Raw genomic sequence first — 57,671 nt, 5'->3', positions numbered from 1 at the left:
GTAAAAATGCTTGTGGCGTCATCGCATCATTTGGAAACTTTAATGTACATAATAAAGAACGTGCAAGGTTAATGGGGCTTTGTATTTTGGAAGCGGAAAAGTTGCTGGATCTAAAAAAACACATATTTCATATTATGCAAGATGTAGAAAAGTAGTTATTTTACTTGTTTTATGAAGTATGGTGGTCAATCTCAGTTTTTTGACATATAAATATGATAGATAATGGATGAGGGGTGTCCTGAGGTTTTGGCTCTTTGATACTTGTTACTAAAAAATGACAATCAGCTAAAAGGTCGACCCATGAGGCAAGCGTGCGAAAGTACCATGGAGCCGGATCAGAAAAGCTGTTACCACAACTACACCAAGATCCTTCCCTCCAGCCATCTTGATACACTCTATTGTTGTGCTCAATAAGTGGGTGAAGTGTTTGTAAAATAAAATACCCTTTATCATTCAATAGGCGGGGTATTTTCTTTATCAGATTATTAACTGAGTGTTTACCAAAGAGTGAAAAATTGCACACAGCAATATCAAATTTATCCTGAATTGTATTAGGATTAATATTATCATATGACATCAAGCTGAATTTTCCCTGTCCCTGATGTTGAGCATAAGCAATGAGTTCTGGTACTGTATCAATGCCATAAGTATTGATGTTATGGCTTGTTAAAGTTCGTGTTAACCAACCTTCACCACAGCCAATGTCGAGAACAGTCTTAGGTGAATAGGTGAGAATAGCATCAATAACGGCCTGATTAGTAGTATGTTCTCTACTTGCAATTTGTTTATTTTTAATAGCATCAGTCCATGATTTAGCGTTTTTATACCAAGACTCGATAATTTGTTGTTCTTGTAATATTGTCATGATCACTCACTGAATGCAGGTAAATTTTAGAGTAACAAAATTCATCTCATAGTGAAATTGCTATACTTATTAAAGATTAGTATAGCAATATTGCTTGGGTGAATAATTTTTATATAGATTGGTATAAAATAACTCAGCTATAAAACGACGTTAGCTTTAGAAATTATACTTTTCTCTAACTTGGGTAATTTTCGCTTGTAAGTCATCCGTCATTTCTTCTGCTCTTACTTTATTGAGAATGTTTGTTAACACTCTTTTTTCATCGTCATCAACAACACCATCGCGAAGAGCAATAGTCATTAATTGGTCAAACTCGTGTGCATTTAGCTTACCATCACTCGCAAAAATGTTTACTGCGTAGGTTGCCAGCTTGATGTAGTCGTGTGTTGTTGTACTCATAGTTATTACTCCTGTAATTGCTTTTTAGTAGGTTTTTGTTTACACAAAAGCCATGCCATGAGGCTGCCACTTATTAATCCTGCTAAATGGCCTTCCCATGAGATCTGTTGTGTGCTTGGAAATAGCCCAAAAATTAAGCCGCTATAGGTGATAACGACAATAAGAGCAATGATAAGTGAGAGAGGTTGCCGGTCAAACCAAGCTCGACTTATTAGAAAGCCAAAATAGCCATAAATTAATACACTGGCTCCAATGTGTATGGCTGTTCTACCAAACAGCCATACGACGATACCAGATGTAATACTAATAAACAGAGTTGTTAAAAAGAAGTAGTAGCTCCCGCGTACAGCTACCAATAGTCCTAAAATTGTGAAAGGGATGCTATTGGTAAGTAAGTGGTCAAGACTACCATGCAAAAAGCTCCAATAAAATATTGCAGTAAAATGACTTGTGGTACGAGGCACTAACCCAAATTGATTGAGCTGATAGCCGAGTAGTAGGTTTACCATGTGTAGTATCCACATGAAACCTAGTAAACCTATTACACACTTCCAGCGGGAAATATTAGTAATCTTTGAATTAATCATAGTGAAAAATATATTTTATTGACGATCCGAAATAGCTTTAAGTTGATCTGAGAGTTCATTAACTTTACGCAATATATTTTGATCCAGCCCTATTTTATGATTCATAGTCGTAACTACAGGCATTAGCGATGACTCTACGGTATTTGCAAGTGCGCTCAGTGATTGTTCTAATACTGGACTTGGCTGGTTAACAACATTGATAGAAAAGTCGATAGTTTCAAGGCTTTTCTGGATTTGCTGGCAGGCTTCACTTAACGCCGTAATGTGTTGTAAACCATGACTACTTTCTACCAGGTTTTCTCCAATCATTGCCATTGCATTATTGATATTACCCAATTGATGCTGAAGCATTTTACTGGCGGCAAGAGATTGCTTTTGTTGCTGTCCAAGTGTCTGGCGTACTGTTTGCTGAAAATGAGTAAGATGCTCTGACCAGGTTTGTGTTGATGTTGAATGACTTAAGCTTTTTTCGATACCAGTTAAACCTTGATTTAAGCTAGCAATTTGATAAGCTATTTTGGCTAGTGTATCCTGCTCATCTCCGCCTAGTGCAATCCGTTTACTAAACTCATCTTTGATCTTTTGCCAACGAACAGACTCTTCTTCAGTCAAAAATTGCATTATCTCTTTAAGTTTAAGCAGGTTTTCTTCTGCCCCAAAAGTTAATGTTTGAGCTTCTCCTACATAGTGGTCAAGTATCAGGTTGTTTAGCTCCTCATCATTCATAATGGCAACCACTTTTTCAGCCATTTTATTCATATTCCGGTAACTTCCTTGTAGTTTAAAAGGAGGTTCGGTCCGGTAGGCATCTGCTGTAGCAGCAGATTTTATGTAAGCTTGATTAACCTTAAGGACAAATTCTTGAATATAGAGAAGCTTTCGTATAACGCTTAATATTTCTTCAAGCTCTGCACTTGAATAGTCGTATTCTAATTGTCCATTTGTCGACTGTTTGCCTTTAGCCATATTAATCAGATGGTAAACATCAGCTAAGTTGCGAGTTGCTAATGGTGCCAATACAGAATTAGAGGTTAAGCTGTTTTCAATGTAACTCAACTCAAACGTTTCTTCTGAACCACTGAGTATATCCCCAAGATTATAAATATCGGCCCGGTTAGCTAACATGTCAGGAATCTTGAAAACTTCGCCTGATTCAGTATAAGGGTTTCCTGCCATTGCAATGCAAAACTTTTTACCTCTTAAGTCATAAGTTTTGGTTTCTCCATCCCAAACACCTTCCACGCGTCGCGTACCATCACACAAAGAAATAAACTTTTGTAAAAACTCAGGGTGCGTGTGTTGTATATCATCCAAATACAACATGACATTATTGCCCATTTCAAAACTTAAATTTAATTTAATAAGTTCTTGTCTTGCTGTTGCATTAGGAGCTTCTTCTGGGTCAAGAGAGATGACTTGATGACCTAGCGAGGGGCAGTTTACTTTGACAAAGACGAGGCCCAGTCGGTTGGCGATATACTCCATTAATGTTGTTTTACCATAACCAGGTGGTGAAATAAGCAATAATAAGCCCATTAAATCTGAGCGTTTCTGGTTACCTGCAGCTCCCATTTGTTTTGCAAGGTTGTCACCAATGATTTTAAAGTATACATCATTGATTAGTTTGTTTCGGACAAAAGATGTTAGAGGTTTTGGAGTGAAGTCGTCAAGACGTAGTCGTTTGCGTTCTTTTTCAAGTAACTTTTGCTTGATGCTGACTAGTTTTTCAAAGTTAACAGTGTCAGTATGGGTAAAGTGCTGCAAACGATTATTGAATTCAGCTAGAGAGAAGGTTAATTCACTTTGTTGGATTCGAGGATGATCTCCTAACAGACCTGGAATGCTATTACTTTCTGGAAGTGAAAGTGCTTTAAGGGAAAGTTTTTTATTTGTTAAAATGACAGTAACTGCATCAGCAATAACAGTATTAAGTATATTCTCAGGTATCTCTTTTGATAGTGCGCTTAGCCAATGTTGCAGTAACTCCCATTGTGATTGAAAATTATCGCTTAATTCCCTTAGCGTTTTTTCGAATATGTTGTAATAATTTAAGTTGTGAAGGGTTTTCTCAAATTGTTCTGCTAATTGCTGCCCCTGTACACTAACCATAAACTGGGTGGGAGATACTGCTAGCACTTCGATTAAATACTTAGCAGTACTGGTAAAGTCTATAACTAAACTGGGTGATTTCTCATGATAAAATGCTTTTAGATAATCTTCCAACTCATGAGTAAGAGCATTTAATGCTTTGCTTTCACCCATTTGATTCGCAAGTAAAAAGGCGCCTTGTGCTTTACCTGATAGCACATTTACCTGAGATGAGTTACCTTGGACTGATATCCAAAAATACGCAGCACAACACCTTGACAGGCCTGAATATTTTAGTAAACCCTGCGTTTCCAGAGATGTTAAGTAAGCAGTTAGTATTTTAGCGCAATCATGGTCGTGAATACCTTTTTGGTAACCTTCTTGATAACGAGGTGTCATATATTCACGAATAGCTTTAATTAGCTGTTCATTATCATATTTGAGTTCTTGAAGTTTTGCTATTGACCAGCCTTGTTGTTGGTTTTCGGCTGTTTTTATGATTTGATACGCTAAGTATTCTGCACGGTAAACATATTGATTTTCCGATAAAATCGTTTGTTTCCAATAATCGTTTAAATTTGCTAGCTCTTCATTATCTATAAGTTGGTAGAAATTTGTGCCACTTAAATGTATATAAAGCTGATTATCTTTATGTATTAAACTGGTATCTAGTTGTTGAGTATTGACATTAAATAAGTGTTTGCCAAGCTTTAATGTTTTACCTTGATCAGAGTATATTTCTGATTTATCCCGCAGTGACTTGATAGCCTGGTCTTTTATACCTTTTAAGTGGGATTGAATATCGTCAGCTTTAACGCTTTCTGACAGTGTAATAAGCTGGTCTGAAAACGATTGAATTTTCAGTACCATAGCATCTGACGCAAAATAGGTATTAAGGTCATCAACGCTGGAAAAGCTTTGGCTACGTCGTTCGATGCTTTTTAATACACGTATTGCTGATTCATATAGATGCTGTGCTCGGCGTTGCCTTTCATCAAGCAGTGTTTGCTTGAGATTTTGGAACGTGTCATATAACTCTTCACGTTTATTGAGAATTTCGCCAAGATATTGCTCATTATCTGCAAATTGGCTTTCAATTTCTTCAAGTTGAACGGTTAGCTTAGTGAGCTCTTCATCACAGCGCTCTGGGGTATCACAGACACTGACGGCATTAGTAATACTGAGTGAGAATAGCTTAAATTGGGCCCCAAACTCAGCAATAGACTCTGTTGCTTTAATTGACTTTAGTTTATTTCGAGACTTGGCTTTTACTTGGTTTATTTGTGCATATATCTCTGCAACTTTTTCGAGAATGAGCGTTCTCTCTGGAGCGTCTTCGACATCGAGTGTAGAAAGAATCGTCGTAAGTAAATCAAGGCCTTCTGCTGTTTGTTCAATATCATCTTGAATTACTTTGAGTGACTTTGAGTCCTCTGCGCTTGTAATAGCGTCTTCAAATGTTTCAAGTCTTTGCTGGTAGGGGGTAAGCGACTCATCTTTACTAATAAAAGCGATTGTTGCTTGGCTGATTTTATCAATCGTTTCATCAACTTTTTTGTTAAGCTCAGCTAAGTGTTCTTCATTAATATAGCGTGTGTCTTGTAAGGTAAGAAGATGACCTTTCTGTTTTTTAAAGCTGTTTAGTGCGTTAACAAATTGTTCTGGGTTATCCCAGCGTTCAGGAGTTAGTCCACTTAATAATTCTTTCTGTTGTTGTCCAGCTTTTTTTAATGCGGCTTCTGCACGACTTTGTAAATGTTGAACTTTTTCGAATTCATCAAGTACTAACTCAGCATTTTTGACAATTTCTTTAACAAAGGGTGCTAACTCACCGGCTTCACGTTGATCCAACCAATAATAACTATCAAATAATGTATTACACTGGTTGATAAGAGATGTATAAACTTGAGTGCTTGGCTGTAACTGTAAAATTGCTTTACTAATGCTGTATAAGTCCGAAATTGCCCGGACAAGTTCTGCATTACCTAATGTTGCGAATAAACCAGTAGCTGTTTCCTGGGCGCTAGCAAATTCGTCACTGACGAAAGGTGTTTGCCAGATTTGCATAGGGTGAATATGTGTTGGTTCTTCACCACTATCAGAGAAAATGATCATTTTCCCATCAGGGTACAATGCATAACCATGGCCTTCGATAGGATTATTTAAAGTTTTGGTAATGAGGTTATATGCACATAATACAAAACGTCCTGCAATGGGTTCATAATATACATAAAGTATATCTTCCCCATTGGGAGACTTGATTGTTCGTTTATAGACTAAATTTTTGGTATTAATGGTTGAAAATGTTTTGTGTTCACCTGTTGTGAGGTAGTAACCTCCAGGATAAATTATTCCGTGATTTTCGGGCAACTGTTGACACGATGAACCTAATTCATCGATGCGCGTGACTGTATTGAGCAGTGTATTAAAAATTAAGTAACGGTAAGATTCTTCGCGGTAAGGTTTTACTTTGAGCAAAATCAGATCAATAAGGTCAGCATAGTAGACTTCTGCATCATCAAGTGATTGGTGTAAATCGTCCACTGGTTCACTATAAATGCCTTGACCATCAGTCGTATTATTTTCAATCTTAATGGTGAGGTCGCCATTAATCGTCTCAATAAACACCTTATCGAGTATATTGATATGTGGATGTTCACCTAGTACATGATTGTCTCTTGATGTGGGAATCCACTCGAAGTCATGGGTTGCTGGTAGGGTGATATCGCGTTCTCCACGATTATCAATATAGCTGGGAATAGCATTGTCTAGTGACCAGCGAAAGACACGAATGTCACCTACTTTTTGACCGATTTGGAATGCGGCAAGGAGTTTATTATTGGTGACCCGAAGTTGAATTAATTTGGCATGTTTGTAATAAGTGTAAAGCTCTTTAAAGTCATCTAGAAACTTTTGTTCATTAAGAAAGCTGGTTTTGAGTTCGATAGGCGTAATTTGTAATTCATTTGAGCTTTCTTCTGAAAGCTGGTAAAGCGCAAAAACATCATTAATAGAGTGCTCTTTCTTTAGCCCCATGAAAACATTAAAACCAAACAGCAGCTGATTGCCTATTCTGACAATATCGCGTGCAACACAATTATTTTCTGTTCTAGCTCGAACACGGTTAATAATTGAGGTTTCTGTTTTACCAAAGGCTGTAATGCGTTGTTCATTTAGCTGAGCGATTTTTTCATTTAAGGCTGATGCCTGCTGTTGGAGGCGTTTCCTTAAAACTTCGTAAGTTCCCTCTTGATGGACAGCTTGTTCCAATACTTGTTCTGTATTATTAGACACGGTTACAACCTCTTACTGAAACAGCTAAAGAAATCATCAATTTAATACCGCTTTGCAGTAGAAATAAAAAGGTCATTTTTGTTGTACAAAAGTGATGTAGGGTAATGATCGTTAGCTGAGTTTGGTAATCTGTTAATTTGAGGAATGGTTGAACTCATTAATTTTTGTCTTCGTAGCGATGGAGTCTTTGGTATGTGTCCAGCTTCATCTTGAACCATTACTTTCCTGAGCCTGTAGTACACGAAGACGTTAATGCTGACTGCAATACAGCCAGCATTGGTTTAAGCATCTTTATGTTTTTTTAGTTTATATACCCTTTACTATGGGTATATAGTCATCAAGCTTTTTCTTCTTTAGAGGAAACTTGATCTATGGTATTCACTGATGCTTCTCCATTATTAGATTTGCCCATAAATTGACTGAGCATGGTAGCAATGGATTGCAACGTTACTGACTTATCAACAGCACCATCAATAGCTTTTCCTACCGAAAGGGCACTGGCAAACCGATCAAAGTACTGCCCATCTCCACTTACAATATCGATATTGGCTTGTTTTAAAGCTTCTGCTAGTACTTTGGCTTGCTCGTGGGCAATGTCTTTATTAGCGGCAATTGAGGACATGTTTTCAACATGTTTAGTATCTAGCTTCATGCGGAATTCTTCATGCTCTCTTGCCACATCGCTGATTTCACCCATTGCAGCAAATTTTTCACGTAAGCCATCGGCTTCTGCTTTGAATTTCTCTTTGATCGCTGCTGCTTCAGCAAGTCCTTGTTTTTCAATTGCTTCAGCTTCAGCAATTTTGACTTTGATATCAACCAGTGCTTGTTTTTCTTGACTGATTGCATCAGCTTCTTTGATACGGACTTCTGCCATACCCAGTTGTTCTTTACCTTGCGCTTCAGATTGCATTTTTTCTGCAGAAGCTTTGGCTTCAGCCAAGCCTTTTTGTTCAATGCCCAAGGCTTCAGCACGCATTTTTTCTTGCAAGACTTTAGCTTCAGCTTCAGCTTCCATAACACGTACGTCTTTGGCCCGCTCGGCTTCAGACAGTACACGTACTCTTTTGATGTTTTCTTCTTCTTCAGCCACTGTTCGGTCAACGGCTACTCGCTCACGAGTTACATCTGCGATCGCTTTACGTTCTTCTTCTAACGCTTTTTCTTTAGCAATGCGTTGTAATTCAACTTCTTTTTCTCTGGCAATAATTTCTAGTTGACGAACACGCTCAACTTTTTCTGTTTCAATAGCAACAGCACGCTCACGATTCTTTTCTGCAACTTCAATTTCACGGTGTTTATTTTGTTGAAGCACCTCAATCTCTTGATCGGCTTGGATTCTAGCTTGCTCTGCTTTGAGGTTTTCTTCTGTGGCAACGCGGTCGGACTCAGCTGTTTCTCGCGATTGAATATTGGCAATTTCACGCTGTTGTCGGGCCTCGGCATCAGCTTCCTGGCGCTCAAATTCCAGAATCATTTCCCGTGATTCGACATTTTTCTTTTTGATTTGAAGTTCTTCTTCGCGCTTTAAGTTATTGGTATTAACATTTTGAGCGGCAGTGAGTTCTGTTATTTTGCGAATACCTTGGGCATCTAGAATATTATCGTTATCTAGTAAACTTATTGGTGTTTGCTCTAGATAGTCAATGGCAACATCAGTTAGTTTATAACCATCCAGATCATTTGAGCTGGCATCAATTTGCTCCTGTATTTTGTCTCGGAACAAAGCTCGCTCACGGTATAGATCTTCAAAATCCAGCTGCTTACCTACAGTTTTTAACGCTTCAGAAAACTTTGCGGTGAATAATTCTTCCAGAGTTTCTCTAGTGGAAGCGCGCTCACACCCAATGCGGGATGCAACCTGTAATACATCTTCGGCAGTCTTATTTATACGTACGAAAAAGGCAACATCAATATCAGCACGAATATTGTCTTTACAAATCAGTCCTTCTTTACCTTTTCGATTAATCTCAATCTTTTTTTGAGAAATATCCATAATTTCTTTTTTATGGATAACGGGTAGCACTAATTTGCCGGTAAAACTTACAATGGGGTCTTTTTTTAAAGTATTAACGATAAGCGCTTTGCCTTGATCGACTTTGACATAAAATTTATTGATTAAAAGGACAAATACAAAAATTATAAATAATGTAATGCCTATGCCTACAATAAAAGGCATTAAGCTAGACAATATATCGCCTTCACCGTGCATAAAATACTCCTTGGGATGAATTCGTTTAAGTGCTGGAATTATACTTATCACACACCTTTTTTATGGTTTACTCGTCACGTTTAGCCATAGTTAATTATAAAGTGTCTAAAATAATTTATTAACAAAGGATATTACTTGAAATAATTTGCTCATATTTTTGCAATTCGTTGGCAAAGTTTACTTTGTAATAGTCATCAGTTTAATACCTATTTCTATAGGTTTGGGTATATCTCTTGGGGTCAGCATAGGAAATGCCTACACGTAGCGAATATAAGACTAGGTCTGACTTTTAATCAATGCTAGCAACTTTATATATATTTTTTTCTGCGTCACAGTCAATGATAAGCACATTATCTCCCTTACGAATCGTGTTTGGTTCGTTTGATCGAATATAAATGATAATCGCATCATGGTCTTTTTTTATTTCTGCGCGACCAAAATGCTCATTCACTTTACTGCTAGTGACGATGCAGGTGGTGCCTACAATGGAGCCTAATCGACTGTCATGCGTTTGAAATAAAGGCTTTAGAGGTTGAATGAGGCGCGCTGTAATAGGTACAGAAATGAGGAAGCTAGCAATAATAGAAGCAAGTCCTAGAAGGCTGCGAATCCAGTTTGGTTCAAGTAATTGTAATAGAAAGAAGTCTGTAAAGTAGGTAAAAATCCAGCTAAATATAACTAGCAAGCTTACGACAATTGTTAAAGGCACACCTGTAAGCCCACAAGAAATTAATAGACCACTGATTGATCCTGTCAATCCTGTAAACTCAACATCACCATCAATATCAAGGTCTAAGTCCAGGATATCAATATCAAGTAAGCCAATTAAGGATAGTAGCCAATAAGCTAAAACAAAAGCTAACAGTACAGAGTATACGATAGTTGGAAAAGAAGTAATGATGTTAAGAAACGCTACCATTATTCATCTGTCCGTTGTTGGGGTTTACCTAAAGCATATTCAACTAGTGCTTCGGCTGCTTTATGTTTAATCTGTACTTTATCATCTGGTGCCAGATCAAACTTTTCAGCAAGAAAAGTAAAGTCATCGGGTGACAATGAGATAGATAAGCGTGGCCGTTGAGGCTTTTTGTTAATAGGCAGTCCAAGAATCTCTCTGATAAGATCTGAAGGATTTAAGTGCTTATCTACTGCCTCTCGGCGAATAGATAAATGAATTTCTTCACCTAAGTCAAATGCGACTTGGACTGCTTTAAGTGCTTTTTTTTCCTGTTGCCACTTTTCAGGCAATATAGCCTTTTTTTTAGCCATATCCAGTTACAATTATTAAGTTAATGTAAAGTTAAATAACTAAAATTAGTCATTTTGTTGACTTTGTTTTATTTTCGCTAAAATGTCTTCTGCTCGGTTGTTTTTAATGATTCCCGCTGCAGTTAACTTTTTTTCCAGTTGCTGATCTTCTGATTCTTCGGCAAGCTGATCTGCAGCTTGTTGTTTGTATTTTTCTTCCTCTTGTTGTTTAGCTATACGGTCAAGAGTTTCTTTTGCTGTTACCAATTTTGAGTTGCTTGCTGAAAAATTAGCGGAAATAGTCGATGTTGTTTGTTGTACTTTTTCAGTTGTTTTTACCATAGCCAGTTGGCGTTGATAATCACGCAACTGTCGTTCTGTTTTTTGGATTAACGTTTTTAACTGTTTGGTATTGCTTTGGTAGTCAATAACCGTTTGTTTTACTTGAGCATGTTCATTTTCAAGGCTTGCAATTTTTTCTGCAATTTCTAATGCGAGTGATTCATTTTTGTTATTTAATGCTTCTTTTACATAATTTTCATGTTTTTTAATTTCAAGCTGAATTTTTTTCAGCTCATCTTCAGAGTGTAGCTGTTTGGCAAGTAGTGAAGTCAGTTCTTGCTTAGCTTCTTGAAGGTGATGCTCTGCCTCTGACATTTCCTGTTCAAAGATGCGCGTACTGTTAGCATCAATAATAGCATCACCAAGCTCACGGGCACTGCTACGTAAGGCGGTAAGTAATTTTTGCATGACATTCATAGTAATTACTCCTGAAACCTACTTTAAGAACGGTTGTAGTGCTTTGGTCGCTTCTAGTGCATTTTCATGTAATGTGATTATTTCATGAATAATGTCATCAAAAGAGGAGTGGATTGATAATGCACCAAAAATTAAATATTTATCAGCAGTTTTAGAAAATGATGAAAGAGGCATGGGTACATTGAGTTCTAACAGTGCTTCTAATAATGATAAGCGATGTTCCTCAAGTATTTGCTCCTCTGTCCATAAGTAGGCAATGCAGAGGATTTGCTGCTCTGTGATGGTTACAAAAATGGGTAATGGATCTAAATTGGTTGCAGTTATTTGGAGTACGTCTGGGCAACCAGGTATTGGCTGACAGTCAAACTCATAGCCTTCATGTTGACGTATATTATTAAAGCGCAGAGCAAGATCTTGAATGTGCATATTACCTCCGCGATGCAATGATATATGCATAATGGCAAAAATGACATATTATGTCAAATGCAACTGGTAAGAGGTGTTTATCTGAATTAAAAATAGAGAATGGAGATATTTTGTGAAAGGGAGGGGGAGAAAAGGTGAAAGTGAATGAATCACTTTCACCCAATAAGTTATTCGTCTAAGAAGCTGCGTAAGTGGTCAGAACGGGTAGGATGACGCAACTTACGTAAGGCTTTGGCTTCAATTTGCCGGATACGCTCACGGGTTACATCAAACTGCTTACCGACTTCCTCTAACGTATGGTCAGTATTCATATCAATACCAAAACGCATACGCAGTACCTTCGCTTCGCGTGCTGTTAGTCCAGATAGTACTTCACGGGTCGCTTCACGGAGGCCCTCGATCGTAGCAGAGTCTATAGGTGACTGTATGGCGATATCTTCAATAAAGTCACCTAAATGAGAGTCTTCATCATCGCCAATTGGAGTCTCCATGGATATGGGTTCTTTAGCGATTTTGAGTACTTTACGAATTTTATCTTCAGGCATGTCCATACGCTCAGCTAACTCTTCAGGCGTAGCTTCGCGTCCCATTTCCTGTAACATCTGACGAGATATACGATTGAGTTTGTTAATCGTTTCAATCATATGGACAGGGATACGAATTGTTCTGGCCTGGTCAGCAATAGAGCGGGTAATTGCTTGTCGAATCCACCAGGTAGCATAAGTCGAAAATTTGTAACCTCTGCGATACTCAAACTTATCGACTGCCTTCATCAAGCCAATATTACCTTCCTGTATGAGATCAAGAAATTGCAGGCCACGGTTGGTGTATTTCTTTGCGATGGAAATAACCAAACGTAAGTTGGCTTCAACCATTTCTTTTTTCGCTCGACGTGCACGGGCTTCACCGATTGACATACGTCGATTAATTTCTTTGATCTCTTGAATGCTTAACAGGAAGTTTTCAGCAATAGCGGCCAGTTTTCGTTGAGCGCGCTGGATATCTTCAAGGTGCTCAGCGAGTGCTGGTGAATATTTTTCGTTTCGAGCAATAAGTTCTGGCGCCCATTCTTGATTAGTCTCGTTGCCAGGGAATTCTTTCAAGAAAACCTTTCTGGGCATTTTGGCTAATCGAACGCAGTTTTGCATGATGGCGCGTTCGTTCCGACGAATGTTTTCTAGAGCGTGACGAACTCGAAAAACGAGTAAATCAAACTGTCTAGGAACAAGCTTCAAAGGCATGAAGTATTCAGCAACAGCCGCAAGAGCCTGACCCGCTTCTTTAGTGTGGCGGCCATCCGCTTCAACGATTTTTAATGCTTCACGAAAACGCTCATATAGAGCAGTAAAACGAAGTCTTGCTTCTTCTGGATCTGGTCCAGTATCTTTTTCATCATCGTCGTCGTCGGATGATTCTTCGTCTTCATCATCAAGATCCCTGAGAATTTCTTCATCCTTCTCAGGATTGAATTCTTCATTTTTAATCGCCGTAGGCTCATTGCTATCAGGATCTATATAACCGCTGATTAAGTCGCTTAAACGACCTTCTTCAGTAACAATACGGTCATACTCAGACAGCACGATTTCAACTGATCCAGGAAAGTATGAGAGGGCAGACATTACTTCCCTAATACCTTCTTCTATCCGCTTGGCAATAGAGATTTCACCTTCGCGTGTGAGAAGCTCTACTGTTCCCATTTCTCGCATATACATGCGGACAGGGTCTGTGGTACGCCCAGCTTCTTGTTCTACTGCGGCTAATGCAGCAGCAGCTTCTTCAGCAGCGGCTTCATCCGTATCAGCTTCATTGAGAAGTAAGGTGTCGACATCAGGAGCTGCCTCATAAACTGCAATTCCCATGTCATTAATCATGCGGATAATATCTTCAACCTGATCCGGATCTGAGATATCCTCTGGTAAATGATCATTTACCTCGGCATAAGTAAGGTAGCCTTGCTCCTTACCTTTAGAAATAAGCTCTTTCAAGCGAGACTGTTGCTGCGAATTTCCGGACATAGTAACCCTTTAACAACGAACTCAGACGTGCCGACGAAATGGTAAGCCGCCCATTATAGCCTAAACCCCCGATTTTCTTCTAGATATTCTTCTGCAGAACTTTACAGTTATGTAGATGGGGTACGCCTCATTAGATATCAACCCTACTTTAAACTTATCTATCAAAGAGTTTAGTTTTGGTAGATAAGTCAGTGGAGCACAGTACATTTAACGTTTACTCTGACGCAGCTGTTCAAAAGCGCGCATGAATGCTTCTTTTTTGGAATCATCCATAGACTTTAAATTTTTGAACTGACTTAATTCCTGATAAGTGTCCTCTAAGTTTAGCTGCTGTTGCAGTCTTGTTAAGGCTTCAAGAAAAACTTCTTTACTTGCTTGGCCTGTTTGAGGAGGCGGACGGTTTAGAACGGCAGCGTAAATATTACCAAGTGGTGTATTGTACAGCTCACCGATTAAGTGTCCCACAGATGCTTGAGGATTATCCTTTAATAGTTTTAGCATCACTGCGAGTAAACGCGTATGCTCACTTTGATCATTCGCAAGTCGGTCAGAATGTTCAACTTGCTCAGCAAATTCAGGATATTTAGATAGTAAATATACAGCCACTTGAGCGGGCGTTAAGGATACACTTAATTTGCTTGCACTGACAAAATTTTTAGCTGAATGCCTGGTGATTTTTTTTTCTAAATATTGAGTGGATTGCTTTGGTACAGATTCAGTACTTGTTTTGGTAGTGAGTTGAGATGGTACTTGTGATAGTTCGCTCAGTGCTTGTTCACTAAGACCTGTAAGCTCAGCTAAGTGTCCCAGCATTAGTTGATAAAAAACACCTTGGGGGAGTTGCTCAATGAATGGTTTCGCTAGTGCTGCGAGTCTTGCTTTACCATCCATATGCTGAATATCAACTTGCTCACAAAGTGTCTGAAAGAAATAGTCGGCAATACTTTGGCTGCTGCGTTTCAGGCGTGTTAGAAAAGCTTGTTGACCCTCTTTGCGGACCAAACTATCAGGATCTTCTCCTTCAGGTAAAAATAAAAATTTAGCTTGGTAGCCATCCTGCATGAAAGGCAGTGTGGTCTCTAAAGCTCGCCAGGCAGCTTTTCGTCCAGCTTCATCGCCGTCAAAGCAGTATATAACCTCTTTCACTGTTTTAAATAGGCGAGTGACATGTTCTTGGCTGACAGACGTCCCTAATGTTGCAACCGCATTTGGAATGCCATTTTGAGCTAAAGCAACGACATCCATGTAGCCTTCGACGACGAGCAAGAAGTCCAGTTGACGTCGCTGCTGTCTAGCTTCGAATAATCCATATAATTCTTGCCGTTTTTGGAAAATAGGTGTTTCAGGCGAGTTTAAGTATTTGGGCTTATCATTTGGGCTGAGTACTCTGCCGCCAAAGCCAATAAATCGGCCTCTAATATCACGTATTGGAAATATCAAACGATGACGGAAACGGTCATAAATAGACTGTTTTTCTGGGTTCTCAATGACTAGCCCAGTTGTGAGCAAGTGTTGAGTATTTTCAGGTGACTGACCTATGTGTTCTAGCAGGTTTTGCCATCCAGCTGGGGCGTAACCAATAGCATACTGCTTCAATATCGTAGCAGACAGTCCCCGTTGTTGAATGTAGTGCTGGGCTGATTGGCCTGAGGGTTTAAACAGTTGTTGCTGAAAAAACGTAGCAGACTGTTTGGTTATTTCAAATAAAACTTCAAAGCGATGAGCTTGTCGTTGATATTGTTGTGCTTCCCTAGGTACATCTAGACCGAGCGATTGAGCTAACTGTTCAACAGCTTGGGGAAAATCGAGTTGGTCAAACTCTATGATAAAACGCAGTGCATTTCCTGCAGCACCACAACCAAAGCAGTAGTAAAACTGTTTGTCTGGGCTAACAGTAAATGATGGTGTTTTTTCCTGATGAAAAGGGCAGCATGCAGCGAGGTTTTTACCTGTTTTTTTGAGCTGAACACGGCTTCCAATAACGTCAACGATATCGGTTCTTGCCAATAAATCATCAATAAAAGTTTGGGGAATTAAGCCGCTCATAACAAGAGTATAAATGGCCTTAGCTGTGATATATAGGCTCTCTCTGAAAAGCACGCTATCACAGCTAGCAGAGGTAAGATTTTATTAGGTCAGTTTACTTTTAATAAGTTTACTAACCTCGGCCATATCAGCTCGCCCGAGTACTTTGGGCTTCAGATTTTCGACGACTACTCTCATGTCTTTCATTGATTGAGCAGAGGTTTGAGCTATGGCTTCCGTCACTAGAGACTCTAGTTCTGAGGTAGTTAAGGCGGCTGGGAGGAAGCTCTGTAAAACTTCAATTTCGGCGCGTTCTCTTTCAGCCAGGTCATCGCGGCCTGCGCTATCAAATTGCTTAAGTGATTCGCGACGCTGCTTAACCATTTTATCCAAAATGGTTATACATCTTGAGTCGTCGAGTTCCACTCGCTCATCAATCTCAACTCGCTTCAGCTCAGATAGAGCCATACGAAGCGTAGATAGCTTGAGCTTTTCTTTGGCGCGCAGGGCATCCTTTACCGCCTCATTTAGGCGTTCTTTAATTGTTGCCATTGGGAATTTCTACGTAAGTTGAGAGCGAAAAGTCAGATCTACGTAGCGCTGGCAATAAAATTAATAGAGACGTTCGCGACGACGTTGCTCACGTTGAAGCTTTTTAGCTAGACGCTTAACAGCCGCTGCTGCTTTACGCTTACGAACAGATGTAGGCTTTTCGTAATGCTCACGACGGCGAACTTCAGCCAATACACCGGCTTTTTCACAAGAGCGTTTGAAACGACGTAGTGCAACGTCAAATGGTTCGTTATCTTTAACTTTTACCGCTGGCATGCAGACCTTACCTTCTTCCTCTTTTGGTTAATGATTAAGCAAACTATGCTTTGCAATTTTAGACCATTTCAAGGGCAGCGAATATTAAAGCGTTCTGACAATAAATGCAAAGGTATAAGTGAAAAAATGTCGTTTTTTTGTGCAAAACAATAATTAAAAGAAGAAGACTCAGTAGAAAGCTACTCTTGACCTTTATTGTGCTAAAACAATCAATGGGTGCATTGTTGGACGCGGAAGATTATCATGTGCGCCTTATTGCATTTCTATGAGCGTGATTCAAGTTGTTATGAAGGTGTTGGGAATCGAAACGTCGTGTGACGAGACGGGTATTGCTGTTTATGACAGTGACTTGGGTCTTCAGGCCCATGCACTGTTTAGTCAAGTTGATATTCATGCTGAGTATGGCGGTGTGGTGCCAGAACTTGCCTCTAGAGACCACGTTCGGCGTATTTTACCTTTAATTGAACGCGTGTTAAATGACGCAGATTTAGCAAAATGTGGGATTGATGCCATTGCCTATACGCGAGGTCCAGGCTTGATCGGTGCGTTAATGGTGGGGGCTTCTGTAGCCCAAGCACTCGCTTTTGTTTTGAAGGTTCCAACTATCGGTGTTCATCACATGGAAGGACACTTGCTAGCCCCCATGCTTGAAGAAAATCCTCCTGCCTTTCCATTTGTTGCATTGCTCGTGTCTGGTGGGCATACACAGTTGGTAGCAGTTAAAAGCATTGGCGACTATGAGTTATTAGGTGAGTCTGTTGATGACGCGGCAGGTGAAGCATTTGATAAAGCCGCCAAAATGCTGGGGCTTGGTTACCCCGGAGGTCCAGTCATTGCTAAATTAGCGACCCAGGGCACAGCTGGACGCTATCGTTTTCCACGACCAATGACTGATCGACCAGGTTTGGACTTTAGTTTTAGTGGCTTAAAAACCTATACGCTCAATACTGTTATGGGGGCGAAGGATAAAGATACCTTTGATCTCCAGACGCAAGCTGATATTGCATATGCGTTTCAAGAAGCTGTTGTTGAAACATTAGCTATAAAGTGTCGTCGAGCTTTGAAGCAAGTAAATATGGACACATTAGTGATAGCGGGTGGCGTCAGTGCCAATATCGTACTTCGTAAACGACTAGAAGCCATGGCTACTAAGTTGGGGGCACAGGTATTCTATGCAAGGCCAGAGTTTTGCACAGATAATGGTGCTATGATCGCCTATGCTGGTTGTCAACGCTTGCTTGCAGGCCAGTCTGACAAGCTGGGTATTAAACCAAAACCTCGTTGGCCAATGGTGGAGCTTTCAAGGGTCTAATAATCAAGGGGTTAACAACGAAGCAGTTAAATCCCTCAATAAATTTAGGCCAAGTTAATCCAATGTTATTGTAGATAGTCGTAGTATTTTTCAGTTGGTCTTAACTTACTTATAACTGGGAGAGGGTGTGGATAAAGTTATTATTGAGCAGCTTGATGTGAATGCTTTAATTGGCGTTTATGACTGGGAGCGAGATCAGCCACAACCCCTCTCTATCGACTTGGTTTTGTACTATGATTTGTCACCAGCAATGCGTTCAGATAGCTTAGAAGATTCCCTAGACTATGCGGCTGTTGCTGATGCTGTAACGGCTTTTTGTGCATCGAGTAAATATCAAATGCTAGAAGCACTGGCAGGTGGATTGTTGAAGCACTTATTTGCAACCTTTTCTGTAGAACACATTCGACTGAAAATCCGTAAGCCTGAAGCATTAAGAGATGCCATGGCTGCTATAGAGTGTGAGCGTTCTCGGGCGGCATTGATGAGTTGAACTAAGGTTTGTAGATTGTAATGAAGCAGCAGGCATTTCTGGTTGGTATAGGCTGCAATACTCACTACCAGGTAAATATCTCTTTTATTTTGCAGCAATTGTTAAATCGCTTTGGTGTTGTGGCGATGAGTCAGCTAATTAGGACTGCTCCTGTAGGTATTAAACATGCCGCTGACTTTTATAATATGGTGGTTTACTTCTTAGCTGAAGATCAGCCCCTGCACTTAAAAGCATGGTTTAACCAGCTGGAAACGACGCTTGGCCGTGACCGGCGTATTCCTGGGGCTGCTTTAACAGTACAGCCTGGTGATTTAGATATTTTGCACAACTCACCTCCCAGAAGCTTAATAAATACTCATCAGGTTATTCTCGATAGCTACTATTTAACTATCGCGGAGGAGTTGCTTTCGTATGTTGGCCTTGCAGGCTCAGATGAGAATATTGTTTCTCAGAATAATGAAAGGCTTGATACCGTTTCGATATCTGTATGTGGAGAACACGTTGGCCTGCAACCAAAAGTACTGGCGATATCATCCCCTTTTAATATGGCAGGAAACAAAGCTTCTGTCTTGACTCAGGCTGAAGTGTTTCAGTGGCTAGCAGACGAATCACGCGCACCTGTGTATAACATTGAAGGTGCTGACTAGCCTTGATTGTTTTCAGCATCACCTTCAAAATTTTGAATGGCCTTTAGGCGTGCTTCATGGATGGCTGTTCCTAAGGCTTTGCCAGTTATACCTTGATTCAAAAAAGGTCCAGGTTTAACTGTCAATGCTGTTTGCCATTGCTGCTGAATAGTATTGATGTGCTTATTGACCTGTTGCTGGTTTAAGTAAGGGACATTAGCGGCTATACATTTAATGCTTTGCAATAACATCATAAACCTCTCACTTCTTCGCCAGGCATCCACTCGATCAAAAATATCTAATAAGTCACTTGCTGAGAGGTTAGGCTGTATAAGTCCAGCCCAAAACTGGTTTACCAGCAAACTAAGCTGCCGTACGTTATTCGGAGCTTTTAAGTTTTCCATGAGTTGCTTTGTTTTGTTTTGAGCTAATTTTACTTCTGTTGAGGTATAAGGCTTATCGGGTTGTATTTGGAGGAGGAACGCACAGGAAAGCAGTATCTCATCATTAACTAATTGTTGCTTGGCTAGTTTAAGAGCTTGCTGTGGCAGACTGGATATTTGCCAAACTCTTGCAAGTTCAGGGAGGATTCTTTCCAGGGCTCCAACTTGCTGAAGAGTCGTAAAGAAAACCCAAGGGCTTTGAGTCTGTATGGCTTTAACGATTTCTTGCCAAATTCGTTCTGATACTAAATGGTCTACTTCTCCAGAGTTTACCATTGAGTGCATTAACGCTACTGTTTCTTCGGCAATATAAAAGCCTAAATGATGGTAGCGTGCAGCAAAGCGTGCTGCTCGAAGTACGCGAAGAGGATCTTCTGCAAAGGCGGGTGACACATGACGTAAGCAATTTTGAGCAAGATCTGCTGCACCATTAAACGGGTCTATAAGCTCTCCCTGGTTATCTTGGGCAATTGCATTAATCGTTAAATCACGACGTTGTAGGTCTTCTTTTAGGGTGACATCGGGCGCGGCATAACAAGTGAATCCATGATAGCCATGACCAGATTTTCGCTCAGTTCGCGCAAGGGCATACTCTTCATGTGTGGTGGGATGTAAAAAAACAGGAAAGTCTTTACCTACAGGCTGATAGCCTTGAGCAATCATTTGTTCGGCTGTGGCTCCGACAACAACCCAGTCCTGGTCCTGACTTTTAATACCCAACAGCTGGTCTCTTACTGCTCCGCCAACCAAGTAGATTTCCACAACAACTCCAACCTTCATTAACTTTTAGTCTTTAAAATCTTTATTGATCTACTGCTTCAGGGTAGTACTCTTGCCAAAGAGTAAAACCACCATCAAGGCTCATGATGTTGTTGAATCCCTTCTGCTTTAGGTAAAGGGCTGCACTAACACTACTATGTCCATGAAAACAATAAACCACTATAGTTGTTTCAACATCAGTATCCTCAATAAAATCAAGAATTGTTTGGTTATCTAAGTGCTGAGCAGTGGGAATATGCCCTTGTTGAAAGCTATCCAGGTCTCGAATATCAACAAAGCAAGCATTGCCCGCCTGAAGGTAATGGAGCGCCTCTTCGGGCTTGATTCTGTCAATCTCCACTTTTTTTGTATCCTTCACAAGATAGTGAGTGTAGTGTTTTTGCTTCTATATTCATGATGGTAAGCGAATTTCCCCAAATACAGCCCGTATCAAGGGCATACACATTTTCATGTTCAGCTTTACCTTCTAATGCTGCCCAGTGTCCAAAAATAATTAAATCATCATGAGTTTTTCGGTTTGCATGGTTATACCAAGGCTGAAAGCCTGCAGGCGCTTGGTTTGAACCTGATTTATGGGTAAGTTCTAGTTGACCATCACTGCTGCAAAACCGCATACGGGTAAAATAATTAGTGATAATGCGTAAACGATCCCAGCCTTTAAGCTTTTTATTCCAGTCATTAGGCTGGTTACCATACATATTCACCAGAAAATCAGCAAAGTTATCACTTTGTAGTACTGTTTCTACCTCTTTGGCACGGCGTAAAGCCTTTTTAAGAGACCAGTGTGGTGGAATGCCTGCATGAACCATTGTGACCTGTAATTGCTCATCATAATAAATTAAAGGGCGAAACCTTAACCAGGTTAATAACGCTTCTCGATCAGGTGCATCTAGAATACAGTCCAGTGTATCGCCTTTTCTTGGTTGTTGCTTACCATAAGCAATAGCCAATAAATGCAAGTCATGATTACCCAGTACGGCTTTGCACTTGTCTCCTAAAGAATACAAATAGCGTAGTGTTTCCAGCGACTTGGGGCCTCGATTGACAATATCACCAACGACCCATAGCTGGTCGCGTAAGGGGTCAAACTCAACTTGGGTAAGCAGTTTCTGTAGCTCATCGAAGCAGCCTTGAATATCACCAACGGCAAATGTCGTCATAAGCAAGCCTTTTAATACTAATGAAGTACATTGGGGATTGCCAAAGTAAATCTAGGGATAGGTACTTGAAATGCTTCACCTGTTGTAGTCACCATATGGTAGCTGCCAGACATACTACCTACTGGAGTATTGAGTACACAGTGGCTGCTGTAGGAGTAAGTGGCATTGGTACCAATCAAAGGTTTTTCGCCAATAACACCTTCACCATGGACTTCTTCTTGCTGTGCATCTGCATTAGTGATAACCCAGTGTCTGGCAAGCAGTTGAATAGGCGAATAACTAGCATTGTGAATGGTGATGGTATAGCGGAATGCAAAGCACTGTTTTTCAGGCTCTGACTGTTCATCAAGATACTCTGTTTTAACTTTTATCGTTATTTGGCTTGGGTCGACAGTGGACTCAGTCATAATGAAGTTCTATTTGACATGAAATGGCATTGTTTTGGTAGGAGGCTGCTTTAAAGCACTCCTTGTATTTTGTATTGCTATTGATTGTTGCTAGGAGAATCAATATTTCCCTTTGTTTTTGTGCTTTGTTGTGATGCTATAGCGTTGGCCATGGCTACAAACTCAGCCAGTGCTAGCTTTTCAGCTCTAATGCTTGGGTCAATACCTAAAGATGTTAGTGCTTCAGCAGAAATCATACCCTTCAGTGCATTACGAAGTGTTTTACGTCGCATACTAAATGCACTTCGAACGACTTGTTCAAACACATGAGAATCTTGTGCTGGGTAAGGCAAGGACTGGTGAGGAATAAGCCGTACAATTGCTGAATCAACTTTGGGGGCAGGTTTAAAAGCTCCTGGTTTGACAATAAACAAGTTATCAACCTGGCAAAAGTATTGAGCCATGACACTTAGTCGGCCATAAGCATTTTCTCCTGGGCTAGCAGCTAATCGCTCAACAACTTCCTTCTGTAGCATAAAGTACATATCACTTATTAAATGTCGAAAACTCAATAAGTGAAACAAAAGTGGTGTGGAAATGTTATAGGGAAGATTGCCTACTACACGTAAAGGTTGTCCTTTTTTTAGCTGGTTAAAGTCCAGTTTAAGGGCATCACCTTGGTGGATTGAAAAGTGAGGATGTTTACTGAACATGGCTTGAAGCAGTGGAACCAGGTCTCGATCAAGCTCAATAACATCAAGATGAGCACATTGTGCTACTAAATACTGAGTCAGTGCGCCTTGTCCTGGACCGATTTCTACCAAATGGTCATTTAGCTTAGGGTTAATAGCTCGCACAATGCGCTGAATTATTTGGTCATCGTGTAAAAAATTCTGCCCAAAGCGTTTACGAGGCTTATGAGCATAGTCAGGCATTTTGGCCATATAGTCTGCTTATTGCTAATAAATGGATCGTGTTAAATATACGAATTACATTGATAAGTAGTCCTTTGATGAAGGACTAGGATGTGGCTACCTATTATTTACTGCTTGTTTTGAGTCATATAAATAGCATATTCGATTGCAGTCATTAAGCTTCCAGAACTGGCTTTACCTGAGCCTGCCAAGTCCAGAGCTGTGCCATGATCTACAGATGTTCGAATAATAGGTAGACCCAAGGTGATGTTAGCAGCTTTGCCAAAGCCATGAAACTTTAGCACAGGAAGTCCTTGATCATGATACATGGCTAATACGACATCAGCTGTTTTTAGGTGCTTGGGGGTGAATAGGGTGTCAGCTGGTAATGGCCCAACTAATGTTAGCCCTTCCTTTTTCAACTTATTTAGTGTGGGGTTGATAATGTCTAACTCTTCTCGACCTAGATACCCATTTTCACCCGCATGAGGATTTAATCCACAGACTAAGATAGTAGGCTTTTGTAAGCCAAAATAGCGAGTTAAATCCTTATTTAGTGTTCTGATAACTTGTTCTAACAACGCTGGTGTTATGAGATTGGCTACTTGGCGTAAAGGGTGATGGGTAGTCACTAAAGCAACTTTCATATCCTTAGTAGCGAGCATCATAACGACTTGTTGTGACAGGGTTTGTTGAGCTAGGTACTCGGTGTGACCACTAAAAGCAATACCAGCCTCATTAATAATGCTTTTGTTGATGGGGGCTGTCACCATGCCGCTAAAAATACCTTGCTGGCAACCCGATATAGCCGTATTTAATTGCTCCAAAATATAAGAAGCATTATCTGGTGTCGGTTGTCCAGGAACGACAGGGTGAGGTGTTTTAAGAGGAAGTATCTTTAATGCACCTGGAGTTGGTGGTTCATTAATAGCAATATTGGTAATAAGTTTTGTTATCGGATAATTGAGTTGGGCTGCTCGCTCGGCAAAAAGGTTTGGGTCAATTGCTACTACAAGTTCAGCCGGAAAAGAGTGGTTGATCAGGGAGATGCAGAGATCAGGGCCAATCCCTGCTGGTTCTCCAGAAGTAATAATAAGTCGAGGTGTTCTAGCACTCATGTTTACTTAACTTGTACAAACGCTTCATCTCTAATTTTTCGAAGCCAAGCTTGTAACTCTTCCTGGTATTTTTGTTTGCGAATAGTATTGCGAATAACGTTTTTCTGAATATCACTGCTTACATCTTTTTTGCGGATATCAAGTACTTGCATAACATGCCAGCCATACTTGGTTGTAAATGGTGGTGTTATTGTTCCTTTGGAGGTTGCAGTAACTTTATTGCGGAACTCTGGCACCATATCATCAGGGTTAATCCAGTTCAGGCTACCGCCATTAAGTGCACTTCCAGTGTCGTCAGAGTTTGCTTTAGCAAGCTTGGCAAAGTCTTCACCACTTTTTAAGCGAGCATAAATACGTTCAGCAATTGCTTTGGCTTGTTTTTTGGAACGAATTTGTGAAGGTTTAATAAGAATGTGGCGAACTTTATACTGGGTCATTACGTGGTTTTGCTCGCCCTTTTTTGCAAGCAGTTTGATGATATGAAAACCGCTATTTGAACGAATTGGTTTGGCTATGTTGCCTACGGACATTTTGGGGGCAACAGAGGCAAACATTGAAGGGAGTTGATCTGCTTTACGCCAACCTAAATCACCAGCTTTTACTCCCTGGTATTCATGAGTATAAGCGCCTGCTACTTGAGCAAAGTCTTTACCTTTTTGTAGCGTTCGGTAAATATCTTCTGCAAGCTCTTTGGAGAGGGCAATACGCTCTTTGTTGGCTTGTGGCGGAATGGGCACAAGGATATGGCCAACTCTGTAGTCATTAGATAGTTGGTATTTACCCTGAGCAGAATGTAGGTAGTTTTTGATTTCCTGTTCAGTCACTCGAATTCGGTCTGCAACGTGACGTTTGCGAACACGGCTTATAGTGAGTTCTCGCTGTATTTGTGCACGTGCTTTGCTGTAAGAAATACCATCAGCCTCTAGGACACGCTTGAATTCCAAAAGAGAAAGGTTGTTACGAGAGGCAATTTTTGCCATTGCATCATTCAACGTTTTTTCGTCGATTTTTATCCCTGCGCGTTCTGCCATTTGCATTTGTATGCTTTCAACAATGAGACGCTCAGTAACCTGTTCTCTTAGTTTGTGTTCTGGAGGTACTTTACTTCCTTTTTGTCTTAATTGAAGCCGGACCATTGCCAAGCGTTCATCAAGCTGTGATTGCATAATCACATCTTTATCAACCACCGCAACAATTTTATCTAGTGGCTGAACTTCTGCACTCACATTAAAAATAGCTGCCGTACTTAAACAGGCAGCTAACAGCAAACGTTGCATTAATTTCATGAATTAAAAGTCTTCTCTGTCTTCGCGTTCACGGTAACCCTCAATGCCGCCAAGAAAGTTATCAACCTTGCTACCAAAGAGGTTGCCTAAACCCTTCATGACAAACTGAACGAAGATACCGCGGTCAGCTTCTGCATTATCAATGTCTTCATCACCATCTATCCAGTAGCGGTTAACGAAGCGAATTTTATAGCAGCAGCTATCATACTCGGCTCCAAACATAGCTTCCAGGCTTCTGTTGTTAGTAATGTCATAATTCCAACGGCCTAGAGCACTCCAGTTGCTGACCACAGGCCAAATAAAGGACATATCAGTTTGCTCAATATCACCATCAGCAAATTGTCCTGGGATGACACTACCTAGCTCATTTTTACGGGTCCGGTCAACCTGATCTAGATAGCGGTAGCTGACATTGAAAACGCGATCATAGTCAGGGTTATAGCGCATGGATACAGAATATTCCTGGTTATGGTTTTCATTAGTGTTCCAAATCCAGTCCTGTCTTAGAGACAGTGCATCAGTTGCATTCCACACTAGCTCTGTGGCAATGGGGGAGGTAGAGGCTTTTTGACTATCCAGATAACGGCGTTGGCTTTCATTAAGGTTGACATCAGTATCAGGTGTGCCTCCAAGGAGTTCTGAATAGTATGGATCAAGTTGTACTTTTCGATCTGAGAAGTAGAAAATTTGACCAATACCTGCTCGGAAGCGTTCAAAACCATTTTTCTCAAGAAAACGTGTGGTTAAACCAACAGAGAGCTGGTTCATGTCTGCCAGTCGGTCATAGCCACTGAAGCGGTTATCACGCCAAAGTTGTGCATAATGGAAAGAGTTATTGCCTGTATCGAAGACAGGATTTTCAAGTTGGTCTTTTTCTTCTGGTGAATACAGGTACAGCATCCTTGGTTCAAGGGTTTGAGTATACTCACTACTGCCAAAAAGGTTGGTTTTACGGTCAAAATAGAGACCTGCATCCAGTGAATATATAGGAACAGTTGTACTTGGACTAGTGTTGTACTGAGGATCGTTTGGTCCATAGTCCTCACTATCTAAGTTACTCAGATGGTACTGGACATGCTTAAGCTTTAAGCCTGGTGTTATGAATGCATAGGGCCATTCAAACTTATACTTAGCACCTGTTTCCAAGTAAGTACGATTGCCATGGGCATTGGTGATTTCTGAGTTTCCTTCACCGTACACAGGGCGATCAATCTCATGCTCACGGTCAAAGTCACCTTCACGGACTTTGGTTTTATAGTTCCAACGTTTATCGCGGGTAAAGTAGGTATTGTCTGCCAGATAGTTGACCTCAAGACCATTATTCTGTGCGAACCAGTTACCCTTTAGCTCAATTTGGGGAACTTTTTCATAAGCGTCACTGCCATCAGACGTCATATTTTGATATTTCTGAACAGCACCTTTTAACGTCCAGAAATGATTGTCACTACCACCATTGTAAGTGGTCACGAAGCTTTGGTTTAAGTTATCGATTGCTGTGACGTCTAGAGAAGTACCAAAATCTCTTAGGTAATCTCGATCACTGGCTTTATTGTAGTCAACATCTGCAGTCCATCGTGGCTGAAGTGCTTGGTGATGGGTCCAGTCAAAGAGCCAGCGGTCTTCGTTGTAATTTCGGTTACCATCCTTCAGCTTATCATCGTTAAGGTATGATCCACCTAATTCACCATAACTATTTTTTGTTAGGTAGCGGAATTGTCCTTCAAGCAGTAGGCCCCGTTCAGACATAATTCTGGGGTAAAGTGTGGCGTCATAATTAGGTGCCAAATTGAAGTAATAAGGGGTCGTAATATCTACGCCATTGTCATCTGAATACCCCAAAGTAGGTGGAAGGAAACCAGACTGACGCCGGTCATCAATGGGAAAGTAGATATAAGGCGTGTAAAAAACCGGTATACCCTTGACCCTGATAGTGGCATTGGTAGCAGTACCAAAGCCAGTAAACTTGTTTAAGGTGACGTTATTGCCTGTGACTGTCCAGGTATCTTCTGTAGGTGGACATGTTGTATATGTTGCATCATGCAAGACTACAAGTTCATCCTCACGCCGGGTGATTTGGTTTGCATCACCACGTGCGTGTTGATTATGGAAAACATACCGCACATTGCTAGCATCAAAGCGGCCTGATTGCATATTGACACTGGCTTGGTCACCAACCAGTAAAAGGTTGGGCTCTCTGAAGACAACATTACCTTCAAACTCTGCTGTTTCAGTGTCACGATATAAAAAGGCAAGATCACTTTGTAGCTGACGATAGCCTTGCCTGACCAGCACATTACCTGTGAATGTTGCTGTGCCGCCTTCAACAGAGCGATAGGTGTCTGCAGTAGCAAAAATAGGGGCTAATGACATATCACCTGAGAAGTTTTTGCCTTCGCGACCAGGCTCGATATAAGCACCTGTGCAGTGTGCTGGTACAGCCGCTAGCTGGCTGGGATCAAGTTGGTACCGTGGCACCCAGTCGAGATTGTTGACCCCTTGTGGTGGGGTTGAAGACGTTGTTGCGGCTACCTGTTGAACAGAGTCTTCTGTAACAGGTTGGGTGTCAGTTGCTGCTGCGGCTTCTTGAGAAGGCTCTGTTGTCGTTCGTGCAGGACGGGGTGCTCGTTTAATTGGGGCTGGAGCACGGTTATTCACATTGCAGTCCCAGCCTTGCCCTGAAGCATTGGGAACACAGTGCCACTGTTCGTCGGCGCTAGTAGGGTTAGCGGCCCAAGTGGGGATTAATGGCTGGATGGTAAGAATACCAATGATCCAGGGAATATTAATTCTGCGGGGAAACTTGTTTACTGCCATCGCGGTTTAATCCAGGCTTCCTGTCGGGTAATCTATTTGTATGCTGAAGCGTTTTCTTGCTTAGAGTGATGAATCAGCGCTCGTGCAACCAGTACTGCTAAACGTTGCATAATAATCTATTCCAATCATGTTCAGCTACCCCATTTCAATTTTATTCCTCTTTTGAGACATTTTTGGGGAAAAAAATGCATTAAATGTTGTTGTATTAAGCTCTAATAACATAAGCAAACATTAGTGAATACAAGTTAACCATTAATTACAGCGACTACGCTGTCGAGCACAAATAAAATGGATGAACGCTATTTAAAGTTATGCCTGTGGTTACACGATAAATATGTTGACCAAAGGGTTTTGTCTAATACACAACATGAGCTTTCAAAACAACTTACACCACTACAAGGCGATGCCAGTCAGCGGCGATATTTTCGCTGGGATATAACTCCTCAGCGTTCTGTTATTGCCGTTGACGCGCCACCTGAAGTGGAAAATACGACTGCTTTTGTTGCGATTGCAAGGCAATGGCAGTTGCAGGGTATTCCCGTTCCTGAGATTTTTTTTGCTGACAGTCAGCAGGGTTTTTTATTGATCGAAGATTTAGGAGATCAATTATTACTTCCTTTACTCAATCAAGATAATGCTCAGTACTACTATGGACAAGCGTTCAACATTTTGCAGCAAATACAACAGTCTACTTCTTTCACAGATTACTCTTTACCAGCGTATGATCAAATTTTTTTACAAAGGGAGCTTGATTTGTTTCATGAATGGTTTGTGGTTGAATTCTTAAAAATTGAATTAAACGCGATCCACAAAAAAATGTTACAGGGAATGTTTGAACAAATCATCGATTGTGCATTACAACAGCCACAAGTTGTTGTGCATAGAGACTTTCATGCTCGTAATTTAATGGTCACCAATAACGCATTACGGGTGATTGATTTTCAAGGTGCAGTGGAAGGACCTGCAACATATGATGCCGTGTCTCTGCTCAAAGACTGTTATATTTGCTGGCCAATTGACCAAGTGAAGCAGTGGTGGTTTGATTGGTCAAATAGCTTAACAGCTCTAAAAGGGTTTTCGCCAGAGCAAACTTGGCAGTGGTTTCAGTGGGTGGGCCTACAGCGTCATCTAAAAGTGTTGGGACTATTTGTACGTTTATTTAAGCGTGAGAATAAAGCACGATATTTGCAGGACTTACCATTAGTGGTGAACTATGTGGAACAGGTCATTCTGTCGGAGCCTGACTTTGCGGACATAGCCGATTGGTGGCAGGATGAACTTCAGCCTCGCTGGTTAAGTTATTACCATTCTAAAAAGGACTCATAATGAAAGCGATGTTGCTCGCTGCAGGAGAAGGTCAACGTATGCGGCCTTTGACCCTGATAACTCCAAAACCATTGCTTCCTGTGAATGGGCAACCGCTAGTGGCTTATAGCTTACAACGCTTAGCGCAGTCAGGTATAACAGATGTAGTTATGAATACCTCATATCTAGCAGAGAAGGTTGAGCAAACATTAGGTGATGGCCAACAATTTGGAGTACAGATCCAATACTCAAGAGAACAGCAAAAACTGGAAACCGGAGGAGGGATTTTTAAAGCATTACCCTTACTAGGGCAAGATCCCTTTCTTGTCGTTAATGGTGATGTCTGGTGCAATTACCCCTTTGCTGTATTAGAAAAGCAAAAGCAGCGGCTTCAGGATGAACACAAACTAGCCCATTTAGTTTTAGTGTCCAACTCCCCCCATCATCCAGAAGGTGATTTTTATTTGGTAGAGGAAGGGCATATTGCATTATCAGGTAATGCTGAACAACGTTTTACTTATAGTGGTATTAGCATCCTCCATCCAGATTTATTTGCTGGCTGTAACCCTGGAGTGTTTTCTTTAGCACCATTGTTGCGAGAAGCTATTCGTCAGGGCCAAGTGACTGGAGAGCTTTATCAGGGGGAATGGTTAGATATTGGTACTCCTGACCGGTTACAGCAGTTATGTTGTCATCTTCAGGCGAGTGAGTCACTAGGTGCAAAATAATGAAGTATGGAACGCTAATAGGTGCATTGCTTGGTTTGCTTATTGGTGGTGGTCCTTTAGGGGCTCTCATTTTAGGTGTAGCAGGGTTTTGGCTAGTAGACCGCAGACCTGTATGGCAATTACTTACTGGAAGTGGATTACAGAGTCGATTATTTACGGTTAATCATGAGCAGGTTCAGTCTGCTTTTTTCACAGCCACATTTACGGTGATGGGGCGTGTTGCAAAAGCGGATGGTCGTGTCTCTGAGCAGGAGATTAAGACTGCCTCAGAAATTATGAAGTCAATGAAGCTATCTCCTGGTCAGCGTAAAGCAGCGATTAATCTTTTTAACGAAGGTAAAGAGCTATCTCGAGATTTGGTCCCAGTGTTGAGTTCGTTTCACCAGGTTGCACGTCACCGCCATAGCTTAATGAATATGTTTTTGGAGCTACAGCTTCAGGCTGCTTATGCTGATGGGGTCATTAGTCGACAGGCTGAAAATGTATTGCGTGAGGTGTGTTTGGCGCTGGGCATTAGCCAGTTTCGCTTACAAGTCATTCAGCAGCGCTACTTAGCACAACGGGCTTTTTTTAATCAGTATCAGGAACAAACGAGGCAGCGGCATCAAGCTAACCTAGCCAGTCGTAATCAACTAAGTAATGCTTATGCTGTGTTAGGTGTACCCATTGGATGTGATGATCAGCAGATGAAAAAAGCGTATCGTCGATTAATGAACCAACACCATCCAGATAAATTAGTCGCTAAAGGTTTACCTGAAGAAATGGTGTCTGTAGCAAAACAGAGAACTCAGGAAATACAAGCCGCTTATAATTTAATTAAAAAACACCAAGCCCATAAAAGGTAGCCGTTCAATTACTATCGCATTTATTAGTCATTTCGATGAGTTTCATTATAGGCATGCTCAAGTTAAGAAGGCCTTTCGAATAGATGTTTTGGTAAATTATTTAGAGGGTTTACCAGAGTGCCCCATTTTTTGCTACTGTAACTTAGCAGCTTCTTCTGCTGCCTTTTCTGCACGTTTTATTGCATCTAAAACAGCATCTACCCATTGACCCACATACTTTAAAATGCGGCTATCCAGCGTACTGTCATAACTCATACTAATGAGTAATCGCTGTCGGTAGCTGGGGTTTTCTGCCTTAATACTGGCAGCCTTACGGAGTTGTGCCCATCTGGAATAGAGGGGGGCACTATTCACTTCTAAGTCTAATACAGGAATTTTCAGTTTATCTAGAGGTTCAACAGGCATTGAGGCTGGAGACCAATTATTCGGCTTGCAGTCAATGAGTATGATTCCTGTGTAGTCATCAGGATGATTAGTGAGGTGGGGTAGTAAAAAGGGGCAGCTGTTACCAATGGCTAACAAGAACACTTTATCAGTTGTCTTTTCTTGACCAAACTTATGTGCACTTTTCATTAATTCATTTACGCTACTTGCATATTTTTCTTGCAATGAGGGTGTTACTTTAAACACTGGCAAATGCTTTTCACTATCAGTCTCTTGGTTTTTGGGGGCAGAATTTTCTTTTGTATTAGTCTTTGGCTGATTATTGTTAGGCGAGGTTTGCTGCTTTTCATTATCAGTTTTATTTGAAGTAGGATTGGCGTTTGTTTTATTGTCTAACTTTTTGTTTTTCTGCTTGGTATCAGCATCAATAGCATTTGCTTTATCTGAATCTGAAGAGGAAGCTTTTCGGGCTTCCATTATAACTTTTGATGGAGATGGTGGATTTATAGCTAGCGTGCTCCAGCCTTTTAATGGCAGTTGCTGTCGGAGTTTATGCATATACTTTGGCCAATCTGCATGATTGCCTTGTTCTGCAAGAAGTATTACAGCCCCCTTTAATGAGCCTGCACGTTCATTTTGCCACAGCCCGTATATTGTATCCTTTGGCAGGTTAAGGGTTACCAGTTGGTCAGATGCATAGATTTGTTGTAGAGCTTGTTGGCTCCGGTTTATGAAATCGTTAGCTAGTGCTCTATCTTGCTGTGGTGTAGTTGTATTTTCTTGCATAGTTGCGTTGGCAGAATCTGTTGGGGAAGGGGCTTGCTGCCCAGAGTTGGAAGGCTGGGTGGGAGCTGCTGGGCTATTGGTTGAATTGTCTTCTTGAGCAGCCCATAGAAGTATACGGCCAGAAAGCAGAATAATGATGCAGGTAATAAATAAATCAATGTGACGCATGGTGCATTCTGTCCTGACCCTGAATTTTAATGGCGTTACGTATATGCAATTAGGAGAACAATGCTTAGCTTTTATTGAGCTAGTCCTACTGAAAGCATAGATAAGTTCAGATAAAATGCGCCCAACCTGAATGAAGAGGTGGTGATAATGAGAAACTACTTGATTGCACCCAGTATTTTATCTGCAGATTTTGCACGTCTGGGGGAAGAGGTGGATGCTGTTTTAGCAGCTGGTGCTGATATTGTTCACTTTGATGTGATGGATAATCACTTTGTACCAAATTTAACCGTAGGGCCAATGGTATGTAGGGCATTACGTAATTATGGTGTTACCGCTGATATTGATGTCCACCTAATGGTTAAGCCTGTTGATCGTATAATTGGTGACTTTATTGATGCGGGTGCAACCTACGTTACGTTTCATCCTGAAGCATCAGAGCATATTGATCGTTCACTCCAGCTCATTAAATCAAGTGGTGCTAAGTCAGGGTTGGTATTTAACCCAGCAACACCTTTAGATGTATTGGAATATGTGCTTGATAAAGTGGATATGGTGTTAATCATGTCTGTAAACCCTGGGTTTGGTGGTCAAAAATTTATTCCTCAAGCACTTAAGAAAATCCAGCGAGCCAGAAACATCATTGATGAAAGTGGTTTGCCAATTCGCTTGGAAGTGGATGGTGGTGTTACTGTCGAGAATATTGCACAGATAGCTGCTGCTGGTGCGGATACCTTTGTTGCCGGGTCAGCCATTTTTGGTAAAGATGATTACCGAGCTGTCATTGAACAAATGCGTGCTAATTTGGCGGAGGTTAATTAATGGCTGTCATTGCTTTCCCAGTATTACCAGATCCTGAGTTGGTGTTGTTTGATTTGGATGGAACGCTGGTTGACAGTATTCCTGATTTAACGAGTGCTGTCGATGCTATGCTTGTAGCCCTTGGATTTGAGCCTGCCGGACAAGAACCAGTTAGTCATTGGGTTGGCAATGGAGCGCCAAAGCTTGTTGAGCGAGCTTTGCTGGCCAAGTCAGCTGAGCCGCTAACAGATGCGTTATTAACAAAGGCTAATCAGTTATTTAATGCTCACTATGAACACCACAATGGTGAGCAGGCTTGTGTTTATAAAGGTGTTTTAGCATTTTTGCAGTGCCTGCATCAGCAAAATATCAGCATGGGGATTGTAACTAATAAACCTAGCCAGTTTACTGAGCAACTACTGGAAAGGTTAAACTTAACACACTTTTTTAACCTGGTGCTAAGTGGTGACAGCCTTCCAGAGAAGAAACCAAGCCCTGCACCGTTACTTCATGCTATGGATTTCTTTGCAAAAGGACCTCAAAAAACATTAATGGTAGGTGATTCCGTTAATGATGTGAAAGCTGCTAGGTCGGCTAACGTTTCTGTAGTTGCGGTTAGTTATGGTTATAATCATGGTGAGCAGATTGATACAGCAAACCCTGATATAGTGGTAGACTCCCTGGCAGAACTCTTGTGCTGAAATATTTAGGCAAGTGTTAGCTACATAGCGTTAATAAGCGGTTTTGTGATTAATATAACCATTGGTTGCTCCATCCATAGTTATTCAATTAGGGGGGAGTGTGAAGCTGATGGTTATTATTTGAGTTTCAGTGATTTATTATTTAGCATCGTTAACTTCGCATTAGAAATATAATTGAATATACTCTTCGCTGTGGGTATAAATGAGAAGGCCTTATAACAATAAGCCTGTTATCTAGGAAAACAGTAGGGGAATAAACTGTGAAAATGTTAGCTTTTACAGAGCAATATATGAGTCTTTTACAACGACCTTTAACGGCTAGCTGGCGATGGTGGCGTTGGTTTTGGTGATAGTAAAACAAAGGATATTTGTAATGACTCAATATTGTTTAGGTAAAACGCATGACACACGAGCAGTTTTTACAGCTAGCCGAACAAGGCTACAATCGTATTCCAGTTACCCGTGAGCTTCTAGCTGATCTCGACACTCCGCTTAGCACCTACCTTAAATTGGCAGACCTGCCTTATACCTACCTTTTAGAATCTGTCCATGGTGGCGAGAAATGGGGGCGTTACTCCATTATTGGATTATCTTGTCGCACGGTACTTAAAGTTTTTGGTCATCAGGTAATCATTGAAGAACAAGGTACTGTTTTAGAAAGCCTGACGGTTGATGATCCTTTGACGTTTATTGAGACGTACTTTAAACGCTTTAAAGTTTATGAGCCGGATGATTTGCCACGGTTCAATGGTGGTTTGGTGGGGTATTTTAGTTATGACACTATCCGTTATATAGAGTCTAAGCTTGCAAACTCTTCCCCCAAGGATGAATTAAACACCCCAGATATACTGTTAATGGTGTCTGATGATGTGGTTGTTTTTGACAACTTATCTGGAAAAATTCTACTCATTACTCATGTAGACCCTAGTGAGGCTGACGCCTATCAAAAGTCTCAAGTAAAACTGGGCCAATTAGTTGCCAGAATGCGCAGGGCAACAGTAAATGCACCTTATGCGGCAGGTAGTGCACCACTATCAGAAACTGATTTTAAGTCTTTATTTGGACAGGATGCCTTTCAAGAAGGTGTTAATAAGATTAAGGACTACATAATGGCTGGGGATGCCATGCAAGTCGTTTTATCTCAGCAAATGCAGGCACCTTTCTCTGATCCACCTATCAATTTGTACCGTGCATTACGATGCTTAAATCCTTCACCTTACATGTACTACTTTAACCTGCAGGATTTCTATGTTGTGGGGTCATCTCCAGAAATTTTAGCACGTGTTGAAGATGGAGAGGTTGTGGTGCGCCCTATTGCAGGTACACGACCAAGGGGGAAAACCGTAGAAGAAGACTTAGCGTTAGAAAAGGATTTGCTGGCCGATCCAAAAGAGTTAGCTGAGCACTTAATGCTGATTGATTTGGGGCGGAATGATATTGGTCGTGTGGCAAAAACAGGCACTGTCACGGTATCTGATCAGATGATTATCGAAAGATACTCCCATGTTATGCATATTGTTTCTAATGTTACAGCACAGCTCAAAGATAACCTCACTGCAATGGATGTACTTAAAGCAACACTACCTGCAGGTACACTTAGTGGTGCGCCAAAGGTGAGGGCTATGGAAATTATTGATCAGTTAGAGCCGGTTAAACGTGGCATTTATGGTGGTGCTGTGGGTTATATTTCCTGGAATGGCAATATGGACACGGCCATTGCTATTCGAACAGCAGTGATTAAACAAAATACACTGTATATCCAGGCTGGTGCTGGTGTGGTGGCTGACTCACAGCCTGAAATGGAGTGGCAGGAAACACTAAATAAAGGGCGAGCAGTTATGCGTGCAGCCATGCTTGCTCAAACAGAATTGGATCTTCCTTAGCCAATTAAACTAGCACAGTTACCACACACAGTATTTTGAGGTTTAGATACTAAGTGAATTAGGAGTGAATACATAACTTCTTTAGTTTCACATTTGGTATTTTTCCTCTGGAGATCGCCATGTTATTAATGATTGATAATTACGACTCATTTACCTACAACATTGTGCAATATCTGGCAGAACTAGATGCAGATGTTGAAGTGTATCGCAATGATGAAATTGATCTAGCAAAGATTAAAGCACTGTCACCTTCTCATATCGTTATTTCTCCTGGTCCTTGTACCCCAAATGAGGCAGGTATTTCACTGGCCGTTATAGAAGCATTTACAGGAAAAATTCCAGTTTTAGGTGTCTGTCTTGGCCATCAGAGTATTGGACAAGTTTTTGGTGGTCGAGTGATAAGGGCTAAAGAAGTTATGCATGGCAAGACTTCCCCTGTTAAGCATAATTCTCAAGGCGTTTTTTCTGGGCTACAGAACCCGTTACAAGCAACGCGCTATCACTCTCTTGTTTTAGAGCAGTCTTCACTTCCAGACTGTTTTGAGCTTACGGCGTGGACTGAATTAGCAGATGGGTCTGTGGATGAAATAATGGGGATCCGACATAAGTCATTGGCGATAGAGGGGGTTCAATTTCACCCTGAGTCGATTTTAACAGAACAGGGTCATGACTTACTGGCTAACTTTTTGCGACAGAGCTGTTGATTGGGGGAGGGAGTGAAAATGAATATTAAACAAGCCATAGCGCATATTGTTGAAGGACATGATTTAACTACCCAGCAGATGCACAAAGTCATGACCGAGGTAATGACAGGGCGGGCAACTGATGCGCAAATCGCAGGTTTGCTTGTTGGGTTGAGAATGAAAGGAGAGACTGTTGACGAGCTGGTTGGCGCTGCAGAAGTTATGCGTTCACTTGCTCAACCTGTCCATCTTAACCTTCCTGACCTAATTGATACCTGTGGAACAGGGGGGGATGGCTCAAATATATTTAATGTTTCGACTGCTGCAGCATTTGTGGTTGCTGCTGTCGGTGGCCATGTAGCTAAACATGGTAATCGTTCTGTTTCAAGCAAAACAGGTAGTGCTGATGTGCTTGAAGCTGCAGGGATTAAACTGGATTTAACACCAGAGCAAGTTGCTCGATCTATTGAGCATGTAGGGGTTGGTTTCATGTTTGCGCCAGCCCATCACAGTGCCATGAAGTATGCGGTTGGCCCGAGGAAAGAGCTTGGTGTAAGAACGCTTTTTAATTTGGTAGGCCCCTTAGTTAATCCAGCAGCCGTTAAGCGACAGGTTATGGGCGTATTTGCTCGGCAGTGGGTTAGGCCGATTGCTACTGTTTTGCAAAGGTTGGGGTCAGAGCATGTCATGGTGGTACATGCTGGAGATGGTCTGGATGAAATTAGTATTGCTGCAGACACTTGGGTTGCTGAGTTAAAAAACGGCGAGATACTTGAGTATAAGTTAAGCCCAGAGCAGTTTTCAGTTGAACTGAAGTCATTGTCAGGACTTAAAGTGGACTCAGCTGAAAGTAGTATTGAGTTAATTCGTGATGCACTAGGCAAACAAACAAAGGAAAATGCTACCAAGGCAGCTGATATGATTGCATTAAATGCTGGTGCAGCAGTCTATGTGGCAGGTTTAGCAAGTAGCATGGAGCAAGGTGTTGCGATGGCTCAAGATGCGATTGCCAGCGGTTTAGCAAAAGAAAAAATTAGTGAGTTGGCGAGTTTCACACGATATGCCACTCAAGTGGATGATTAACAACAGGTAAAGAAGTTGTCGTAATGAATACTCCAACAGTACTAAAGCGAATTTTGCAGCGAAAACAAGAAGAAGTCAGTTCAAGAAAGCAAGCAATTTCATTATCAACGTTGCTGGCGAAAGTGGCTGATTTACCTGAAACTAGAGGGTTTGCTTCTGCTATCAAGCTACAACTGAATAAGAAAAAAGCAGCGATTATTGCTGAAATTAAGAAAGCCTCCCCAAGTAAGGGGGTGATTCGTGAGCATTTTCATCCAGCTGAGCATGCTGCTGACTATCAGCAATATGGTGCTACGTGTTTATCGGTGCTTACAGATAAAGACTTTTTCCAAGGGGAAGATGTTTATCTGCAGCAGGCGCGTGAGGCATGTCAGCTTCCAATGTTGCGCAAGGACTTTATTATTGATGCTTATCAGATTGTTGAGTCTCGGTATATTGGTGCAGATTGTATTTTGTTGATAGCGGCTGCATTGTCACATCAACAACTTGTTGATTTATCACAGGAAGCTATTCAACTAGGCTTGGATGTTTTGGTTGAAGTACACAATGAAACAGAGTTGGAGGCGGCTCTGAAGCTACCCACTCCGCTTCTAGGTATTAATAACCGTGACTTGCATACTTTTGATGTCTCATTAGAGACAACCTTGCGATTGCTGCCTGCTATACCAGAAAGCAAAATTGTTGTTACTGAAAGTGGAATACTAACGTCAGCAGATGTTGAAAAGATGGTCGCAAATAATGTTTGGACATTTCTAGTAGGAGAAGCATTTATGCGGCAGCAAAATCCAGGCAAGGAATTAGCTGTTTTGTTTGATGGTTATTTATAAAAAAGATATAAAACAAAAAAGGCGAATTAATTTCGCCTTTCTTGTTGAACGCCTATCTATTAAATGTTGGTATTAACGAGTTCCGAATACCACCATTGTTTTTCCTTTAACGGATACTAGTCCTTGCTCTTCTAGCGTTTTTAATACACGTCCAACCATTTCTCTTGAACAGCCAACAATACGGCCAATTTCCTGACGGGTGATTTTAATTTGCATCCCATCTGGGTGAGTCATGGCATCAGGTTCTTTGCATAGATCCAGCAATGTACGAGCAACGCGGCCAGTAACATCAAGGAATGCCAAATCACCTACTTTGCGCGTTGTGTTGCGAAGGCGATTAGCCATTTGCTTTCCAAGGGCAAAGAGGATTTCTGGATCTTCTTCACAAAATTCTTTGAATTTGCTGTAGCTAATTTCAGCAACTTCACATTCAGTTTTTGCTCTTACCCAAGCACTACGAGATCCTTCTTCATCGTCAAGAAACAATCCCATCTCGCCAAAGAAATCTCCTGCGTTCAGATAAGCGATGATGATATCCCGACCGTCATCATCTTCAATTAAAATTGTGACTGAACCCTTCACAATATAGTAAAGGGAGTCGCTGCTATCGCCGGCATAAATAATTGTGCTTTTAGCACTATAGCGGCGACGGTGACATAGTGACAAAAATTTGTCTAAGTCTTTAATTTTGGGTGTAGGTGTAGTAATAGCAACCATAAACAGGGTCCAACAACTTATGTTAATAACATCCTATTATTTTTAGTTTTCATTATGACCCTAAAATTCCCTTTATTCTAGTTAGTCAATTGGTTAAGTGTTTAAACTATGATGCCTGTCCATTTTTTTTGCGTTAGACAGCTAATTTAAACGTGAAAACATTCGCAGTAAAATAATGAGGATTCAAAAAACTATGTTAGGCTTCATACCTCGTTATTAACTTACAAGATAGCTCGTTGAGTAATAATTATGCAAGCACGTGTTAAATGGATTGAAAATGGAATGTTTCTAGGAGAGTCTGGTACCGGCCATACGGTGGTGATGGAAGGTTCGCCTGATGAGGGGGGGCGAGAATTTGGTATTCGTCCAATGGAAATGTTGTTGCTAGGAATGGGCGGGTGCTCTTCAATTGATGTGATTTCTATTCTAAAAAAGGCGCGTCAACAGGTGAGTGACTGCTATGTGGAAATTAGTGCTGAACGGGTAGATGCGGTTCCAGCTACATTTAAAAAAATACATTTGCATTTTGTTATAACGGGAAAAAATCTTAAAGAATCACATATTGAACGAGCAGTAAATTTGTCTGCAGAAAAATATTGTTCAGCATCAATTATGCTAGGTCGAGCAGGCGTTGAAATTAGTCATGATTATAAAATATGTGAACAGGAATAATGTATGACTACATTATTAGATAGACCAAAAAAAACAGCAGGTTTACGTCACGTTGCCTTGTTTGTTGAAGATTTGGCTGCATGTGAACATTTTTATGTCAATTTATTGGAAATGACTGTTGAGTGGCGGCCTGATAATGAAAATGTTTTTTTAACATCAGGAAATGATAATCTTGCCTTACATAAACGTCATTCTGAAATTGATAAATTACAACAAAGGCTAGATCATATCGGATTTATTATCGATGAAATAGATCAGGTTGATGTATGGTATGAATTTCTTCGTAAGCAAAATGTTGTGATGTTATCTGAGCCTCGAACACATCGTGATGGTGCCAGGAGTTTTTATTGTCTTGATCCGGACGGCACCACTGTGCAGATGATTTATCATCCTCCTATCTCTAAAGGTAAGTAAACACTTATTTACCTGTTTTGTGCCTCTATTGTTACCCCAGTAGTCTTTTTATACTGCTGGGGGACAAATAGCTTAAAAAAATGGTGCCGATACGTGTTTTTTCACCATTTTATATTTATCCATGTGGTGAGCTGATCAGCCGGGAGGCCAGTGCATATTTCTTCCTCCCAGGAGATGAAGATGGATATGGAAAACAGTTTGACCTCCTTGGTTATTGCAATTCATCACTAAGCGATACCCATTTTCATGAATCTTCTCTTCTTGTGCTAAACGTTTAGCGACTAGTAGCATATGGCCAAGTAGTGCTTGATGGGTATTATCTGCTTCATTAATTGTACTGATGTGGGTTTTTGGTATAACTAATAAGTGATGTGGTGCTGCAGGGGCTATATCTCGAAAAGCCAGTGTTAGCTCATCCTCATAAACAATTTGTGCATCAAGTTCATGATTGATAATTTTACAAAAAATACAAGACACAGACTTAATCCTTTTGTCTAAATTAAATTTCAGAAATAAACGTTAACGCACACTGAAGAGTCAAACAATAGTTTGATTAACGAGGGTGTTTTGGAGCAAACATTGAAAAACGATATCCATGATCTTGGGTTAGTCATTGATTCAGGTACGCCTATTATTGTTGTAGAGTCATACGACGAGCTTCGTGTTCTAGAGATGATGACACGTTTAGCAATGAATCGAGGCTTAGTGCTTTTTACATGGAGTGTGACAGAAGGGTTAAACCGGCTTGGGTTTGGGCATGGTTCTGATAATGAGGCGATAACTGAAGCTGATGAGGTTTTAGTTCATATCAAAAAAGAAACAGTTCCTAGTCTTTTTGTTTTGTGTGACTTCCATCCATACCTTCATCCTAATGAGCATCGAAATATACGTTTACTAAAGGATATAGCCCTACAGCACTCTCAGTTGCGTCATATTGTTATACTTTTAAGTCACGCTTTAGATTTACCTCCAGAGGTAAAACGGCTGGGGGCGCACTTTGAGCTTTCTCTGCCGACAGATGAGCAGTTACTTGCGATGGTAAGAGAAGAGGCTAATAACTGGTCTAAAAAGAACCTGGGGCGACGTGTAAAAACAGATAGCAAGACACTGGATAAGCTTGTCAGTAATTTACGAGGGTTGAGCTTAAATGAGGCTCGACAGCTAACAAGAGGCGCTATTTTCGATGATGGAGCGATTACCGTTGATGACTTACCTGAAGTGAACAAGGCAAAGTTTTCTTTAATGGATATGGAAGGCGTCTTGAGCTTTGAGTATGAAACAGCACATTTTTCTGAGGTTGGTGGATTAAATGCGTTTAAAGCATGGTTAAGCCAACGAAGAACAGCATTTCTCCAACCTTCAGAACAGCAAGATATACCAAAAGGAGTGATGTTGCTGGGTGTTCAGGGAGGAGGTAAAAGTTTGGCTGCAAAGGCTGTAGCAGGGATGTGGGGAATTCCACTGCTTAAGATGGACTTTGGAGCACTGTACAACAAATATATTGGTGAAACTGAACGTAATATTAGAGAAGCGCTTAAACTAGCTGATGTGATGTCTCCCTGTGTATTGTGGATGGATGAAATTGAAAAAGGTATAGCTGTAGGGCGTAGTGATGATGGTACTTCAAAGCGGATTTTGGGAACGTTATTAACATGGATGGCTGAGCGGAAAAAATCCGTATTTGTAGTTGCGACATCTAACGATATAACACAGTTGCCACCAGAACTAATACGTAAAGGACGTTTGGACGAGATATTCTTTGTAGATTTACCTAATGCAGAAGTGCGCCGGGATATTTTTGCTATTCATTTTAATAAGCGTAGTATTGAATCAGAACCATTTGATTTGGAAGCGTTAGTTGAACTTACGGATGGTTTTTCGGGAGCAGAAATTGAGCAGGTTATTGTGGGTGCACTTTATTCAGCAAAAGCAAGTGATGAACCGCTAAAACAAACACATTTAGAAAAAAATATTCAATCTACAAGTCCACTTTCTGTTGTGATGGCTGAAGATATTGCAATCTTGCGAGGTTGGGCTAAAAATAGAGCCGTTCAGGCTCAGTAAATGGTTGAATTAAAATAATAAAGCAAATTTATAAGTTTATAAGTAATTAGAAAGTTAGTTGATGATAGCCAATTAACTTTCTTCACTACATTTTTCACTGGCAAGAGTGCTTTTATCTTCTTCTTTGTTTAGTTTTACTGATGCCTGTTGGTTGTGCATTTTGATTAACGATAATTGAGCGTCACGTATAAAATTTTGATAATGTGCAATATGTTCTGCAGAATTTAAATAAGAAAGTATTTTTTTTGAGCGAGATAGTGATAAAAGCTTTAGGTTGTCAGTACTTCTTAGTGATGAATCGAACTCCAAAAGTGGAAATAAAAAATGGATGTATCCATGTTCTTGTTCATATTTCATAATATATTGCTTTGCTCTTTCTAGCTCATTTCTGTATTGACTAATTAATCTTTGATAGTGAGTTGCTCCACTAAAGTGAGGTATGATTTCATCGGAGTAGGTTATTGCAAGTAAAAAAGCAAAAGCGCCAATAATACCTCCTAGCCAACTAGGTAAGAACCCCATTAAACTCGCAATAAAAATAAAGCAGAGTAAGCTAAAGCACATATACCAAATATTTTTTATTATTTTTGATATCCTGATTTCTGTTTTATTAGGTAGATCGTCGAGATCTAATTGTGTTAAATCAAAAAATTGTAGTGTTTCTGTAGCTTGCATAAATTGAGGAGAATTTTTAGAGGGGCTTGAGGTTTGCAAGTATGACATCAAGTGATGTTGATTACTACTCAGTTTGATTTTCTTTGATATATTACTGTCCATTTAATATTTTCCCTGTAATATTACGCTTTTGTTAAAGGTGAAATATTAACTTCCATTGTCTTAGTATCCCATTGTAGTTAAGAACAATAATCTATAGTTCTAATAATAGAGAATAATTAGTGTTGGCGCAGCTTGTATTCACCTTTAATGAACCAGTTGTGCAAATATTGACTGAGTTAATTGCTTTTGATATCCACAAAATATAGGTTATTACGAAAATGTTAAACAAAAAAAACTTGTATTTTATGATTGTGTCTTTTTTACCTGTCTTTTGTGTTGCAGATGAAGTTATGAGCAATCGATATGAAATTTATACTTTTCATGAAACTGCTCAAAATCCAATTACCATAAAGTTGGATACTTTTTTAGGTGATAGTTGGGCTTTTAATGGAATAGCCTGGAAGCAGCTAAAAGAAAGCGGGACAAAAAATAACTATGATTTTGCGAGTTATAAACTGAGCTTTACTGATTCAAAAGATGGTGTAGTCATATTTCGATTTAGCCAACAGAATGGATCTGCATGGATTTATACAGATCATGGCTGGGAGTTTGTTGAAACGTCGACAGAATAATTGAATGTTTATTAGGTTTACATGACATTTTTAAATGATTGAAAAAAAACTCGTAATAACATGTTTTTATTAGCTTTTTAGGGGTTGGTCTGGTTCGTGCTCTGCAGCAAGTGTCTTTCTAAATAACACTTGCTGGGGAGCAAAAAATGAGGTTAAAAAATTTATCGCTGGCGCTTTGTGCGATATCTTCGTTTACGTTGTCATCATGGCTGTATGCCGATGCACAGTTGGTGTCTGGTGATATTGTACTTGGCGTTAATGACGAAGGTCATTTGAATGTAACCGACATAATGGGAGTTACAATAAACGCTGGTTCTACAGGTTTAACATATACTTCTGTAGGTGATGCTACATCTCCTGGTTGTTTATGTGAGGGGTGGGGGGTTTCTGCCGTAAATGGTGGCCCTCATACCGGTTGGGCGAGTGTTTCAAATGGAGGTATTTCTAATATCTCTTTTGATAGTTTTGTATCTGATGCAACAACTGCAACATCTAATGTTCATATGACTGATTTACCTGGGTTACTGGTCAAACATGAGTTCATGCCATTTGCGGGTGCGCCAGGTAATGCTTACCAAGCATCTGTAACAATCTCCAATACGACAGGAATGGCGTTAAGTGATGTACGTTATGCGAGGATGATGGACTGGGATGTGCCCCCTACGGAGTTTAGTGAGTTTGTTACTATATTAGGTTCTGATGCTGCTAATGTTTTAAGTACCAGTGATGATGGTTTTGCTGTACCTGATCCAACAGCAATTCCTTTATTTGATATAGCCGCAGATCCTTGTGGTGTTGATTCTGACTTTGTTAAGTGTGGTCCAGATGATCATGGCGCTGCATTTGTCTTTGGGTTTGGGGATTTAGCTGATGGTGAATCGGTCTCATTTGATATTTTTTATGGGGCTGGAGAGGATGAAGCAGAAGCGACTGGAGTACTTGGAGAAATTGGGGCTGAAGTGGTGTCTTTAGGTTACTCAAGCATCTTTGATGAAGACTTAGGCGAGTCTGTTCCAAATACGGATTCTCCTGTGTTTTTCTTTGCATTTTCTGAAGTTGGAGGCGAAATTATTTTCCCAGATCCAACACCTGATCCTATTCCTACACCAGAACCTGGTAGCTTAGGTGTTCTTGCTTTGGGCTGTTTAGGACTAGGTTTATTCCGTCGTCGCCGTTACCAATAGTAATTAAATCTATCGTCTTAAAAATAGATGCCTACCTAGGCATCTATTTTTTTATATATCTGAATTGTATGGTTTAAAAAATAGTTGAGTAATAATTATTTTTATGTTGAGCGTTGCGTGTCCAATAAATTTGTTTATGAATTTTACAGTTTTCTTTTTGTTGATTTTTTATTAAATGCTAACTATCTGAATTATAAAAAAATATAATGGCTGGCCTAAAACATGCCCTTTGTTAGTTAGAAAAGTTGAAATACGTAACTTGCTGGCTAAGGGAAATGTAATGAAATTAAAACAACTATCGTTATGGCTGATATTAAGTGTGTTGATACCACATGCAACTTCATCAACAATTAAAGCGTTGCCATATAGCCACCCCTACTCATTTAGCCAACAGAAACTCATCAATGAAGCGAAGCAGTTATTGCAAAGTAAGCAATATACTCAGGCTAAGGTTGTAATTGAACGACTCCATGAAAACTTCCCTGAAAATGTAAATTATTATATTTTAATGGCTGAAATATATTTGCATCAAAAAAACTATCCTGAAATGCATGAGCTACTTATTCAGGGGGTAGAAAATTATCCTAAAAATGCAAGATTACATGCTGCAATAGCCAGGAGCTATTCTACTCAGCAAAAACATCAACAAGCGTTACGTCACTTGCTTATAGCTGAAAAGCTTGATCCAACATTATTTGTTGCTCAGATTGATGCGGGTGACTTATATATGAATGTTTTTAACAAACCTGCATTAGCGGTAGATTACTACAAACGTGCCATTGTTCTTTTTCCTGAGCACGGAGGTGCCCATTTTGCGCTTGGAGCCGCGTTGCTTCGACTCGAAAAATATGATGAGGCCGAGTATAACTTGAACAAAGCGAATGAGCTTTCTCCAGAACGGATTGAGCCTCTATGGGCGTTAGCACAAAGTGCATATTTACAGGGCCAATTCATAAAGGCCATTAGCCGGACAAAAAAGATACTTGGTAAATTTCCCGAATACAGTAATGCATTTATTTTGCAAGGAGATAGTTATTTACTGCAAAGAGATTGGAACAATGCATTGAAAGCTTATAAAAATGTTGCAAAAGAAAAAGATAATAATATTTTAGCGAAATTAAAAATAGCAAGAGTTTATTTTCTTAGTGGGCAATATCAAAAAGCATTAGCAGCGTATCAATCATTACAGGAAGATAACCCGGAAAATGCTGAAATCTACTTTAATTTAGCGAGCTTGGGGCTAAGTCAAAAGCAACTGGTACCTATGGATCGCACATCTGAGTGGGGACGTACTGCCGTGATGCTTGAGCCAGAAAATAAAAAGTACAGACAGCTATTAGCATGGATTTATCATGCTCAAGGTAAGACGCCTGAAGCACTTAATTTAATTAAAGAGTATGTTTCCGAAAGTTCTCAAGATGCTAATATTAATTATCAAGCCGGTATATTCTATCGTGACTTGAAAAATGTCGAGAAAGCGAAATATTTTTTACTTCAGGCGTTATCTATCAATCCTGACATGGCAGATGCGGAAAAAGCATTGGAAAAATTGCAGGCATTATAATATGCGCTTTCCCAAGCGCATATTAGTGAAAGTTTTTACCTTTAAAAAGGGCGAACAACGGCAAGTATAATAATACCGATCAGCAGAAATACAGGGATCTCGTTAAAAAAACGATAGTAAACATGGTCACGTTTATTTTTATTGTTTTGGAATACTTTAACAAAGTGTCCACATGTAAAGTGGTAAATGACTAACATAACAATTAAAGATAATTTAGCGTGAATCCAGCCCATTTGTAGATAAGCTTGCCAATTATAACTTAATAGCCATATACCAAATATCAGTGTTGCAATCATCGCTGGAGTGGTTATACCTCGATATAACTTTCGCTCCATTGTTTTAAAGTAAGTTTGACTTGCCATATCCTCTGCCATGGCGTGATAAACAAACAGTCTTGGTAGATAAAATAGCCCAGCAAACCAGCACACCATAGCAATTAAATGTAACGCTTTAATCCAGAGCATAATACTCCCTTTAGCATTGGTAAAAATCAGTGTTTGAATTGATAGAAACGCTCAATAGCTTTGCGTGTGATAATACCATTTATTCTGTTAATCATTGGGGCGCTGACACTGGTTATGTATAACGCTTCTACTTGCGTTTGATCGAGCTTTTCTAATGCTTCATGTAATGTCGCTTGAATATAGAGGGGAATAATATCTTTGCGTTCACCAGGTAGCGCTAATAAATCGATATTGTCGCTCTCATGCTCTTCATCAGTGTCCTCCTGAATTTGGTCAAGATATCGAGCTAAGTCAGCAGCAAGTAGAATAGCTTCAGGTTTATCTGTATCAATGACAATCCAGATGGGTTTGGTGGCTAATGCCTGACTAGCTTCTTCGAAAGAGCAATAGCGTGCCAGGCGCACGAATTGACGTTCCATAATCGAAGAGACACTGGTTCTTTGTAATGCTTGAGATAGCGGATCATTACGAAAGTTTAAGCCTTGTGACTGTAATTGTGCCAAAAAGACGGATGGCTTTTTAAAGAAGTATTTGCTGGTCATACTTGCGACAACAATGACAAGCATAGCGGGTAAAATGATATGGGGATTTTGAGTTAACTCTAGTACTGCCATCAAAGCAGCTAATGGTGCTTGTAGCACAGCACCCATCATTGCACCCATGCCCAGCATGGCATAGAACCCGCTTGGAGAGCCGGAAGCACCTGTAAGGAATCCTCCTGCAATACCTAATGCGCCGCCAAGAGAGGCACCTATAAAAAGCACGGGACCAATAAGCCCTCCAGGCAGTCCAAGCCCACAAATGGTACTACTCACTAACAGCTTGCCGATAACTAGAAAGCAAAGCAATTGCAGAGGGACAGCGCTTGAAAGCGTCATATTCACAGTATCATAACCAACGCCCATAATTTCAGGTAGGAGTGCTCCAGAAACAGCCGTTAAAAAGCTGGCGAGTATGATACGTTGCCAAAGAGGGCGTGAGCGTAATTGACAGGTTAGTTGAACCAAGTGAGTAAAGCTTGCCGCAATAACTCCAGCCATAATACCAACGACGACAACAAGAGGTATCTCCCAAAGTGAAGCGAGGAACATGGGAGGAACACTAAATGCGGGGGCCATACCGTAAACCATTTCAGAAAGTACTGCTGCTGTAACAGCGGCTAGAATAACGGGCGTAAAACCGGCAATGGTATATTCCATCATAATAACTTCCATAGCGAAAATAACGCCTGCTATGGGAGTATTAAATGCTGCAGAAATTGCACCTGCTGCGCCACAACCCACCAGTGTACGAATACTGTTGTTTGGTAACTTTAACCACTGGCCTAGTAAGCTACTACATGCTGCCCCAAGGTGTACTGCAGGACCTTCTCGTCCTACAGGTTGACCAGAAATAATAGCAAGGCTGCCTCCTAAAAACTGAACCAGCATATTTTTTATGGGTAAGTGCCCTTGGTGGTAACCGAGCCGTTCTATGACATGAGTGATACCTACCCGTAGGTATTTTGGTTTTACTTTGTAAAGGATGATTAAGAGTAAGGTGCCAACAAAAAGTGGTAATCCAATGCGTTCAAGTAAAGTAAGGCCTTCAAAATTTTCGTCATCTAGATTAGGCAGTATATGCTGTAAGGGTAATTCAACAGCATGACGAAACAGAATAACCACCATGCCAGAAAATAAACCAGAGAAAAGCCCTAATATTGCCAGTTGGGGCAACGCATTAACATCCGCAACTTGATGCCGAAAGCGTTCTAGCGTGGGTAAACGAAATCTATCCTTTATCATATTTAACCAAGAGTATATTGAATAAGCGCGCTACTCACTGATGAAGTAGGTAACGCATAATGATGGTTCAGACGCTTTGCCATGAAGAGACTAACGTATACTTCACTAAAGCTTTTACCCGATTTTGGAGTGTGCGTGGTGACACCCCTTTTTTGGTTTAGCAGAAAATCAAAATGCTCATAATGGTTATGCTTACTTCCTTGAATCAAATAAGCGTTTTCCGTAGCGTTGTTTATCAATATTACTAGTGATGTATATGATTATGTTTTGGTAATTTACTAATAATACTGAAAGTAGGCACTATGAATAGGTAATCATCTTTTTACACAGTTAAAAGTCTAATAAATAAGTGGCCCAATTTAGATTATTAAAAGGTATATTATCGTGTTCGTCATCTACTTTGAATGACTACATGACGGTTTTCTTCGTTGTATACTGATTGAATACCTTCAGGATAATTTATTGAATAATGCTAAAATGCTTTTTCTTAAGGGTATGATCTACTTTAGTTTGCGTAAATAGAGGTGGGTGTGAAAAAAATTGGTATCGTGGGTGGGACCGGTTATACCGGTGCTGAGTTATTACGCTTGTTGTTGGCTCATCCAGAAGCAGAGGTTGTTACCATTACTTCGCGAGCAGAACAGGGCCGAGAAGTAGCAGAACGCTATCCTAATTTACGTGGAATAACATCATTACGCTTTGATAGCCCTGATGAAGCACCTTTAATCGACTGTGACTTGGTTTTTTTTGCAACCCCCAATGGTGTAGCGATGCAGCAAGTGCCAAGCCTGCTTGCTAAAGGGGTACGAGTTATTGATTTGGCTGCAGATTTTCGTTTGCGAGATGCAGAGCAATGGGCTGAATGGTATGGGCAACCCCACCAATGTTCAGAGCTACTTGCTTCTGCAGTGTATGGATTACCTGAAATTAATCGTCAATCAATTAAAAGGGCGCAGTTGGTTGCAAACCCTGGCTGCTATCCAACGGCTGTTCAATTGGCTTTCTTGCCGCTAATTAAGCACAAGCTAGTTGATTTGCAGGCATTAATAGCAGATACCAAGTCTGGGGTGAGTGGAGCAGGGCGTAGTGCAAACGTAGGCACTTTACTTTGTGAAGCCAGTGAAAACTTCAAAGCTTATGGTGTTACTGGACACCGACACTTACCTGAAATTATACAAGGGTTGGCTCAAGCTGGTCAGGTTGATATTAAACAAATTGCTTTGACGTTTGTACCTCATCTGACGCCAATGATTCGAGGAATTCATGCAACATGTTATAGCAAGTTAACAGTAACAGGGGCAGATTTACAGGAGATGTTTGTACAGCACTACCTAAATGAACCTTTTGTTGACGTGATGCCTGTAGGCAGCCACCCTGAAACAAGAAGTGTCAAAGGGAGTAATCTCTGTCGAATAGCTGTTCATCAGCCATTCCAGAAAGATACCGTAGTGGTGCTATCGGTTATAGATAACTTGGTTAAAGGGGCTGCAGGTCAGGCAGTTCAGAATATGAATATTATGCTCGGGTTTCCAGAGCAATTGGGCTTACAGGTAACGGCAGTATTGCCCTAGATTGCAGGAGTGATTATGACTGCGGTAAAAGGAAGCAAACAAGAACGTTTGGTAGTTGTTCCGTACCATCCTGTCAGACGACTACTGGCGCATTTATTATATTGGTTAATACTATTGGCTGTTGGGGCTGCAAGTTTTTACATTGGACAGTTTGTCGGTGTAGAAGCGAAATATGCTGTGGAGTATGAAACAGGGCAGTTGAAAGATTTAATTGATGATCAGGATGACAAAATATCTGACTTGACGCAGAAGCTTGCTGTAATGGAGCGAAGCCGACAAATAGACCAGCATACCAATGAAAGTATCCGTCAGCATTTGCGTAAATTGCAGGCAGAAAATCTTGAGCTAGAGCAAGAAGTGAGTTTTCTAAAAAGCATCATGCAACCGACTGATCAAGCCAAAGGTTTGAGCATACAAAAGTTTGAGCTTAAAGCTACAGATGATCCTCGTCAGTTTCAGTATAAGTTAAGGCTAACTCAAATAGCTAAACGCCACAACAAGCTCAATGGTTTTGCAAGTGTGACTATTGTTGGCAAGAAGGCAGGTATTCATCAGGAAATACCATTAAATGAAATTTCAAAAAACGTAGACTCAAAAGATATCAAGCTTGGTTTTGTATACTACCAGGAAATACCCGGCCCGGATGGCCATTTCGGCATCATGGATTTACCTGAAGGGTTTGAGCCTGAGTATGTATTGGTAGAAGCACGTAAAACAGGCGCTAATGCCAAACGGGTAGAAAAGAAATTTATGTGGAAGAAGGAGGCCCAGTTAAATGTGGGGCAAGGGTAATAAAAGAAAAAGTACAAGCATTGATAAGCATGGCGAAAACATAACACTAATATCGAAAGGCACTGTACTGTTTGGGGATATACAGTTTACGGGTGCTTTACAAATAGAGGGACGAGTCAAAGGCAATGTAACGGGGCAGGATGGCTTAGTTCGCTTGGCTGATCGAGGGATTGTAGAAGGTGATATTAGAGCGCCAAATGTAGTCATTAACGGTACTGTGACAGGAGACCTTTACTCTTCTGACCATTTGGAACTGGCTTCAAAAGCCGTTGTAGCAGGGAACGTGTACTACAATCAGATAGAGATGGTTAAAGGGGCTCAGGTGAATGGTAGCCTCGAGTATCGCCCGAAAGCAGATGACAAGGTCAAGAAAAAATCTGTTGCTGCATTGACAGTGAATGCCCAAGCTGTAGTTGAAGGTGCGTCATAGAGTCATATAGCAAAGAGCAACGAAGGCTAGTTGTCTAGTATGCTGCTTTGTGGAAAATGATTCTTGTGAAATGCAAGGAAAAAGTTGACGGAAACACTTGGTTACTTGGATAATATTCATTCAGGGTTGCAATGATGGATGTGGAGCATAAATGACCGTTGAGACTTTTGACCCAAATGAAACTGTTGCCATCAACTTTTCAGCTGCTGCAGCCGCTAAGGTGAAAGATTTAATTGAAGAGGAAGGTAATGGCCAGCTGAAGTTACGCGTCTTTGTAACGGGTGGTGGTTGTTCAGGCTTTCAGTATGGCTTTACCTTTGAAGAAGATATGGCGGATGATGATACCCAGGTTGAGCGTGATGGCGTGCTGCTTGTGGTAGATCCTTTGAGTTTTCAGTATCTGGTTGGTGCAGAAGTTGACTATCAAGAAGGATTGGAAGGCTCACGGTTTGTGGTCAATAACCCAAATGCAACAACCACATGTGGTTGTGGATCCTCTTTTTCTATCTAGAGCTTAATAAAATTCTCCTCTCTTTTAACAGCACATATTTGAAGGGAACATGGTTACCTTATGTTCCCTTGCTGACACTAAAACAGCTCATTTTGGGAAGGGGCTCCAGCATAAAAACTGTGTACATTCTCTAGTGTCATATGTGCAATAGACTCCAATGCATCATGTGTAAAGAAGCCTTGGTGCCCTGTGATGATGACATTTGGGAAAGTAAGCAAGCGGCTGAACATGTCATCCAGTAAAACTTCATTTGAGTGATCTTGATAGAGTAGTGGTCGCTCATACTCATAAACATCAAGCCCTAAGTTAGAGACTTTTCTTGTTTTTAAGCCTTCGACCACTGCGTTAGTATCAATTAGCCCGCCTCGACTGGTATTAATGATCATTACACCATCTTTCATGAGTTTTAGAGAATCAGCATTAATCATATGGTGATTTTCATCGGTATGTGGACAGTGCAGTGTAATCACATCTGATGCTTTGAATAACGCTGGTAATTCAGCATACTCAACGCCCAAGGCCAGGCAGTCAGGGTTAGGTTGTATATCGTAAGCTAATATTGTGCATCCCATTCCATGTAATATGCGAATAACAGCGAAGCCAATACGACCTGTACCTACAACGCCAACCGTTCGGTTGTGGAAATCGACTCCCATAAAACCATCAAGGGCAAAGTTATTTTCTTTAACCCGATTGTAGGCCCTATGTATTTTTCTGTTTAAGGTCAGCATCAGGCCAATGGTGTATTCTGCCACTGACTCTGGAGAATAGGCAGGAACCCTGGCAACACGAATACCCAATTTTTTTGCATGGGTTAAATCGACGTTATTATACCCTGCACATCTTAGCGCGATGAATTTGGTGCCTACTTCGTTTAATCCTTGAAGTACATCTGCGTCCAAAATGTCATTAACAAATACACAAATGGCAGAAAAACCTTCTGCTAGCTTATAGGTTTCGAGTGACATCCGAGCTTCAAAAAAGTGCAGGTCTAAGCCAATTTTATTATTACAGTTGATAAAGAATGCTTCGTCATAGGGGCGAGCATTAAAGATTGCAAGTTTCATACGAAATTACCTTAGAGAAGAAAAAGCTAAGAAAACATTTTGAAAAATGATGAGTGGCTAGCTTGGCATTTAATAAGAGTGGAAATGAAAGTCATTTCCTCTTTAGAAGTTTAAGGTAAACCGTCTGCGGATGTGTTTCAGGGATAATAAACAGCACCTAATACTCTAGGTCCTTTAGCGTTGGTAACGCTGGGGATATTGCCCGTTTTATGATTTAACGTTTGCTTTGCTAGCCAAGCGAAAGCAATTGCTTCCAACCAGTTAGCAGAGATACCTTGTTCATCTGTTGTATAAGCTTGATAGCCTTCAGGTAACTCTTGGGAAAAAATATCTAGCAAATATGAATTGTAAGCCCCACCACCACAAATAAAAATATCACCAGGACCTATGCCAAACTGTTCGATGGCATTAATGATGCTTTTTACTGTTAAAAAGATGAGAGTGGCTTGTACATCATTCGCACTATATTGTGAAAAATTATGTAAGCGCTGATTAAGCCATGATGTGTTGAAATACTCACGACCAGTACTTTTGGGTGGGGGTGTTTTGAAGTAAGGGTCTTTCAGAAAGTGATTTAAAAGTTCAGAAATAGGCTTACCAGACGCTGCCCACTGTCCATCTTTGTCAAAGTGTAAACTTAAATGCTGTTGGCACCACTCATCCAAAAGTACATTTCCTGGACCTGTATCGAAGCCTTGAATATTAAACTCGACAGCTTTTGTAAGTGGAGGCAGTACCGTGATATTGGCCATACCACCAATGTTGACAATATAACGTGTAGTATCAGGGTGACTTAGTGCGTATGCATGGTACGCTGGAACAAGAGGTGCGCCTTCGCCACCGGCTGCAATATCTCTTCGGCGAAAGTCTGCAACTGTGGTGATACCTGTTGCTTCAACAATGATATTGGGGTCACCAATTTGGTGGGTAAAACCGAGTTGAGGGTAATGTCGTATAGTTTGCCCATGGCTGCCAACAGCTTCAATTTCTGAACTTTTTATATTGACGCTACTAAGTAAGTTGTTGATGAGTTGAGCGCTTAGTAAACCAATATCTTGATCGGCTTGTGCTAATAAGTGCACGTCATAGTGTGCAGTATGGCAAAGGGTATGCAGCTGATGACGAAGGGAGTCTGTATAAGGCAGGTGTGCTGAGTTAATCAGCTTTCCAGGTGAAGTTGTTAAATCAACGAGGACGGCATCAAGGCCGTCCAAGCTGGTTCCTGACATTAAGCCAATGTATAAAGGAGATGTCATTTACTCTTGTTTCAGTGCTATAGCTGTATTTTCTGCATTTTTAAGTAATGACAGCATACTTTTAGCCTGTTGTTTAAAGTTCGCAAGTTCTTTGCGGGCAATTGGCATGGCTTTGGGTAGTTTGACTTTTAAGGGATCTTTGTGCACACCACTTACGCGGAATTCATAGTGTAAATGAGGTCCAGTCGCTAGTCCTGTGGAGCCAACAGCACCAATTACGTCACCTTGTTTAACTCGTAAGCCAACACGAATACCTTTACCAATACGATTCATATGAGCATAAAGTGTGCTGTATTGCTCTCCATGTTGAAGGATAACAACTTTACCATAACCCCCTTTTCTCCCTGCAAAAATGACTTTGCCTTTACCTGCTGCTCGTATTGGTGTGCCGCGAGGGGCTGCATAGTCAACACCTTTATGTGCGCGAATACGGTTTAAAACGGGGTGTTTTCGCCCAAGGCTAAACCTAGAACTGATCCGAGAGAACTCAACTGGAGTCCGAATAAAGGCTTTGCGCATGCTGCGGCCTTCTGGGGAATAAAAGTCATTTGCACCATCAGAGTCGGTATAATTAATCGCTGTGAAAGCTTCACCACGGTTGTTGAATTCAGCAGCAAGGATATTGCCTTCACCAATTTTTTCACCCTCAAGGTATTTCTCTTCATAAACAACTTTGAAGGAATCTCCTTTACGGATATCAAGCGCAAAGTCGACATCCCAGGCAAAAATATTAGCTAATTGCATAGTCATCTTATGAGATAAACCTGCTTTTCGACCTGCAAGAAAAAGAGAATGATTAATCTTTCCTGAAACTACTTTTGCACGGACATTTGGCTTGAGTTTAATTTTCTCTGCATGATAGCTATCTGTTGTCGCTGTAAATAAAATACTTTCAAGCTTGTTACGCACAAACCGGACTTTTTCTAGCTTACCTTTAAATGTGTATACCTCTAAAGACTGGCCTGGGCGGATATCAGCTAAAGACTTTCCTTCTGGGCCGCTATTAATCAAACTATACAGTTTAGATACGCCTAAGCCATGACGGGAAAAGATCGTTGATAAGGTATCACCTGGGTTAACCTTAATCGTAAACCAACTGCCTTGGCCTTGATTAACGACCTGAGGCACTGGTTTGGGCTGTATTTGATTATTGATCGGTTTAGGGGTTGTTAGCGCAGAGGGTTGTGATACTGACACTGGCAGCATCACATCATCAGGGTTATCAATACCTAATTCTACATGAATGGGTTTATCAGTTTGAGTTGCCGTATCTATCTTGGTTTTCAAAGCTGGTTTTACAGATGATTTGTCGGTTTTTTGCGGTGTGGCTATTTGAACGGTGCTTGCTTTTTGATCTTGAGAAGTTGATGTTGCATTGGAGGCTACCGTAGCCGTTTGATCATCTGTTTGTTGTGCAGAAACAGTAGTATTGTTGGGTTGCTCTGTTTTGTCTGCTGGAAGAAAGCTAATTGAAAACCCTATCCCTACGGCAAGTGCGCCAGCAATCACCAAATGCTGTCTTGGAAATCGCTGCTTTCCTGTTACTGTTAAATCAGCTTTTTTCATGATGTTCTTACAGCGCCTTGTTCAGTGATAGGTGTAAATGCCCAAAGTATAAACAAATATTCAAATGTGATGTAGTCGAAAAAAGCTTATATCAAAAAGTCTTAATACAACGTAGATCGTTTAATTACTAAAAAATTCCATTAAGTTATTGAAAATGAAGACCAAAGCGAGTTGCTTGCTGAAAAAAGCCGTTTATCGACTTTTTATGAATGTCATATTTTTTTCATAAACTGCAGTATTTATCTGACGAACAGAAACTTATTAAGGCACACTCACCGTGTTTGATAAGCCAAGAGACTTATTTTAGGCACTACTAATGCTGTATTGTTGAGTAAATCGGTGAAATTAAGTAGCTTGAATACGGAACTTCGGTGAAGACTATAGCTTTATGCTTTTAGGGCCATTAAAATTGGTCGCTTTCTTATCAGATAAGACAAAATATAGGGTTGAACAATGTCTGCGGATCAAAATCCACTGATTGATGACTTAACAAATAGACAATTAATCGCTCAGATGACTGCCGAGGATGACTTGCATGCTCATTTAAATGAGCAGTCTAGAGTTGTCTATTGTGGGTTTGACCCTACTGCAGATAGTCTGCACATTGGTAGCTTGGTACCGCTTTTAGCATTACGTCGTTTCCAACAAGCAGGACATAAACCAATTGCTTTGGTGGGTGGCGCTACAGGTATGATTGGTGATCCTAGCTTTAAAGCCGCTGAACGTAAGCTCAATACGCCTGAGATCATTCAAGAATGGACAGAAAAAATTCGTCAGCAAGTTTCAAGATTCATTGACTTTGACAGTGGGGTTTCACAAGCTCGCGTTGTTAATAATTATGAATGGACAAAGCAGCTTGATGTACTGACATTTTTGCGTGATGTTGGAAAACACTTTGCTGTGAATATGATGATTAACAAAGAGTCAGTCAAGCAGCGTATTCAGCGTGAAGGTGAAGGCATTTCTTACACTGAGTTTTCATACATGCTTCTGCAATCCTATGACTTTGCAGAACTCTATAAGCAGTATGGTTGTACTATGCAACTTGGTGGTAGTGATCAATGGGGAAATATCACTGGCGGTATTGATTTAACGCGCCGTCTACATCATGCGCAGGTTTATGGGCTTACATTACCACTAATTACTAAGTCTGATGGCACCAAGTTTGGTAAAACTGAGACGGGTACGATTTGGCTTGATGCGAATAGGACATCACCTTATGCGTTTTATCAATTTTGGATAAATACAGCTGATGCTGATGTGTATCGCTTCTTAAGATATTTCACATTTCTTCCTATTGAAGAAATTGTGCAAATAGAAGTGGAAGATGCACAGGCTCAAGGACCAAAACAAGCTCAAAAGATACTTGCTCGAGAAGTTACCCGTCTAGTGCATGGAGAAGATGGGTATAAAGCCGCTGAGCGAATTAGTCAGGCTCTATTTAGTGGAGAGCTTGGTTCATTATCCGAAGATGATTTATTGCAACTTAAACAAGATGGACTTCCTTGTACAGTACTTGGTGATACAGACTTTAAAGAAAAGTCGCTTATCCAACTGTGTGTTGAAAGTGAGCTTGCTTCTTCTGGTAAGGCTGTTAAAGATGCGCTAGGGCGAAAAGCGGTCTTGGTTAATGGTCATCCATTGACAATGGATGACAATATGAAGATAGATGAAGTCTTTTCTAGAAAGAATGCGCTATACGGTCGCTTCTTTATCACCCGGATGGGTAAGAAAAAGTATCATTTATTTGAGAGCGTTTGTTAATTTAATTCAGTCTGTAACCGATGCTTCTTTTTTTGATATTGGAGCTTTGATGTAAGGCATTTGCTAGGTTAGTTACTTTGAATTATCAGCAGTATCTTGCTATGAAAAAAATGCCTTAGAAACTTCATAATGTTCCTTGCCTGATAAGCTTTAGTATTTATACTTATAAATTACCAGCAGAAAGGAGTTGACCTTTTAAGTCAGCTCCTTATAATGCGCCCCACTTCAGCGGTAAT

At 40.6% G+C, this 57,671-nt stretch carries 54 protein-coding genes (1 of these 54 running past the window's edge); 24 read left to right on the top strand and 30 right to left on the bottom strand.

What is annotated here, in order from left to right; genetic code table 11:
* Positions 1–155, top strand: partial view of a Card1-like endonuclease domain-containing protein gene (locus tag KCG35_RS05775; RefSeq protein WP_230409044.1) — the final stretch only. It extends 1,000 nt beyond the left edge of the window; only the last 155 of its 1,155 coding nucleotides appear in the window; its start codon lies beyond the left edge, outside the window; it ends in the stop codon at positions 153–155.
* A gap of 14 nt (positions 156–169) precedes the next feature.
* On the opposite strand, the gene KCG35_RS05770 is transcribed toward KCG35_RS05775, so the two are convergent.
* The 13 genes from KCG35_RS05770 to rpsU form a co-directional block, all read right to left on the bottom strand.
* Positions 170–865, bottom strand: a complete 696-nt coding sequence (locus KCG35_RS05770; RefSeq protein WP_215818725.1) for a class I SAM-dependent methyltransferase — start codon at positions 863–865, stop codon at positions 170–172.
* 156 nt (positions 866–1,021) lie between these two features.
* On the bottom strand, positions 1,022–1,264 hold the full coding sequence (locus KCG35_RS05765; protein ID WP_215818724.1) for a hypothetical protein: 243 nt from the start codon (positions 1,262–1,264) through the stop codon (positions 1,022–1,024).
* A gap of 5 nt (positions 1,265–1,269) precedes the next feature.
* Complete coding sequence (locus KCG35_RS05760) at positions 1,270–1,773, bottom strand: rhomboid family intramembrane serine protease (protein ID WP_215818723.1); 504 nt, start codon at positions 1,771–1,773, stop codon at positions 1,270–1,272.
* 93 nt (positions 1,774–1,866) lie between these two features.
* Positions 1,867–7,233 carry a DNA repair ATPase gene (locus KCG35_RS05755; protein WP_215818722.1) on the bottom strand — a complete coding sequence of 1,789 codons (5,367 nt, stop codon included), beginning with the start codon at positions 7,231–7,233 and terminating at the stop codon, positions 1,867–1,869.
* 337 nt (positions 7,234–7,570) lie between these two features.
* Positions 7,571–9,445, bottom strand: coding sequence for a flotillin family protein (locus KCG35_RS05750; protein ID WP_215818721.1), 1,875 nt, complete (start codon positions 9,443–9,445; stop codon positions 7,571–7,573).
* Between the two features lie 289 nt (positions 9,446–9,734).
* Positions 9,735–10,364, bottom strand: coding sequence for a hypothetical protein (locus KCG35_RS05745; protein WP_215818720.1), 630 nt, complete (start codon positions 10,362–10,364; stop codon positions 9,735–9,737).
* Positions 10,364–10,714 (bottom strand): hypothetical protein, encoded by a 351-nt coding sequence (locus tag KCG35_RS05740; protein ID WP_215818719.1) that lies wholly within the window; start codon positions 10,712–10,714, stop codon positions 10,364–10,366. The genes KCG35_RS05745 and KCG35_RS05740 overlap by 1 nt, the downstream gene beginning before the upstream one ends.
* Positions 10,715–10,759: 45 nt before the next feature.
* Complete coding sequence (locus KCG35_RS05735; protein ID WP_215818718.1) at positions 10,760–11,452, bottom strand: PspA/IM30 family protein; 693 nt, start codon at positions 11,450–11,452, stop codon at positions 10,760–10,762.
* 18 nt (positions 11,453–11,470) lie between these two features.
* On the bottom strand, positions 11,471–11,878 hold the full coding sequence (locus KCG35_RS05730) for a YjfI family protein (protein WP_215818717.1): 408 nt from the start codon (positions 11,876–11,878) through the stop codon (positions 11,471–11,473).
* 167 nt (positions 11,879–12,045) lie between these two features.
* Complete coding sequence (rpoD, locus tag KCG35_RS05725) at positions 12,046–13,893, bottom strand: RNA polymerase sigma factor RpoD (RefSeq protein ID WP_215818716.1); 1,848 nt, start codon at positions 13,891–13,893, stop codon at positions 12,046–12,048.
* A gap of 207 nt (positions 13,894–14,100) precedes the next feature.
* Positions 14,101–15,939 (bottom strand): DNA primase, encoded by a 1,839-nt coding sequence (dnaG, locus tag KCG35_RS05720; protein ID WP_215818715.1) that lies wholly within the window; start codon positions 15,937–15,939, stop codon positions 14,101–14,103.
* 84 nt (positions 15,940–16,023) lie between these two features.
* Positions 16,024–16,470 carry a GatB/YqeY domain-containing protein gene (locus KCG35_RS05715; RefSeq protein WP_215818714.1) on the bottom strand — a complete coding sequence of 149 codons (447 nt, stop codon included), beginning with the start codon at positions 16,468–16,470 and terminating at the stop codon, positions 16,024–16,026.
* Between the two features lie 60 nt (positions 16,471–16,530).
* Positions 16,531–16,746 carry a 30S ribosomal protein S21 gene (gene rpsU / locus KCG35_RS05710; protein ID WP_027708362.1) on the bottom strand — a complete coding sequence of 72 codons (216 nt, stop codon included), beginning with the start codon at positions 16,744–16,746 and terminating at the stop codon, positions 16,531–16,533.
* A gap of 286 nt (positions 16,747–17,032) precedes the next feature.
* Between rpsU and tsaD the strand changes: the two genes are divergently transcribed.
* The 3 genes from tsaD (at position 17,033) to KCG35_RS05695 (ending at position 19,195) form a co-directional block, all read left to right on the top strand.
* On the top strand, positions 17,033–18,058 hold the full coding sequence (gene tsaD, locus KCG35_RS05705) for a tRNA (adenosine(37)-N6)-threonylcarbamoyltransferase complex transferase subunit TsaD (protein WP_215818773.1): 1,026 nt from the start codon (positions 17,033–17,035) through the stop codon (positions 18,056–18,058).
* A 127-nt stretch (positions 18,059–18,185) separates the two neighbouring features.
* The gene (gene folB / locus KCG35_RS05700; protein ID WP_215818713.1) at positions 18,186–18,548 is read left to right on the top strand and encodes a dihydroneopterin aldolase; all 363 of its coding nucleotides are present in this window, start codon (positions 18,186–18,188) and stop codon (positions 18,546–18,548) included.
* Between the two features lie 20 nt (positions 18,549–18,568).
* On the top strand, positions 18,569–19,195 hold the full coding sequence (locus KCG35_RS05695) for a 2-amino-4-hydroxy-6-hydroxymethyldihydropteridine diphosphokinase (RefSeq protein ID WP_215818712.1): 627 nt from the start codon (positions 18,569–18,571) through the stop codon (positions 19,193–19,195).
* Here the strand turns inward: KCG35_RS05695 and KCG35_RS05690 are convergent.
* The 8 genes from KCG35_RS05690 to KCG35_RS05655 form a co-directional block, all read right to left on the bottom strand.
* On the bottom strand, positions 19,192–20,379 hold the full coding sequence (locus tag KCG35_RS05690; protein WP_215818711.1) for a tRNA nucleotidyltransferase/poly(A) polymerase-related protein: 1,188 nt from the start codon (positions 20,377–20,379) through the stop codon (positions 19,192–19,194). The two genes, KCG35_RS05695 and KCG35_RS05690, sit on opposite strands and share 4 nt — an antisense overlap.
* Before the next feature lie 40 nt (positions 20,380–20,419).
* Complete coding sequence (gene glpE / locus KCG35_RS05685) at positions 20,420–20,737, bottom strand: thiosulfate sulfurtransferase GlpE (RefSeq protein WP_215818710.1); 318 nt, start codon at positions 20,735–20,737, stop codon at positions 20,420–20,422.
* Positions 20,727–21,557 (bottom strand): symmetrical bis(5'-nucleosyl)-tetraphosphatase, encoded by an 831-nt coding sequence (locus tag KCG35_RS05680; RefSeq protein WP_215818709.1) that lies wholly within the window; start codon positions 21,555–21,557, stop codon positions 20,727–20,729. The genes glpE and KCG35_RS05680 overlap by 11 nt, the downstream gene beginning before the upstream one ends.
* A gap of 17 nt (positions 21,558–21,574) precedes the next feature.
* Positions 21,575–21,964: a Co2+/Mg2+ efflux facilitator ApaG/CorD gene (gene apaG / locus KCG35_RS05675; RefSeq protein ID WP_215818708.1), complete on the bottom strand. Its 390-nt coding sequence runs from the start codon at positions 21,962–21,964 to the stop codon at positions 21,575–21,577.
* Between the two features lie 77 nt (positions 21,965–22,041).
* A complete protein-coding gene (rsmA, locus tag KCG35_RS05670; protein WP_215818707.1) occupies positions 22,042–22,887 on the bottom strand; it encodes a 16S rRNA (adenine(1518)-N(6)/adenine(1519)-N(6))-dimethyltransferase RsmA in 846 nt (281 codons plus the stop codon).
* Between the two features lie 98 nt (positions 22,888–22,985).
* Positions 22,986–23,975, bottom strand: coding sequence for a 4-hydroxythreonine-4-phosphate dehydrogenase PdxA (gene pdxA / locus KCG35_RS05665; RefSeq protein WP_215818706.1), 990 nt, complete (start codon positions 23,973–23,975; stop codon positions 22,986–22,988).
* Positions 23,976–23,977: 2 nt separating this feature from the next.
* The gene (locus KCG35_RS05660; RefSeq protein ID WP_215818705.1) at positions 23,978–25,261 is read right to left on the bottom strand and encodes a peptidylprolyl isomerase; all 1,284 of its coding nucleotides are present in this window, start codon (positions 25,259–25,261) and stop codon (positions 23,978–23,980) included.
* Positions 25,262–25,264: 3 nt separating this feature from the next.
* On the bottom strand, positions 25,265–28,075 hold the full coding sequence (locus KCG35_RS05655) for an LPS-assembly protein LptD (RefSeq protein ID WP_215818704.1): 2,811 nt from the start codon (positions 28,073–28,075) through the stop codon (positions 25,265–25,267).
* A gap of 288 nt (positions 28,076–28,363) precedes the next feature.
* Here KCG35_RS05655 and KCG35_RS05650 point away from each other — a divergent pair, with 288 nt between their 5' ends.
* Genes KCG35_RS05650 through djlA form a run of 3 tightly spaced genes read left to right on the top strand, consistent with a single transcriptional unit; the run spans position 28,364 to position 30,953 of the window.
* Positions 28,364–29,401: an aminoglycoside phosphotransferase family protein gene (locus KCG35_RS05650; RefSeq protein WP_215818703.1), complete on the top strand. Its 1,038-nt coding sequence runs from the start codon at positions 28,364–28,366 to the stop codon at positions 29,399–29,401.
* Positions 29,401–30,108 (top strand): N-acetylmuramate alpha-1-phosphate uridylyltransferase MurU, encoded by a 708-nt coding sequence (murU, locus tag KCG35_RS05645; protein WP_215818702.1) that lies wholly within the window; start codon positions 29,401–29,403, stop codon positions 30,106–30,108. The genes KCG35_RS05650 and murU overlap by 1 nt, the downstream gene beginning before the upstream one ends.
* Positions 30,108–30,953 carry a co-chaperone DjlA gene (gene djlA / locus KCG35_RS05640; RefSeq protein ID WP_215818701.1) on the top strand — a complete coding sequence of 282 codons (846 nt, stop codon included), beginning with the start codon at positions 30,108–30,110 and terminating at the stop codon, positions 30,951–30,953. Before murU ends, djlA begins: the two co-directional genes overlap by 1 nt.
* A gap of 132 nt (positions 30,954–31,085) precedes the next feature.
* Here the strand turns inward: djlA and KCG35_RS05635 are convergent, their stop codons facing one another.
* Positions 31,086–32,291: a DUF3530 family protein gene (locus KCG35_RS05635; RefSeq protein ID WP_215818700.1), complete on the bottom strand. Its 1,206-nt coding sequence runs from the start codon at positions 32,289–32,291 to the stop codon at positions 31,086–31,088.
* A 147-nt stretch (positions 32,292–32,438) separates the two neighbouring features.
* On the opposite strand from KCG35_RS05635, the gene rpe reads away from it, so the two are divergent.
* The 6 genes from rpe (at position 32,439) to trpC (ending at position 38,266) form a co-directional block, all read left to right on the top strand.
* A complete protein-coding gene (rpe, locus tag KCG35_RS05630; RefSeq protein WP_215818699.1) occupies positions 32,439–33,110 on the top strand; it encodes a ribulose-phosphate 3-epimerase in 672 nt (223 codons plus the stop codon).
* Positions 33,110–33,790 carry a phosphoglycolate phosphatase gene (locus KCG35_RS05625; RefSeq protein ID WP_215818698.1) on the top strand — a complete coding sequence of 227 codons (681 nt, stop codon included), beginning with the start codon at positions 33,110–33,112 and terminating at the stop codon, positions 33,788–33,790. The genes rpe and KCG35_RS05625 overlap by 1 nt, the downstream gene beginning before the upstream one ends.
* A gap of 401 nt (positions 33,791–34,191) precedes the next feature.
* Entirely contained in the window at positions 34,192–35,673 is a 1,482-nt protein-coding gene (gene trpE / locus KCG35_RS05620) for an anthranilate synthase component I (RefSeq protein WP_215818697.1), read from the top strand.
* 119 nt (positions 35,674–35,792) lie between these two features.
* Complete coding sequence (locus KCG35_RS05615) at positions 35,793–36,377, top strand: aminodeoxychorismate/anthranilate synthase component II (protein WP_215818696.1); 585 nt, start codon at positions 35,793–35,795, stop codon at positions 36,375–36,377.
* An 18-nt stretch (positions 36,378–36,395) separates the two neighbouring features.
* Complete coding sequence (gene trpD / locus KCG35_RS05610; RefSeq protein ID WP_215818695.1) at positions 36,396–37,439, top strand: anthranilate phosphoribosyltransferase; 1,044 nt, start codon at positions 36,396–36,398, stop codon at positions 37,437–37,439.
* 23 nt (positions 37,440–37,462) lie between these two features.
* Positions 37,463–38,266 (top strand): indole-3-glycerol phosphate synthase TrpC, encoded by an 804-nt coding sequence (trpC, locus tag KCG35_RS05605; RefSeq protein WP_215818694.1) that lies wholly within the window; start codon positions 37,463–37,465, stop codon positions 38,264–38,266.
* Between the two features lie 72 nt (positions 38,267–38,338).
* On the opposite strand, the gene crp is transcribed toward trpC, so the two are convergent.
* Complete coding sequence (gene crp, locus KCG35_RS05600) at positions 38,339–38,983, bottom strand: cAMP-activated global transcriptional regulator CRP (RefSeq protein WP_027709772.1); 645 nt, start codon at positions 38,981–38,983, stop codon at positions 38,339–38,341.
* Between the two features lie 249 nt (positions 38,984–39,232).
* Here crp and KCG35_RS05595 point away from each other — a divergent pair, with 249 nt between their 5' ends.
* On the top strand, positions 39,233–39,655 hold the full coding sequence (locus KCG35_RS05595; protein ID WP_215818693.1) for an OsmC family protein: 423 nt from the start codon (positions 39,233–39,235) through the stop codon (positions 39,653–39,655).
* A gap of 3 nt (positions 39,656–39,658) precedes the next feature.
* The gene (locus KCG35_RS05590; RefSeq protein ID WP_215818692.1) at positions 39,659–40,069 is read left to right on the top strand and encodes a VOC family protein; all 411 of its coding nucleotides are present in this window, start codon (positions 39,659–39,661) and stop codon (positions 40,067–40,069) included.
* Between the two features lie 135 nt (positions 40,070–40,204).
* Here the strand turns inward: KCG35_RS05590 and KCG35_RS05585 are convergent, their stop codons facing one another.
* The gene (locus tag KCG35_RS05585; protein ID WP_215818691.1) at positions 40,205–40,546 is read right to left on the bottom strand and encodes a histidine triad nucleotide-binding protein; all 342 of its coding nucleotides are present in this window, start codon (positions 40,544–40,546) and stop codon (positions 40,205–40,207) included.
* Between the two features lie 102 nt (positions 40,547–40,648).
* Here KCG35_RS05585 and KCG35_RS05580 point away from each other — a divergent pair, with 102 nt between their 5' ends.
* A complete protein-coding gene (locus KCG35_RS05580) occupies positions 40,649–42,133 on the top strand; it encodes an AAA family ATPase (protein ID WP_230409038.1) in 1,485 nt (494 codons plus the stop codon).
* Between the two features lie 72 nt (positions 42,134–42,205).
* Here KCG35_RS05580 and KCG35_RS05575 read toward each other — a convergent pair whose 3' ends face one another.
* On the bottom strand, positions 42,206–42,910 hold the full coding sequence (locus tag KCG35_RS05575) for a hypothetical protein (protein ID WP_215818690.1): 705 nt from the start codon (positions 42,908–42,910) through the stop codon (positions 42,206–42,208).
* A gap of 218 nt (positions 42,911–43,128) precedes the next feature.
* On the opposite strand from KCG35_RS05575, the gene KCG35_RS05570 reads away from it, so the two are divergent.
* The 3 genes from KCG35_RS05570 (at position 43,129) to KCG35_RS05560 (ending at position 46,230) form a co-directional block, all read left to right on the top strand.
* A complete protein-coding gene (locus KCG35_RS05570; protein WP_215818689.1) occupies positions 43,129–43,482 on the top strand; it encodes a hypothetical protein in 354 nt (117 codons plus the stop codon).
* Between the two features lie 146 nt (positions 43,483–43,628).
* Positions 43,629–44,666: a PEP-CTERM sorting domain-containing protein gene (locus KCG35_RS05565; RefSeq protein ID WP_215818688.1), complete on the top strand. Its 1,038-nt coding sequence runs from the start codon at positions 43,629–43,631 to the stop codon at positions 44,664–44,666.
* A gap of 280 nt (positions 44,667–44,946) precedes the next feature.
* Positions 44,947–46,230, top strand: coding sequence for a tetratricopeptide repeat protein (locus KCG35_RS05560; protein ID WP_215818687.1), 1,284 nt, complete (start codon positions 44,947–44,949; stop codon positions 46,228–46,230).
* A gap of 41 nt (positions 46,231–46,271) precedes the next feature.
* On the opposite strand, the gene hemJ is transcribed toward KCG35_RS05560, so the two are convergent.
* Positions 46,272–46,694: a protoporphyrinogen oxidase HemJ gene (gene hemJ, locus KCG35_RS05555; protein ID WP_215818686.1), complete on the bottom strand. Its 423-nt coding sequence runs from the start codon at positions 46,692–46,694 to the stop codon at positions 46,272–46,274.
* 26 nt (positions 46,695–46,720) lie between these two features.
* The gene (locus KCG35_RS05550; RefSeq protein ID WP_215818685.1) at positions 46,721–48,478 is read right to left on the bottom strand and encodes a chloride channel protein; all 1,758 of its coding nucleotides are present in this window, start codon (positions 48,476–48,478) and stop codon (positions 46,721–46,723) included.
* Positions 48,479–49,008: 530 nt separating this feature from the next.
* Between KCG35_RS05550 and argC the strand changes: the two genes are divergently transcribed.
* From argC to erpA, 4 genes are all read left to right on the top strand, one after another.
* Entirely contained in the window at positions 49,009–50,049 is a 1,041-nt protein-coding gene (argC, locus tag KCG35_RS05545; RefSeq protein ID WP_215818684.1) for an N-acetyl-gamma-glutamyl-phosphate reductase, read from the top strand.
* 15 nt (positions 50,050–50,064) lie between these two features.
* Positions 50,065–50,841 (top strand): DUF6776 family protein, encoded by a 777-nt coding sequence (locus KCG35_RS05540; protein ID WP_215818683.1) that lies wholly within the window; start codon positions 50,065–50,067, stop codon positions 50,839–50,841.
* Positions 50,825–51,271: a bactofilin family protein gene (locus KCG35_RS05535; protein WP_215818682.1), complete on the top strand. Its 447-nt coding sequence runs from the start codon at positions 50,825–50,827 to the stop codon at positions 51,269–51,271. The genes KCG35_RS05540 and KCG35_RS05535 overlap by 17 nt, the downstream gene beginning before the upstream one ends.
* A 151-nt stretch (positions 51,272–51,422) precedes the next feature.
* Entirely contained in the window at positions 51,423–51,782 is a 360-nt protein-coding gene (gene erpA / locus KCG35_RS05530; RefSeq protein ID WP_215818681.1) for an iron-sulfur cluster insertion protein ErpA, read from the top strand.
* Between the two features lie 77 nt (positions 51,783–51,859).
* On the opposite strand, the gene KCG35_RS05525 is transcribed toward erpA, so the two are convergent.
* From KCG35_RS05525 to KCG35_RS05515, 3 genes are all read right to left on the bottom strand, one after another.
* Positions 51,860–52,849, bottom strand: a complete 990-nt coding sequence (locus KCG35_RS05525) for a 2-hydroxyacid dehydrogenase (RefSeq protein WP_215818680.1) — start codon at positions 52,847–52,849, stop codon at positions 51,860–51,862.
* A gap of 137 nt (positions 52,850–52,986) precedes the next feature.
* On the bottom strand, positions 52,987–54,105 hold the full coding sequence (locus KCG35_RS05520; RefSeq protein WP_215818679.1) for an anhydro-N-acetylmuramic acid kinase: 1,119 nt from the start codon (positions 54,103–54,105) through the stop codon (positions 52,987–52,989).
* The gene (locus KCG35_RS05515; protein WP_230409037.1) at positions 54,106–55,671 is read right to left on the bottom strand and encodes a peptidoglycan DD-metalloendopeptidase family protein; all 1,566 of its coding nucleotides are present in this window, start codon (positions 55,669–55,671) and stop codon (positions 54,106–54,108) included.
* 453 nt (positions 55,672–56,124) lie between these two features.
* On the opposite strand from KCG35_RS05515, the gene tyrS reads away from it, so the two are divergent.
* Entirely contained in the window at positions 56,125–57,435 is a 1,311-nt protein-coding gene (tyrS, locus tag KCG35_RS05510; RefSeq protein WP_215818678.1) for a tyrosine--tRNA ligase, read from the top strand.
* Positions 57,436–57,671: the final 236 nt, after the last annotated feature.

Source organism: Zooshikella harenae (genome assembly GCF_018837975.1).
GTDB lineage: Bacteria > Pseudomonadota > Gammaproteobacteria > Pseudomonadales > Zooshikellaceae > Zooshikella > Zooshikella harenae.
Note: the sequence above shows the minus strand (reverse complement) of the source record. Positions and strands in the feature narration are given on the sequence as shown.

What these genes read in the sequence shown, in the direction of transcription:
- djlA (WP_215818701.1), top strand. Translation starts at nt 30,108, where the DNA reads ATGAAGTATGGAACGCTAATAGGTGCATTGCTTGGTTTGCTTATTGGT.
- KCG35_RS05540 (WP_215818683.1), top strand. Translation starts at nt 50,065, where the DNA reads ATGACTGCGGTAAAAGGAAGCAAACAAGAACGTTTGGTAGTTGTTCCG.
- KCG35_RS05765 (WP_215818724.1), bottom strand. Translation starts at nt 1,264, where the DNA reads ATGAGTACAACAACACACGACTACATCAAGCTGGCAACCTACGCAGTA.
- dnaG (WP_215818715.1), bottom strand. Translation starts at nt 15,939, where the DNA reads ATGAGCGGCTTAATTCCCCAAACTTTTATTGATGATTTATTGGCAAGA.
- KCG35_RS05750 (WP_215818721.1), bottom strand. Translation starts at nt 9,445, where the DNA reads ATGCACGGTGAAGGCGATATATTGTCTAGCTTAATGCCTTTTATTGTA.
- KCG35_RS05590 (WP_215818692.1), top strand. Translation starts at nt 39,659, where the DNA reads ATGACTACATTATTAGATAGACCAAAAAAAACAGCAGGTTTACGTCAC.
- KCG35_RS05560 (WP_215818687.1), top strand. Translation starts at nt 44,947, where the DNA reads ATGAAATTAAAACAACTATCGTTATGGCTGATATTAAGTGTGTTGATA.
- tsaD (WP_215818773.1), top strand. Translation starts at nt 17,033, where the DNA reads ATGAAGGTGTTGGGAATCGAAACGTCGTGTGACGAGACGGGTATTGCT.
- KCG35_RS05635 (WP_215818700.1), bottom strand. Translation starts at nt 32,291, where the DNA reads ATGCGTCACATTGATTTATTTATTACCTGCATCATTATTCTGCTTTCT.
- KCG35_RS05680 (WP_215818709.1), bottom strand. Translation starts at nt 21,557, where the DNA reads ATGACGACATTTGCCGTTGGTGATATTCAAGGCTGCTTCGATGAGCTA.
- KCG35_RS05550 (WP_215818685.1), bottom strand. Translation starts at nt 48,478, where the DNA reads ATGATAAAGGATAGATTTCGTTTACCCACGCTAGAACGCTTTCGGCAT.
- KCG35_RS05570 (WP_215818689.1), top strand. Translation starts at nt 43,129, where the DNA reads ATGTTAAACAAAAAAAACTTGTATTTTATGATTGTGTCTTTTTTACCT.
- KCG35_RS05525 (WP_215818680.1), bottom strand. Translation starts at nt 52,849, where the DNA reads ATGAAACTTGCAATCTTTAATGCTCGCCCCTATGACGAAGCATTCTTT.
- erpA (WP_215818681.1), top strand. Translation starts at nt 51,423, where the DNA reads ATGACCGTTGAGACTTTTGACCCAAATGAAACTGTTGCCATCAACTTT.
- KCG35_RS05615 (WP_215818696.1), top strand. Translation starts at nt 35,793, where the DNA reads ATGTTATTAATGATTGATAATTACGACTCATTTACCTACAACATTGTG.
- trpC (WP_215818694.1), top strand. Translation starts at nt 37,463, where the DNA reads ATGAATACTCCAACAGTACTAAAGCGAATTTTGCAGCGAAAACAAGAA.
- KCG35_RS05565 (WP_215818688.1), top strand. Translation starts at nt 43,629, where the DNA reads ATGAGGTTAAAAAATTTATCGCTGGCGCTTTGTGCGATATCTTCGTTT.
- rpe (WP_215818699.1), top strand. Translation starts at nt 32,439, where the DNA reads ATGAGAAACTACTTGATTGCACCCAGTATTTTATCTGCAGATTTTGCA.
- KCG35_RS05515 (WP_230409037.1), bottom strand. Translation starts at nt 55,671, where the DNA reads ATGAAAAAAGCTGATTTAACAGTAACAGGAAAGCAGCGATTTCCAAGA.
- KCG35_RS05770 (WP_215818725.1), bottom strand. Translation starts at nt 865, where the DNA reads ATGACAATATTACAAGAACAACAAATTATCGAGTCTTGGTATAAAAAC.
- KCG35_RS05575 (WP_215818690.1), bottom strand. Translation starts at nt 42,910, where the DNA reads ATGGACAGTAATATATCAAAGAAAATCAAACTGAGTAGTAATCAACAT.
- KCG35_RS05730 (WP_215818717.1), bottom strand. Translation starts at nt 11,878, where the DNA reads ATGCACATTCAAGATCTTGCTCTGCGCTTTAATAATATACGTCAACAT.
- KCG35_RS05625 (WP_215818698.1), top strand. Translation starts at nt 33,110, where the DNA reads ATGGCTGTCATTGCTTTCCCAGTATTACCAGATCCTGAGTTGGTGTTG.
- apaG (WP_215818708.1), bottom strand. Translation starts at nt 21,964, where the DNA reads ATGACTGAGTCCACTGTCGACCCAAGCCAAATAACGATAAAAGTTAAA.
- KCG35_RS05595 (WP_215818693.1), top strand. Translation starts at nt 39,233, where the DNA reads ATGCAAGCACGTGTTAAATGGATTGAAAATGGAATGTTTCTAGGAGAG.
- KCG35_RS05695 (WP_215818712.1), top strand. Translation starts at nt 18,569, where the DNA reads ATGAAGCAGCAGGCATTTCTGGTTGGTATAGGCTGCAATACTCACTAC.
- tyrS (WP_215818678.1), top strand. Translation starts at nt 56,125, where the DNA reads ATGTCTGCGGATCAAAATCCACTGATTGATGACTTAACAAATAGACAA.
- KCG35_RS05660 (WP_215818705.1), bottom strand. Translation starts at nt 25,261, where the DNA reads ATGAAATTAATGCAACGTTTGCTGTTAGCTGCCTGTTTAAGTACGGCA.
- trpE (WP_215818697.1), top strand. Translation starts at nt 34,192, where the DNA reads ATGACACACGAGCAGTTTTTACAGCTAGCCGAACAAGGCTACAATCGT.
- KCG35_RS05735 (WP_215818718.1), bottom strand. Translation starts at nt 11,452, where the DNA reads ATGAATGTCATGCAAAAATTACTTACCGCCTTACGTAGCAGTGCCCGT.
- rpsU (WP_027708362.1), bottom strand. Translation starts at nt 16,746, where the DNA reads ATGCCAGCGGTAAAAGTTAAAGATAACGAACCATTTGACGTTGCACTA.
- rpoD (WP_215818716.1), bottom strand. Translation starts at nt 13,893, where the DNA reads ATGTCCGGAAATTCGCAGCAACAGTCTCGCTTGAAAGAGCTTATTTCT.
- KCG35_RS05655 (WP_215818704.1), bottom strand. Translation starts at nt 28,075, where the DNA reads ATGGCAGTAAACAAGTTTCCCCGCAGAATTAATATTCCCTGGATCATT.
- KCG35_RS05520 (WP_215818679.1), bottom strand. Translation starts at nt 54,105, where the DNA reads ATGACATCTCCTTTATACATTGGCTTAATGTCAGGAACCAGCTTGGAC.
- KCG35_RS05535 (WP_215818682.1), top strand. Translation starts at nt 50,825, where the DNA reads ATGTGGGGCAAGGGTAATAAAAGAAAAAGTACAAGCATTGATAAGCAT.
- KCG35_RS05650 (WP_215818703.1), top strand. Translation starts at nt 28,364, where the DNA reads ATGGATGAACGCTATTTAAAGTTATGCCTGTGGTTACACGATAAATAT.
- murU (WP_215818702.1), top strand. Translation starts at nt 29,401, where the DNA reads ATGAAAGCGATGTTGCTCGCTGCAGGAGAAGGTCAACGTATGCGGCCT.
- trpD (WP_215818695.1), top strand. Translation starts at nt 36,396, where the DNA reads ATGAATATTAAACAAGCCATAGCGCATATTGTTGAAGGACATGATTTA.
- crp (WP_027709772.1), bottom strand. Translation starts at nt 38,983, where the DNA reads ATGGTTGCTATTACTACACCTACACCCAAAATTAAAGACTTAGACAAA.
- rsmA (WP_215818707.1), bottom strand. Translation starts at nt 22,887, where the DNA reads ATGGCCAAAATGCCTGACTATGCTCATAAGCCTCGTAAACGCTTTGGG.
- KCG35_RS05715 (WP_215818714.1), bottom strand. Translation starts at nt 16,470, where the DNA reads ATGGCAACAATTAAAGAACGCCTAAATGAGGCGGTAAAGGATGCCCTG.
- KCG35_RS05745 (WP_215818720.1), bottom strand. Translation starts at nt 10,364, where the DNA reads ATGGTAGCGTTTCTTAACATCATTACTTCTTTTCCAACTATCGTATAC.
- KCG35_RS05740 (WP_215818719.1), bottom strand. Translation starts at nt 10,714, where the DNA reads ATGGCTAAAAAAAAGGCTATATTGCCTGAAAAGTGGCAACAGGAAAAA.
- hemJ (WP_215818686.1), bottom strand. Translation starts at nt 46,694, where the DNA reads ATGCTCTGGATTAAAGCGTTACATTTAATTGCTATGGTGTGCTGGTTT.
- pdxA (WP_215818706.1), bottom strand. Translation starts at nt 23,975, where the DNA reads ATGAGTGCTAGAACACCTCGACTTATTATTACTTCTGGAGAACCAGCA.
- KCG35_RS05760 (WP_215818723.1), bottom strand. Translation starts at nt 1,773, where the DNA reads ATGGTAAACCTACTACTCGGCTATCAGCTCAATCAATTTGGGTTAGTG.